The 44884-nt window shown below is 70.6% G+C and carries 34 protein-coding genes and 1 tRNA gene; 17 read left to right on the top strand and 18 right to left on the bottom strand.

What is annotated here, in order from left to right:
- Positions 1-35: 35 nt before the first annotated feature.
- The gene (locus tag ACFQ87_RS06255; protein ID WP_380609408.1) at positions 36-749 is read left to right on the top strand and encodes an SDR family oxidoreductase; all 714 of its coding nucleotides are present in this window, start codon (positions 36-38) and stop codon (positions 747-749) included.
- A gap of 15 nt (positions 750-764) precedes the next feature.
- Here the strand turns inward: ACFQ87_RS06255 and ACFQ87_RS06250 are convergent, their stop codons facing one another.
- The 6 genes from ACFQ87_RS06250 to polA all read right to left on the bottom strand — a co-directional run bounded on the left by ACFQ87_RS06250 (position 765) and on the right by polA (position 11832).
- Positions 765-1733: an MsnO8 family LLM class oxidoreductase gene (locus ACFQ87_RS06250; protein WP_380609396.1), complete on the bottom strand. Its 969-nt coding sequence runs from the start codon at positions 1731-1733 to the stop codon at positions 765-767.
- Positions 1730-3670 (bottom strand): ABC transporter ATP-binding protein, encoded by a 1941-nt coding sequence (locus ACFQ87_RS06245; protein ID WP_380609395.1) that lies wholly within the window; start codon positions 3668-3670, stop codon positions 1730-1732. The genes ACFQ87_RS06250 and ACFQ87_RS06245 overlap by 4 nt, the downstream gene beginning before the upstream one ends.
- Positions 3667-6876, bottom strand: coding sequence for a lantibiotic dehydratase (locus ACFQ87_RS06240; RefSeq protein WP_380609394.1), 3210 nt, complete (start codon positions 6874-6876; stop codon positions 3667-3669). The genes ACFQ87_RS06245 and ACFQ87_RS06240 overlap by 4 nt, the downstream gene beginning before the upstream one ends.
- A gap of 202 nt (positions 6877-7078) precedes the next feature.
- The gene (locus ACFQ87_RS06235; RefSeq protein WP_380609393.1) at positions 7079-8428 is read right to left on the bottom strand and encodes a lanthionine synthetase C family protein; all 1350 of its coding nucleotides are present in this window, start codon (positions 8426-8428) and stop codon (positions 7079-7081) included.
- 177 nt (positions 8429-8605) lie between these two features.
- A complete protein-coding gene (locus ACFQ87_RS06230) occupies positions 8606-8758 on the bottom strand; it encodes an FDLD family class I lanthipeptide (RefSeq protein ID WP_350516615.1) in 153 nt (50 codons plus the stop codon).
- 389 nt (positions 8759-9147) lie between these two features.
- Positions 9148-11832 (bottom strand): DNA polymerase I, encoded by a 2685-nt coding sequence (gene polA, locus ACFQ87_RS06225; protein WP_380609407.1) that lies wholly within the window; start codon positions 11830-11832, stop codon positions 9148-9150.
- Between the two features lie 245 nt (positions 11833-12077).
- Here polA and ACFQ87_RS06220 point away from each other — a divergent pair, with 245 nt between their 5' ends.
- From ACFQ87_RS06220 to ACFQ87_RS06195, 6 genes are all read left to right on the top strand, one after another.
- The gene (locus tag ACFQ87_RS06220) at positions 12078-12542 is read left to right on the top strand and encodes a PaaI family thioesterase (RefSeq protein ID WP_380609392.1); all 465 of its coding nucleotides are present in this window, start codon (positions 12078-12080) and stop codon (positions 12540-12542) included.
- Positions 12543-13151: 609 nt separating this feature from the next.
- A complete protein-coding gene (locus ACFQ87_RS06215; protein ID WP_380609391.1) occupies positions 13152-14393 on the top strand; it encodes a branched-chain amino acid ABC transporter substrate-binding protein in 1242 nt (413 codons plus the stop codon).
- Positions 14394-14523: 130 nt separating this feature from the next.
- Positions 14524-15453 carry a branched-chain amino acid ABC transporter permease gene (locus tag ACFQ87_RS06210; RefSeq protein WP_380609390.1) on the top strand — a complete coding sequence of 310 codons (930 nt, stop codon included), beginning with the start codon at positions 14524-14526 and terminating at the stop codon, positions 15451-15453.
- 5 nt (positions 15454-15458) lie between these two features.
- On the top strand, positions 15459-17393 hold the full coding sequence (locus ACFQ87_RS06205; RefSeq protein ID WP_380609406.1) for a branched-chain amino acid ABC transporter permease: 1935 nt from the start codon (positions 15459-15461) through the stop codon (positions 17391-17393).
- A gap of 8 nt (positions 17394-17401) precedes the next feature.
- Positions 17402-18247: an ABC transporter ATP-binding protein gene (locus ACFQ87_RS06200; protein WP_380609405.1), complete on the top strand. Its 846-nt coding sequence runs from the start codon at positions 17402-17404 to the stop codon at positions 18245-18247.
- A complete protein-coding gene (locus ACFQ87_RS06195; protein WP_380609389.1) occupies positions 18244-18960 on the top strand; it encodes an ABC transporter ATP-binding protein in 717 nt (238 codons plus the stop codon). Before ACFQ87_RS06200 ends, ACFQ87_RS06195 begins: the two co-directional genes overlap by 4 nt.
- A gap of 74 nt (positions 18961-19034) precedes the next feature.
- Here ACFQ87_RS06195 and ACFQ87_RS06190 read toward each other — a convergent pair whose 3' ends face one another.
- Positions 19035-19721, bottom strand: a complete 687-nt coding sequence (locus ACFQ87_RS06190) for an ANTAR domain-containing response regulator (protein WP_380609388.1) — start codon at positions 19719-19721, stop codon at positions 19035-19037.
- 66 nt (positions 19722-19787) lie between these two features.
- Here ACFQ87_RS06190 and ACFQ87_RS06185 point away from each other — a divergent pair.
- The 3 genes from ACFQ87_RS06185 to ACFQ87_RS06175 all read left to right on the top strand — a co-directional run bounded on the left by ACFQ87_RS06185 (position 19788) and on the right by ACFQ87_RS06175 (position 21548).
- Positions 19788-19862, top strand: a tRNA-Leu gene (locus tag ACFQ87_RS06185).
- 119 nt (positions 19863-19981) lie between these two features.
- On the top strand, positions 19982-20767 hold the full coding sequence (locus ACFQ87_RS06180) for a helix-turn-helix domain-containing protein (RefSeq protein ID WP_380609387.1): 786 nt from the start codon (positions 19982-19984) through the stop codon (positions 20765-20767).
- A gap of 7 nt (positions 20768-20774) precedes the next feature.
- Entirely contained in the window at positions 20775-21548 is a 774-nt protein-coding gene (locus tag ACFQ87_RS06175; RefSeq protein WP_380609386.1) for a transcriptional regulator, read from the top strand.
- Positions 21549-21563: 15 nt separating this feature from the next.
- On the opposite strand, the gene ACFQ87_RS06170 is transcribed toward ACFQ87_RS06175, so the two are convergent.
- Together ACFQ87_RS06170 and pyk are read right to left on the bottom strand one after the other, a co-directional pair.
- Positions 21564-21713 carry a hypothetical protein gene (locus tag ACFQ87_RS06170; RefSeq protein WP_380609385.1) on the bottom strand — a complete coding sequence of 50 codons (150 nt, stop codon included), beginning with the start codon at positions 21711-21713 and terminating at the stop codon, positions 21564-21566.
- A gap of 67 nt (positions 21714-21780) precedes the next feature.
- Positions 21781-23211: a pyruvate kinase gene (pyk, locus tag ACFQ87_RS06165; RefSeq protein ID WP_380609384.1), complete on the bottom strand. Its 1431-nt coding sequence runs from the start codon at positions 23209-23211 to the stop codon at positions 21781-21783.
- Between the two features lie 292 nt (positions 23212-23503).
- Between pyk and ACFQ87_RS06160 the strand changes: the two genes are divergently transcribed.
- The 7 genes from ACFQ87_RS06160 to ACFQ87_RS06130 all read left to right on the top strand — a co-directional run bounded on the left by ACFQ87_RS06160 (position 23504) and on the right by ACFQ87_RS06130 (position 31620).
- A complete protein-coding gene (locus ACFQ87_RS06160; protein WP_380609383.1) occupies positions 23504-24592 on the top strand; it encodes a substrate-binding domain-containing protein in 1089 nt (362 codons plus the stop codon).
- Positions 24589-26235, top strand: coding sequence for an extracellular solute-binding protein (locus tag ACFQ87_RS06155; protein ID WP_380609382.1), 1647 nt, complete (start codon positions 24589-24591; stop codon positions 26233-26235). Before ACFQ87_RS06160 ends, ACFQ87_RS06155 begins: the two co-directional genes overlap by 4 nt.
- Positions 26222-26842 carry a hypothetical protein gene (locus ACFQ87_RS06150; protein ID WP_380609381.1) on the top strand — a complete coding sequence of 207 codons (621 nt, stop codon included), beginning with the start codon at positions 26222-26224 and terminating at the stop codon, positions 26840-26842. Before ACFQ87_RS06155 ends, ACFQ87_RS06150 begins: the two co-directional genes overlap by 14 nt.
- A gap of 258 nt (positions 26843-27100) precedes the next feature.
- On the top strand, positions 27101-28936 hold the full coding sequence (locus tag ACFQ87_RS06145; RefSeq protein WP_380609380.1) for a bifunctional metallophosphatase/5'-nucleotidase: 1836 nt from the start codon (positions 27101-27103) through the stop codon (positions 28934-28936).
- Between the two features lie 74 nt (positions 28937-29010).
- Positions 29011-29571: a Uma2 family endonuclease gene (locus tag ACFQ87_RS06140; protein WP_380609379.1), complete on the top strand. Its 561-nt coding sequence runs from the start codon at positions 29011-29013 to the stop codon at positions 29569-29571.
- A gap of 137 nt (positions 29572-29708) precedes the next feature.
- Positions 29709-30635, top strand: a complete 927-nt coding sequence (locus ACFQ87_RS06135; RefSeq protein WP_380609378.1) for an NADP-dependent oxidoreductase — start codon at positions 29709-29711, stop codon at positions 30633-30635.
- Positions 30636-30684: 49 nt separating this feature from the next.
- Positions 30685-31620 (top strand): AraC family transcriptional regulator, encoded by a 936-nt coding sequence (locus ACFQ87_RS06130; RefSeq protein WP_380609377.1) that lies wholly within the window; start codon positions 30685-30687, stop codon positions 31618-31620.
- A 25-nt stretch (positions 31621-31645) separates the two neighbouring features.
- On the opposite strand, the gene ACFQ87_RS06125 is transcribed toward ACFQ87_RS06130, so the two are convergent.
- The 9 genes from ACFQ87_RS06125 to ACFQ87_RS06085 form a co-directional block, all read right to left on the bottom strand.
- The gene (locus ACFQ87_RS06125) at positions 31646-33103 is read right to left on the bottom strand and encodes an aldehyde dehydrogenase family protein (protein ID WP_380609376.1); all 1458 of its coding nucleotides are present in this window, start codon (positions 33101-33103) and stop codon (positions 31646-31648) included.
- Positions 33104-33151: 48 nt separating this feature from the next.
- Positions 33152-34024, bottom strand: a complete 873-nt coding sequence (locus tag ACFQ87_RS06120; protein ID WP_380609375.1) for a helix-turn-helix domain-containing protein — start codon at positions 34022-34024, stop codon at positions 33152-33154.
- A 339-nt stretch (positions 34025-34363) separates the two neighbouring features.
- Complete coding sequence (locus ACFQ87_RS06115) at positions 34364-35824, bottom strand: glutamate synthase subunit beta (RefSeq protein WP_380609374.1); 1461 nt, start codon at positions 35822-35824, stop codon at positions 34364-34366.
- Positions 35817-40433 carry a glutamate synthase large subunit gene (gene gltB, locus ACFQ87_RS06110; protein ID WP_380609404.1) on the bottom strand — a complete coding sequence of 1539 codons (4617 nt, stop codon included), beginning with the start codon at positions 40431-40433 and terminating at the stop codon, positions 35817-35819. Before gltB ends, ACFQ87_RS06115 begins: the two co-directional genes overlap by 8 nt.
- Before the next feature lie 438 nt (positions 40434-40871).
- Entirely contained in the window at positions 40872-41594 is a 723-nt protein-coding gene (locus ACFQ87_RS06105; protein ID WP_380609403.1) for a VIT1/CCC1 transporter family protein, read from the bottom strand.
- Positions 41595-41755: 161 nt separating this feature from the next.
- The gene (gene lgt / locus ACFQ87_RS06100) at positions 41756-42745 is read right to left on the bottom strand and encodes a prolipoprotein diacylglyceryl transferase (protein ID WP_380609373.1); all 990 of its coding nucleotides are present in this window, start codon (positions 42743-42745) and stop codon (positions 41756-41758) included.
- A gap of 120 nt (positions 42746-42865) precedes the next feature.
- Positions 42866-43729 (bottom strand): DsbA family protein, encoded by an 864-nt coding sequence (locus tag ACFQ87_RS06095; protein ID WP_380609372.1) that lies wholly within the window; start codon positions 43727-43729, stop codon positions 42866-42868.
- Between the two features lie 52 nt (positions 43730-43781).
- The gene (locus tag ACFQ87_RS06090; protein WP_380609371.1) at positions 43782-44330 is read right to left on the bottom strand and encodes a MauE/DoxX family redox-associated membrane protein; all 549 of its coding nucleotides are present in this window, start codon (positions 44328-44330) and stop codon (positions 43782-43784) included.
- 108 nt (positions 44331-44438) lie between these two features.
- On the bottom strand, positions 44439-44684 hold the full coding sequence (locus tag ACFQ87_RS06085; RefSeq protein ID WP_380609370.1) for a hypothetical protein: 246 nt from the start codon (positions 44682-44684) through the stop codon (positions 44439-44441).
- Between the last annotated feature and the right edge of the window lie 200 nt (positions 44685-44884).

Raw genomic sequence — 44884 nt, 5'->3', positions numbered from 1 at the left:
TCACCGGATCGACGAACACTCCAAGGAGACCGAACATCCTGGCCACGAGGGCAAGGACTCAGCAGGGCTCAGGGGAACTCACGGGATGTCGCACAGCAGACCTCGGCGCTGAGGTCTTCCTCTCCGCGCGCACCTGCGCTGCCGCGGAGCGGGTCCGGGACGAGATTCGTGACCGAGGGCACCAGCGCGTCCACGCCTTCGCCTGCGACCTGACGGACGCCTCCTCGATCCGCGGCTTCGCGGCCGAAGTCGGCCGGCACACCGACCGCATCGACGTGCTGATCAACAACGGCTCCCGCTACCTCACGGGCCCGGACCTCCTCTCCGCCACCGACGCCGACGTCATCGACACCATCGCCTCCGGCGCCACCGGCACCGTCCTGGCCGTGCGGAGCTTCCTCCCCCTCCTGCTCAACTCGGACAAGCCGGACGTGGTGACCATGGTCTCCGCCTGCGGAACGGCCGGGCATCACCGGTCGGAGGCGCACGACGCCTTCTACGCGGCCAAGAGCGCCCAGGCCGGGTTCGTCGGCATCCTCTCCAAGCGCCTGCGGCCGAAGGGAGTCCGGGTGATCTCCCTCTACCCGCCCGACTTCGACAACCCCGACCCGCTGACCGAGGCGTGGCAGACCACCCCGCGCAGGGCCGAGAACGCCCTGACCGCGCAGTCACTGGTCGACTGCGTCCTGTTCGCGGTCGGCCAGCCTCGCGACTGCTTCATCAAGGCGTTCCACTTCGAACAGGTCTGAAGCGGGCTCCTCCGGTCACCGCCCGACGGGCGCCGACGGACTCGGAACCATCGCCCGGAGCAGCTCGAAGGTGCGGATCCGGAGGCCGAAGTCGGGGCAGAGGGTGGTGATCGCGAGTTCGTCGGGGGCGTAGGCGGCGGTCACGGCGGCGAGTCGCTCGGCCACCTCGGCGGGGACCCCGGCCAGGACGGACACGTCCTCCGGGTCCGCCGCCGCGGGCAGTGCCACGGTGGGCGCCAGGGCGTGGAGTTCGTCCCAGGAGGGGAGGGTCCGGCGGCCCGCCGAGGTGGCGCCCAGGGCGAGGCCGGCACGCAGCAGCCGGACGTCCCCCGGGTCGTCCGCGCAGGCCACCCGGACCGCGACGGCGACGCGCGGGACCGCTCCGAGCGGGCCCGGGCGGAACTTCTCCCGGTACAGCTCGACGAGCTCCGGCCGCAGCACGCCGTGGGCGAACTGCGCGAGGCAGAACGGCAGTCCGAAATGGGCGGCGAGGTGCGCCCCACCCGCTCCGGCGCCGGTCAGCCACAGCTGCGGCGGGGTGGAGTCGGGCAGCAGGTCCGTCCTCGCGGCGAGTTGGGCCAGCAGCTGTTCGATCTTCTCGTGGTACGGCGCCTCGCCCTCCCGGGCGAGCAGCCGGGTGACGCTCTCGACCGCACCGGGCCCACGGCCGATGCCGAGGTCGATCCGCCCGGGGTGGAGCCGTTCCAGCAGGTTGAAGGTGGTCGCCACCTTCAACGGCGCGTAGTGGGGCAGCAGGACCGAGGCGGTGCCGACCCGGATGGTGCCGGTCGCCGCCGCGGCGGCGGTGACCAGGATCTCGGGCGAGCCGCAGCCGCTGGTCGCGCCGTGGTGCTCGGCGACCCAGAACCGGTGGTAGCCCAGGCGCTCGGCTGCCACGGCGAGTTGGACCGACTCCCGGGCGGCACCGGCCGGACCGGTGCCGCCGTAGACCAGCACCTGGTCGAACGCGGTGAGCTTCATCATCGGACTCCCGTCCCGGCTTCCGTCCCGGCCTTCGAAACAGCTCCCGGAGCAACTCCCGCCCCGGCGCTCGACCCGGGTTCGTGCGGCCCCGCGCTCTGCCCCGCGCTCTGCCCCGCGCTCTGCCCCGCGTTCTGCCCCGCGTTCTGCGCCTCGTACATCTCCGCGTACAGACCCCCGAGGCGCATCAACTCCTGGTGGTCACCGTCCTCGACGAGCCGGCCCCGGTCGAAGACCAGCACCCGGTCCGCGCGCAGCACGGAGGAGAAGCGGTGGGCGATCAGCAGCGAGACCCGACCGGCCGAGGCCGCCGTCAGCGTGTCGAGCAGTTCGGCCTCGGTGATGGTGTCGAGCGCGGCGGTCGGCTCGTCCATGACCCGTACGCTGGCGGACCGCACCGCGCTGCGGGCGATGGCCAGTCGCTGCCACTGGCCGCCGGAGAACTCCACGCCCCCGGTGAACAGCTTCCCCGCCTGCGTCTCGTAGCCCTGCGGCAGACCGGTGATGTGCTCGTGCATCCCCACCTCACGGGCCGCGGCCTCGACCCGCTCGGCCGAGCGGTCGGCCTCGTGCACCATGCCGAGCGAGATGTTCTCGCCCACCGAGAGCTGGTACTCGACGTAGTTCTGGAAGACGTAGGAGACCCGGTCGCGCAGGCTGTCCAGCCGGAAGTCGGCGAGCGGGACGCCGTCGACCAGGATCGAGCCCTCGGTCGGTTCGTAGAGGCGGCCGATGAGCTTGCCGAGGGTGGACTTCCCCGCGCCGTTCAGGCCGACGATCGCCGTCACCTGGCCCGGTTTCAGCGTGAACGAGACCCGGTCCAGGGCGCGCCGCCCACTGCCGGGGTAGCTGAACGACACGTCGCGGAACTCGACACCGCCGACGATGTCCTGGGGGAACGTCACCTCGCCCTGGCTTTCCGGCGCCTGTTCGATCGCGAGGAACTCGTTCACGTTGCGCAGGTAGAGCTGGTTGACGTACATCCCGGACACCGAGCCGAAGAGCTGCTGCATGCTGGCCTGCAGCATGCCGATCGCCTGGATCACCGCCAGCAGACCGGCCACGTGCCGGGCGTCGCTGCTGCCGACCAGGATCGCCGTGGCCTGCGCGGAGACCGTCAGCAGCGCGGTCAGCACGACCATCGGGACGGCGAGGCCGAAGTTCCGGTTCGCCATCCGCAGGTCCGCGCCGACGATCCTGGCCAGCAGCTGCCGGTGGTTGGTGAGCACCACCGGGGCGAGCCGGAAGGCCAGCACCTCCTTCATCGAGTTCGGCTGCGAGGCCAGGTGCTGCCAGTAGTTGATCCGACGCCGTTCCTCGGAGCGGCCGTGCTCCAGCGCGTGGGTGCGGCGGCCCTGCAGGATCTGCGCGACCACCGTGGGGAACGGGGCGATCATGGCCAGCAGCGCGATCCGGAAGTCCAGGGTCCAGAGGATCGCGCCGACCGAGCCGAAGGTGACCACCGGGGTGGCCGCCTGCACCAGCTGGGAGAGCAGCATCCCCGGCCGGTACGCCACCTCCCGGACGGCCCGCTGCAGCGAGTCCTGCACGCCCGGGTCCTCCACCTGGGAGAGCGTGAAGCGGCTCGCCCGGCTGATGATCTCATCGGCCAGATGGGCCGAGAGCCGGCTCTGGCAGCGCTGCATGGCCCGGTTCTGCAGCAGCGACAGCAGCTGCGAGCCGAGGCCCAGCACCGCCAGCACGACCAGGTAGAACAGGATGCCGCGGACCTGCTCGTGCGAGCCCTCCGCCGTGCGCAGCAGGGCCGTGGCGAAGGCCGCCGTGGTCTTGACCTGCCAGGCCGGCAGGATGCCGACGACCAGCGAGATCAGGAGCACCTGCGCGGTCCCCGAGCGGTCGCAGCGCCAGGACTGGCCCAGCACGGTCAGGACCGGGCGCGGCGCGGCCGCCAGCCGCCGGAGCCGGGAGCGCGCGCTCACCTGGCCTTCCCCGCCGTCGGGCCCCCGGCCGTGGCGACCCGGTCGAGCAGCCGCCGCCACATGCCGTAGGCGGCGTCCTCCTGCTCGCGCCGCAGGCCCATCCGGTTGCAGTGCATGTGGAACAGGCTGCGCAGGATGGACGTGCGGTCCGACCAGAGTTCGCCGGTCTCGGCGAACTTCGCGACCCGGGCGGCGTATCCGGTTCCCGCCGGGCGCCAGGCCGCGCTCACCCGCTCCAGCACCGCGGCCTCGCCACCGGGCGCGGTCCGGCCCTCCCAGAGCCGGCGGGCGACGGTCCGGTACTCCGCGCCGCCGACCTGCGAACCGGTCATCGACCGCACCAGGGCGTGCCGTTCGGCGAAGTCGGGGACCAGCACCTGCCCGATGGCCTCCAGGCTGAGCACGGTGAGCGCGTTGCGCTCCAGCGGGACCTCGCCCGCTGGCACGGGCCCGGCGAGGTGCCGCAGCAGGGCCAGGGTCGCGGCGCTGTCCAGGCAGAACAGCTCCTCGGCCGTGTCGATCAGGTCGGGGCCGCCGTACCGCTCGATCTCGCGGCGGTACGTCGCGAACTCGACGTCCGCGATCCGGCCCTCGACGGCCAGGCCGTGCGCCCACCGGGCGACCTCGGCCAGCAGTTCGGCGGACCGGGCCGGGTCCGCGGCCCGGTAGCGCAGCCGCAGGTGCGGGGCGGGATCGCCGTACCGGAGGTAGAACATGTGCCCGGTCAGGCCGCGTTCGGCCAGCGAGCGCGTCAGCTCCGCCACCTGCTCCACCAGGAGGGCGTCCAGCGCCTCGTTCTCCACGTACAGCTTGGCGAAGACCCACGGCCCGCCGGTCGGCCGGAGCCGCTCGGCCTCGGTGATCCGCCGGCGCGCGACGGCCGCCGCCCTGGGCGCCCGGGCCTGCTGCGCGGACAGCACGGGGACCACGACCTCCGCGGCGAAGGGGGCACCGTCCGTGTCCCGCAGGAAGCCCTCCTCGGGGCCGGGCAGGGCCTCCTCGATCCGCAGCGAGAAGGACGCCGCGTCCCGGGCGGCGGCCAGCCGCAGCTCCTCCCGCGAGGGTTCGCTCTCCAGGTCCAGCAGGATCGTGTTGTCGCCCTGCGCCAGGAAGACGAGGCGCGGCACCTTCCACTGCGCGCGCCAGGCCGCGACGGCCGCGGCGAAGTCCGTCGCCGAACCGGTGCAGCCGGCCGGCAGGTCGGTGGCGCGCAGCAGCCAGCCCGCGCGCTTCAGCACCAGGTCGCCCCGGACGACCCTGGGCAGGAACGGCATGACGGTGCCCAGAGTGCCCCAGTCGAAGGACGGGACGTTGTGGAAGGCCGCTGAGGAGACGTCCAGCAGGAAGCGGGCGACGTTCGGCGCCATCAGCGGGTTGAGCATGGTGTGCTGGGTGACGTGCAGGTCGCACCCGAGGGCGGGACTGTGCAGGTACAGCCGGCCCTCGCGCACACCGACGACCACGTCGTCGAGCGCGATCACCTCCTGCGGGCCCCGCCCCGGTGCCACGTTGACCGGCAGTTCCAGCGCCCGTACCGCCGGACGGACCGAGACGTTCGCGGCCCGGGCCTTCTCCGGCAGGTAGGTCAGCTCGACCACCGCGACCCCGGGCAGCAGCGCCGCCTCCGCCTCGGCCAACTCCCGCAGCCGCTCGCGCTCCTCGGCGCCCAGCAGGTCGTGGAACCGGGCGAAGGTACGCCCGCCGTTCGCCACCGCGGTGACCACCCCGCGCCAGCGCGAACCCGGGGCCGTCGGCGGCGCCAGCTGCAGGTGCACGTCGACCGCGGGCCTCGACGGCCGGTCGTCGACACCGGTCGAGAGCTCGGCCATCCACCGCTCGTCGAGGACCGCCTCCACGCTGCCGCGGCTGAGCGCGTCGGCAACGAGCCGGTGCAGCACCGCCTCCCGCTCGTCCCTGCTCCGGTCGCGCGCGGTCACCGGCTGCAACTCGAAGGAGCGCGGCGGATTCTGATAACTGTTCGGTGCACCGAGGCCGGTCTCCTCGGAGAGCACCTCCAGCACCGGCACCTCGGCCTGCGCACCGTAGCGCTCGGTGAACGCCTTCGCGAAGTCGCCCAGCTGCGACGGGTACCGGTGGCCGGCGCCCATGGTGGCCAGGACCTCGGCGGCTTCCTCCGCCAGCGCCTGGACCTCGGCCGGCAGCTCGGGCGGGGAAGCAGGGTTCAGCCGGGCGTCGACCCGCAGCAGGGGCCCGTCGTAGTCCTCGCTCACCCGCCGCGCCGGCGGGGCGATCCGCTCCTGGAGCGCCTCCAGGCCGCTGACGTCGCCGACGGCGTTGAACTCCGCCACCGCCGCCTCGACGGACGCCAGCGCGGCGACCGCGTCGCCGTCGTGGCTGCTCGCCAACTGGGCCGACAGCGACGGCTGCCCCGAACCCTCCAACAGGGCGGGCCGGTGCGAGGTGATCAGGAACGCCAACTCGACCAGCTGGTCGAGGAGCGCGGTGACCTTCTCCACCGGGACCGTCGGATAGCGCTGCGCCAGCTGCTCCCGCAGCTCGCCGAAGGTCTTCGGGGTGCGCGCCGCCTCCAGCACGAACTGGACGGCCGGGGACCAGCGGACGGAGACCGAGCGTCGCGATCCCCCGCCGTAGGCGTCGGCCGTGGACAGCCAGGCCCGGCCCCGGCCGCGGTGGATCAGGTCGTTGGCGCGCAGCTCCAGTTCGGGCCGGAGCCGCGGCGCGTCGGCGACCGCCTGGAACAGGTGCAGCACCCACCCCATGTCCGGCCTGGCCACCGCCGTGCCGATCGCGGGGACGCCGAGCCGGGCGGGTGCGGCGGTCGAGTCCGGGCCCTGGAACGTGCCCATCGCGACGCCCGCCACCGTGCCCAGCGGGGTCGCCCGCATGCTCATCCGGTTCAGGTACCGGCCCAGGCTCATCATCGCCCGCCGCCGGTCCCGGGCCGAGAGCGTCTCGATCCCCGTCACCGCCCGGGCCAGGTCCGGCGCCGCCAGCGAGATCGCCGAGCGGACCCCGGGCCTCGCCCACAGCTCCAGCAGGCCCTGCAGGTAGCGGTCCTCCCAGCCAGCCGCGTCCGCAGCCGCCTTCCCCGTCCCGGCGGCCAGCAGGTCGGTCAGCCCCCGGGTCGGCAGGGCCGGCGCGCGGAGCAGGAAGAAGTCCCGTGCGACGTAGCTGCGGCTTCCGCCGGACTTCCGGTCGCTGGTCTCGGCGTTCCGACGAGTCACACTCATTCCTTAGCTTTGCTGGGCGACGCGGGTACGGGGCAAGTCGGTTACGGGGGCAACGCGGTCACGGGACCGCGGCGGTTACAAGACCGCGGCGGTCACGGGACAACGCGGGTACGGGCAACGCGGGTACGGGCAACGCGGCTACCGGACAAGGCGGTTCGGCGCGACTCGCCCGGACCGGCGCGGCCCGCGGCCCCGGTCAGGCCGGGGCGAGGAAGAGGAGCTCGTCCCACCCGGTCGCCTGCGGCGCGAGCGCCCCGCAGAGCGCGAGCAGGACGCCGGCCGCACCGTTGACGAAGCCCGGGTCGTCGACCAGCTCGCCGGGCCTGGGCTCGTCCGCCACCACGTACGGGCGGGCCTCGTCCGCCTTCGACAGCACGGCCCGGAGCGAGTCCTCGGCCATGGCCCGGAAGGAGTCCGTACCCGTGACCGCGTGCGCCCGCTGGTAGACCGCCAGCAGCCCGGAGTGGCCGTGGCAGAGGTTGGGCGCGAAGATGTACCGCTCGGCCGGCGACCAGTCCACCACCCGTTGCAGGGCCCCGACCGCGGTCGCCTGGAGGGCGGTGTCACCGAGCACCCCGGCGGCGTTCAGCAGGGCGATGCCGATGCCCGGGGCGCCGAAGCACCAGGCGGCGCGGGCGGAGCGTCGTCCGGTCGGGGCGAGGGGCAGCCCGGTCCCCTCCTCGGCCTGGAGCAGGTTCGGCCAGGCGGCGCCGGGCACGTCGTCCGTGAGCCGGTTCTCGACCAGCCAGGTCGTGGTCCGCGCGATCGCCTCGGTCGGGCCCGACCCGCCGATCCCGGCGCCGGCCGCGACGCACAGCGCCGACACGATGCCCGGAAGGCCGTGCGCGAAGCCCATGTTGTACATCCCGTACGGGGCCTGCTCGTCGTACCCGGGATAGGCGCCGTAGTAGTCCGGCGGCGTGAACCAGCCGGGCCGGTGCCGGCCGTCCGGCTCGGTCACCCGCAGGAGGTACTCCGTCAGCCGCTCGGCCGCGGTGCGGATCGGGTCGCCCGGGGCGGCCTCCAGAGCCGAGCAGAGCCGCACGGCCGCGGCCAGTTGCCCGGCCGCACCCGAGATGACGTCGAAGGCGGAGAGCGGCAGCCCCTCCCCGGGCTCCGGAAGCGAGCGGGCCGCGATCTGCTCGCCGAAGCTGTCGGCGACCCGGCGCAGGGACGGCAGGTAGCGGCGGTCGTGGACCGAGAACTCGAGCAGGACGCTCGCGAAGCCCGCGGTGCCGTTGTAGAGACCCGCCTCGGACAACGGCCGGACGGCGGTGGCCTGCGCGGAACGGCGGAGCAGGGCCTGCGCCGCGTCGATCAGTCCGGGTTCGTCCAGCGCCTTTCCGGCGTGCAGCAGCGACAGTGCCATCCCCGGGTAGCCGTCGGCCAGGCTCGCCGCGTCCTTGAGCGGATCGGGCCACGTCGGCTCCTCGGACGACCCCGCCGCACCGGTGAAGGCCGTCAGCCGATCGGCCACCGCCCGGGCCACCTCCGCGGTCCGCACCTCGAGTTCCAGCACCGCCACTGCGAATTCCCCCAGATTCACATCACCAATGCTCGGCAATGTTCCGGAACGGCGCACCCGAAGTGCGCCCGGTCCGATTGCCGACGAATTCCCGGAAGACTCCCGGCTTTCCCCGGAGACTCCCGGCTTTCCCCGAAGGCTCCCGGCGCAGAACAGCGCCGGGAGCCTCCCGATTCGGCGTCAGCGCCGACCCGGCGATCAGCAGATGGTGGGGAAGCCCACCGTGATCGGGCAGTTGCAGGAGTCGGCACAGGACCAGCAGGTGGTGCCGATGCTGGCGAAACCGTCGGGCGTGGCGGCCACCTTCGGAGCAACAGCCACGCGGACATCGAGGTCGAAGTCTTGCTCCATTTTTACCTCCATCACGAATTCATCCTTCCCGCTCCCCCGGCCGGGTTTCAACAAATTCCGCACGCAGGAGCGGCTGTAGAAGATTTTTTAGCACGCCCTTCGAACGCCGGAGGATCGATTCAAGCCACGCCGGACCGTGACCCAGACCACAGGCCCAAGGAACGGCGCTGGTCAACTGATCACCGGAGGCGACGGTTCGAGCCACCAAGATGGCTGATCTCGAACGTCGACCGTGGTCGAACAACAGGTACGAGATGTCTCTCTTGGACATGTTCGGGAAGCTTGAATATTTCGGCCATATTGCGGTGATCATCCGTAATCAGGCAGAACGGAACGGGCCCGGACACCCCAGGTGTCCGGGCCCGTTCCGTTCCGACGGGACGCCCGCGTCAGTGCGCGGCGGCCTCCCAGTTGGCGCCGATGCCGACGGAGACGTCCAGTGGGGCGCGCAGCGGGTAGGCGCCGGCCATCTGCTCGCGGACGACGGCCTCGACCTGCTCGCGCTCGCCCGGGGCCAGCTCCAGCACGATTTCGTCGTGCACCTGGAGCAGCATCCGGCTGGTGAGGCCGGCGGCGCGCAGGGCCTCGTCCACCCGGAGCATGGCGATCTTGACGATGTCGGCGGCCGAGCCCTGGATCGGGGCGTTGAGGGCCATCCGCTCGGCCATCTCGCGGCGCTGGCGGTTGTCGCTGTTGAGGTCCGGCAGGTAGCGGCGGCGGCCGAGCAGGGTCTCGGTGTAGCCGGTCGCGCGGGCCTCCTCGACGACCCGGTGCAGGTAGTCGCGCACGCCGCCGAAGCGCTCGAAGTAGGTGTCCATCAGGCCCTGGGCCTCGGCCGGCTTGATGCCGAGCTGCTGCGAGAGCCCGTACGCGGACAGGCCGTACGCCAGGCCGTAGGACATCGCCTTGATCTTGCGGCGCATCTCGGCGTCGACCGCGGCGCCGGGGACCTCGAAGACCTGGGAGGCGACGGTGGTGTGCAGGTCCTCGCCGGAGGCGAAGGCCTCGATCAGCGCCTCGTCCTCGGACAGGTGCGCCATGATCCGCAGTTCGATCTGCGAGTAGTCGGCGGTGAGCAGCGACTCGTAGCCCTCGCCGACGATGAAGGCACGGCGGATCGCGCGGCCCTCCTCGGTGCGGACCGGGATGTTCTGCAGGTTCGGGTCCTGCGAGGAGAGCCGGCCGGTGGCGGCGACCATCTGGTTGAAGGTGGTGTGGATCCGACCCTTGGGCGAGACCGTCTTGAGCAGGCCCTCGACGGTGGTGCGCAGCTTGGCCTGGTCGCGGTGGCGCAGCAGGATGACCGGCAGCTCGTTGTCGGTCTGGGTGGCGAGCCAGGTGAGCGCGTCGGCGTCGGTGGTGTAGCCGGTCTTGATCTTCTTGGTCTTCGGGAGGGCGAGGTCGCCGAAGAGGATCTCCTGGAGCTGCTTGGGCGAGCCGAGGTTGAACTCGCGCCCGGCGGCGGCGTGCGCCTCCTCGACGCAGCGCTGGATCTCGGCGGCGAACTGCGTCTCGAGCCGGGTGAGCCATTCGCGGTCGGCGGCGATGCCGTAGCGCTCCATGCGGGCGAGCAGGGCGGCGATGGGCAGTTCCATGTCGTGCATCAGCTCGACGGCGCCGACCTCGGCGAGGCGGGTGTCGAAGAGCGCGGCGAGGTCGAGTACGGCGCGGGCCTGGAGCATCAGCGCCTGGGCGCCTGCGGTCTCGTCCTCCTCCGGTGCGTCGAAGGCGAGTTGGCCGCTCTCGGCGGCGGGGGCCGGGGTGAGCGAGCGGGCCAGGTACTCCTCGGCGAGCACCTCCAAGGTGAAGGTGCGGCGGCCGGGCTTCTCCAGGTAGGCGGCGAGCGCGGTGTCGGCGACGACGCCCTCGATGGTCCAGCCGCGCTCGGCGAAGGCGCGCATGACCTGCTTGGCGATGTGCAGGGCCTTGGGGGCGGCCGGGTCGGCGAGCCAGGCGGCGAAGGCCCGCTCGTCCTCCTCGGCGAGCAGCGCCGGGTCGAACCAGGCGGCCGTCTCCCCTGCGGCGAGGGCGACTTCGGTGACCTCGCCGGTGCCGAGCGCCCACTGGTAGACGGCGGCGAGGGCGACGGTGGTCTTGCCGTCACAGGCGTGCTCGCGCAGCCAGCCGGCCAGCGTGCCCGGGTCGGTGAGCAGTTCGCCGTCGACCTCGACGCCGGGGGCGAGTTCGGCGGCCTCCTCCTCGCCGACGGCCGGGTCGATGCCGTAGACGCGGTCGCGGAAGTTGGCGTTGCGGAACTCCAGCGACTCCATCAGGGTGCCGACGGCGGCCTTGTCGAAGGGCTGGCGGGCCAGGTCCGTCACGCCCAGCGGGAGTTCGACGTCGCGGACCAGCTCGGTGAGCACCCGGTTGCGCTTGACCGAGTCGAGGTTGTCGCGCAGCTTCTCGCCGATCTTGCCCTTCACCTCGTCGGCGCGGGAGACGAGTTCGTCGAAGGAGCCGAACTGGTTGACCCACTTGGCGGCGGTCTTCTCGCCCACGCCGGGGATGCCGGGCAGGTTGTCGGACGGGTCGCCGCGCAGGGCCGCGAGGTCGGGGTACTGGCGCGGGGTGACGCCGTACTTCTCGGCCACCTTCTCCGGGGTGAAGCGGGTGAGCTCGGAGACGCCCTTGGTGGGGTAGAGCACGGTGACGTGGTCGGTGACCAGCTGGAGCGAGTCGCGGTCGCCGGTGACGATGTCGACGTCGTAACCGGCCGCCTCGGCGGCGGTGGCCAGGGTGGCGATGATGTCGTCGGCCTCGAAGCCCTCGACGGTGAGCCGGGGGATGTTCATGGCGTCGAGCAGTTCGCCGATCAGGCCGACCTGGCTGCGGAACTCGTCCGGAGTCTTGGCGCGGTTGGCCTTGTAGTCGGGGAACTCGACGGAGCGGAAGGTCTGCCGGGAGAGGTCGAAGGCGACGGCGAGGTGGGTGGGCGCCTCGTCCCGGACGGTGTTGGCGAGCATCGAGGCGAAGCCGTAGACCGCGTTGGTGGGCTGCCCGGTGGCGGTGTTGAAGTTCTCCACGGGCAGGGCGTAGAAGGCCCGGTAGGCCATCGAGTGCCCGTCGAGCAGCATCAGCCGGGGCCGGGGGCCGGCCCCAGCGCCACCCGTCGCGCCCTTGTCCGTACTCTGCGTAGCCACGTCAACGTCCGTTCCTGCCGATTCCACTACCGGCCACCGATCCTATGGCCCGGCACCGACAAAAGGGGCACCGGCGAAAGCCGCGCCAGGCGGGTGGCGCGGGCACTACCCACGAGTAGGACGGTCGTACGATCACAGCCAGCACGACGACGTGACCCCCGAGCGGCAGGAGTTCCCCCATGACCGACGCGGCCCCCGACACCGCCCCCGTCCTGAAGGTCCCGCAGGACGTGCTGGACCACTTCGCCAAGCTCGGGGTGAGCCCGGAGACCTTCTCCGGCGGCCACCTCGGCGAGAAGCTCGGCATCCGGATCGTCGAGGCCTCCGGCGACCGCGTGGTCGGAACCATGCCGGTGGAGGGCAACCAGCAGCCGTACGGACTGCTGCACGGCGGCGCCTCGGCGGCGCTGGCCGAGACGCTGGGCTCGATCGGCGCGATGCTGCACGCGGGCCCGGGCCGCTACGCGGTGGGCGTGGACCTCAACGCCACCCACCACCGCTCGGCCACCTCCGGTCTGGTCACCGGGGTGGCGACGGCGGTGTTCAAGGGCCGCACCGCCGCCACCTACGAGATCGCGATCACCGACGACACCGGCAAGCGGATCACCAGCTGCCGACTGACCTGCATGCTGCGCGACCTGTAGTCCCGCGGCAGGTCCCGGGACCGCGACAGCGGTACGACTACCAACAGTTGCAGCAAATTCAACATCAAGTCCCTTTCCCGCCCCCTTGTTTGACCTTCCATCGCCCTGGGCAGGCGTTGGTCTGGACAAGGGGGCGGCGGCATGTCCGGAGGCGATCGACACGACCCTCACACTTGTGACGCTGCGTAACAAGTAGGAAATCCAAGAAAACGGCGACTCCGAGACCCCCGGGCGCCCCGGACCTTCTTCGCCACACGCCCCTTGTCCGAAATCCGGACGCGCACGGCCGAAAGCAGAGCACCGGACGCGAGTGTCCGATTATCGACGATGCCAGCTGCAACCCCCATATCTGGCCCTTACATCGCTCTACCAGCAAGTAAGTGCCCGACAGTTCGGGGTCGGTCGAGCCAGAACGACCACATGCTGAGACAATTGCTCCGTGTGCTCATAACAAGAGAATCACAGCCTGCTCACACCACTGCCCGAGCCGCCCAACGACGCCTAGAGTCACGGCCAGTCACCGCGCCATCCGGAATGGGCCCGACCCTCCCGCGCAACCCGGCTCCCGCCACTCAGGCGCGGGCGCCTCCTGAACCGAAGGGGACCCTCGTGCGTCATCGTTCAGCAGTTGTCGTGAGCATTGCCGTGATCGGCGCCCTCAGCCTCAGCGCCTGCGGCTCCCGCGGCGGGAAGTCCGGCGACAACGCCGGCGGCAAGGACAACAGCGCCTCCACCACCGTCGTCATCGGCGTCGACGCCCCGCTCACCGGCGACCTCTCCGCCCTCGGCCTCGGCATCCGCAACTCCGTCGACCTCGCCGTCAAGAACGCCAATGCCACCAACGAGGTCCCCGGCGTCAAGTTCGAGGTCAAGGCCCTGGACGACACCGGCAAGCCCGCCCCCGGCCAGCAGAACGCCACCCAGCTGGTCGCCGACGACAAGGTCCTCGGCGTCGTCGGCCCGCTCAACTCCAGCGTCGCGCAGTCGATGCAGCAGATCTTCGACGACAAGAACCTGGTCGAGATCTCCCCCGCCAACACCGGCGTCGCCCTCAGCCAGGGCGAGAAGTGGGCCAGCGGCGACAAGAAGCGCCCCTTCAAGTCCTACTTCCGCACCGCCACCACCGACGCCGTCCAGGGCCCCTTCGCCGCCCAGTTCCTCTACAACGACGCCAAGAAGACCAAGGTCTTCCTGATCGACGACCAGAAGACCTACGGCGCCGGCCTCGCCGCCACCTTCAAGGGCGAGTTCACCAAGCTCGGCGGCACCCTGGCCGGCGAGGAGCACGTCAACCCCGACGACCGCGACTTCGCCGCCATCGTCACCAAGGTCAAGAGTTCCGGCGCCGACGCCGTCTACTACGGCGGCGAGTACCCCGCGGCCGGCCCGCTCTCCCTCCAGCTCAAGGAAGCCGGCGTCAACATCCCGCTGATGGGCGGCGACGGCATCCAGAGCGCCGACTTCATCAAGCTCAACCCCAAGAGCCAGGGCGACTTCGCCACCGCCGTCGGCCTGCCCGTCGAATCCCTCGACACCGCCAAGAAGTTCATCGCCGACTACAAGGCGGCCGCCTACAAGGACGCCTACGAGACCTACGGCGGCTACTCCTACGACAGCGCCTGGGCCATCATCCAGGCCGTCAAGAACGTCGTGAAGGACAAGGGCAAGCTCCCCACCGGCGCCGACGCCCGCACCGCCGTCCGCGACGCCGTCCAGCAGGTCTCCTTCGACGGCGTCACCGGCAAGGTCTCCTTCGACGAGTTCGGCGACACCACCAACAAGCAGCTCACCGTCTACACCGTCAAGGACGGCAAGTGGGCCGTGGAGAAGTCCGGCACCTTCAGCGGCTGACGGCCCCCGAGAGGTCGACGACCACTCGGGAACGGCTCCACCAGCGCGCGGGGGCGCCACGAGTGCCCCCGCGCGCCCCCACATCCACCACCCACGCGGACACCCCCGAACGCACTACGGAGGCCCAGCGGTGCACGACCTACCGCAGCAGCTGGCCAACGGCCTGATCCTCGGCGCCCTCTACGGGCTCGTCGCGATCGGCTACACGATGGTCTACGGCATCGTCCAGCTCATCAACTTCGCCCACGGCGAGATCGTCATGGTCGGCGGCTTCGGCGCCCTGACCGCCTACCTCGCCCTCCCCGGCGGCACCACCATGTGGCTGGCCCTACCACTCATGCTGATCGCCGGCATCCTGGTCTCCACCCTCACCGCCGTCGCCGCCGAGCGCTTCGCCTACCGGCCACTGCGCAACGCCCCCCGGCTCGCCCCACTGATCACCGCGATCGGGCTGTCCATCTTCCTCCAGCAACTCGTCTTCTCCTTCTACCCCGACGCCAAGAAGGCCCGGGTCTTCCCCAAGATCCCCGGCGACCCCTTCAGCCTCGGCTCCGTCACCATCCAGCGCAGCGACCTCTTCCTGATCATCGCCGCCCCGCTGTGCATGCTCGCCCTCGGCTGGTTCGTCACCCGCACCCGCTCCGGCCGAGCCATGCAGGCCACCAGCCAGGACCCGGACACCGCCAAGCTGATGGGCATCGACACCGACCGCATCATCGTGCTGGCCTTCGCCATCGGCGCCGCCTTCGCCGCCGTAGCCGCCGTCGCCTACGGACTGCGCAGCGGCCAGGTCGACTTCCGGATGGGCTTCATCCTCGGCCTCAAGGCCTTCACCGCCGCCGTCCTCGGCGGCATCGGCAACATCTACGGCGCCATGCTCGGCGGCATCGCCCTCGGCCTCGCCGAAGCCCTCGCCACCGGCTACATCCAGCACCTGCCCGGCATGGACCTCTTCGGAGGCGGCGCCTGGAAGGACGTCTGGGCCTTCGTACTCCTCATCCTCGTGCTCCTCGTCCGGCCACAAGGCCTGCTCGGCGAGCGCGTCGCGGACAGGGCGTGACCACCATGACCACCACCAGCACCGAAACCACCCCGGTCATCCCCCTGCCGGCCCGCGCCGCCGCGGCCCTCACCGGCCTCGGCGCCCTCGCCGTCGCCGCCTCCGCCGCCATGTCCTGGACCTGGACCAGCGACTTCCCCGGCGACCTCACCTACTTCGGCTCCCCGGCCGGCCTCCAGTGGCTCGCCATCGTCGCCGGCGTCCTCACCCTGCTGCTCCTCCTCGCCGGCCAGGGCGTCCCCGGCCTGCGCTGGGCAGCCCCCGCCCGCAGCAACAACGCCGTCCTGTACGCCGCCACCGGCGCCCTCACCGTCGCCGCCTACTCCGTCGCCGCCATCTCCGTCGAACTCGGCGGCCTCGCCAACCTCGAACCCGGCGGCTGGGTCCTCGCCGCCGGCGGCCTGATCACCGTCCTCGGCGCCCTCGGGCTGCCGCTGGAGCGCCGCACCCACGTCCCGCTGCGAATCGTCGACAAGCGGCTCTTCCTGCTCGTCCCGGCCGCCCCCATCGGCTGGTTCGCCGCCCACGCCATCCCCGACGACCAGCCCGTCGCCCCGGTGATGACCGCCCTGTCCGGCGCCCTCGCCATCGCCACCGGCGCCGTCCTGCTCCTCCAGCTCGGCCACCTCGCCAACAGCGGACTGCGCCTGGGCAAGATCGAGCGCCCGCTCGAAGCCCCCCGCCAACTCCCCTCCTGGGTCGAGGTTCTGATCATCGTCCTGGCCTTCGGACTCGGCCTCTACGCGATCACCTTCGGCATCGACACCGAGTACGGCGAACTCTTCACCGGCTACCTGCTGCTCGCCGGCTTCGTGGTCGCCGCGCTCGGCAAGTCCGGCCTGCTCGCCCGGCTGCGCGCCCTGACCGTCAAGCACCGCCCGGTCACCACCGGCGCCGCCTTCGCCGCCGCGGCCAGCTTCCCGTTCACCCAGAGCAGCGACCAGTACACCTCCGTCGCCACCAACATCCTGATCTTCGCCACCGTCGCCCTCGGCCTCAACATCGTCGTCGGCCTGGCCGGCCTGCTCGACCTCGGGTACGTCGCCTTCCTCGGCGTCGGCGCCTACGCCGCCGCCCTGGTCTCCGGCTCCCCCGCCTCGCCCATCCACGTCCAGTTCCCGTTCTGGGCCGCGATGCTCACCGGCGCCGTCGTCTCCATGATCTTCGGCGTCCTGATCGGCGCCCCCACCCTGCGGCTGCGCGGCGACTACCTCGCCATCGTCACCCTCGGCTTCGGCGAGATCTTCCGCATCACCATGCTCAACCTCAACGGCACCACCGGCCCCAAGATCACCAACGGCTCCAACGGCATCCCCCGCATCCCCGACCTGGAGATCCTCGGCTTCGACCTCGGCAAGACCCACACCGTCGCCGGCATCGAACTCGGCCGCTTCTCCAACTACTACCTGCTGATGCTGCTCGTCACCGCCCTGGTCGTACTGGTCTTCGCCCGGGTCGGCAACTCCCGCATCGGCCGCGCCTGGGTCGCCATCCGCGAGGACGAGACCGCCGCCGAAGCCATGGGCATCAACGGCTTCCGCCTCAAACTGCTCGCCTTCGCCATGGGCGCCTGCCTCGCCGGCCTCGCCGGCACCGTCCAGGCCCACGTCAGCTACACCGTCACCCCCGACCAGTACACCTTCGCCGAAGCCCTGCCGCCCAACTCCGCCTTCCTCCTCGCCGCCGTCATCCTCGGCGGCATGGGCACCATCAGCGGCCCACTGGCCGGCGCCACCCTCCTCTTCCTCATCCCGAAGAAGCTCGAATTCCTCTCCGACTACCAGCTCCTCGCCTTCGGCGCCGCCCTCATCGTCCTGATGCGCGTCCGCCCCGAAGGCCTCATCCCCAACCGGCGCCGGCAGCTGGAGTTCCACGAGGCCGCCATCCCGGCCCAACCCACCGGCGACGACACCACCGCACTCACCAAGGCAGGGGCGTGACCCACCCCATGACCACCGCTGCTGCTCCCCTGGACGAAGCGCCCCAAGGCGTCAAGCCCCTGCTCGAAGTCACCGGCGTCACCATGCGCTTCGGCGGCCTCACCGCCGTCAACGACGTCTCCCTCACCGTCGGCGAGGGCGAGATCATCGGCCTGATCGGCCCCAACGGCGCCGGCAAGACCACCTTCTTCAACTGCCTCACCGGCCTGTACGTCCCCACCGAAGGCCGCGTCTCCTACCGCGGCGCCGTACTGCCCCCCAAACCCCACCTGGTCACCCAGGCCGGCATCGCCCGCACCTTCCAGAACATCCGGCTCTTCGCCAACATGACCGTCCTGGAGAACGTCCTCGTCGGCCGCCACACCCGCACCAAGGAAGGCATCTTCTCCGCCATCCTGCGCGGCCCCGGCTACCACCGCGCCGAAGCCGAGAGCCGCGAACGGGCCATGGACCTGCTCGACTTCACCGGCCTCGCCGACAAGGCCGAGCATCTCGCCCGCAACCTGCCCTACGGCGAGCAGCGCAAGCTGGAGATCGCCCGCGCCCTCGCCTCCGACCCCGGACTGCTCCTGCTCGACGAACCCACCGCGGGCATGAACCCCCAGGAGACCCGGGCCGCCGAGGAGCTCGTCTTCGCCATCCGCGACAAGGGCATCTCGATCCTCGTCATCGAGCACGACATGCGCTTCATCTTCAACCTCTGCGACCGGACCGCCGTCCTGGTCCAGGGACAGAAGATCGTCGAAGGCGACCGCGAGACCGTCCAGAACGACGAACGCGTCATCACCGCCTACCTCGGCGCCCCGCTCGAAGACACGAGTGTCTCGGAGACCGCTACGGAGAACGACCAGTGACCGCACTCCTCGAGGTCGAGGACCTCCGCGTCGCCTACGGCAAGATCGAGGCCGTCAAGGGCATCAGCTTCACCGTCAACCAGGGCGAGGTCACCACCCTCATCGGCACCAACGGCGCCGGCAAGACCACCACCCTGCGCACCCTCTCCGGCCTGCTCAAGCCCACCGCCGGCCGGATCACCTTCGACGGCCAGGACCTCTCGACCGTCCCCGCCCACAAGATCGTCGCCCTGGGCCTGGCCCACTCCCCCGAAGGCCGGCACATCTTCCCCCGGATGACCATCGAGGAGAACCTCCTCCTCGGCGCCTTCCTGCGCAGCGACGCCCCCGGCATCGCCGCCGACGTGGAACGGGCCTACGGCCTCTTCCCGATCCTCGGCGAGCGCCGCAAGCAGGCCGCCGGGACGCTGTCGGGCGGTGAGCAGCAGATGCTCGCCATGGGCCGGGCGCTGATGAGCCAGCCCAAGCTGCTCATGCTGGACGAGCCCTCGATGGGGCTCTCGCCGCTGATGATGCAGAAGATCATGGCCACCATCGTCGAGCTCAAGGCGAGCGGTACGACCATCCTCCTGGTCGAGCAGAACGCCCAGGCGGCATTGTCGCTCTCCGACCGCGGCTACGTCATGGAAACCGGCCGCATCGTCCTCTCCGGGACGGGAGCCGACCTCCTCCACGACGAGTCCGTCCGCAAGGCCTACCTCGGCGAGGACTGAGCCGCTGAACCGCTATACGCGAAGGGGCCCGGCAGATCCGATCTGCCGGGCCCCTTCCACAGGTCCTGCTCGTCCTACTCGGACTTGCCCTCTTCCGCCTTCTTGCGGTCCTGGGCCTCGCCCTCCTCGATGACCGCCTCGGCCACCGCCGCCATCGTCATCCGCCGGTCCATCGAGGTCTTCTGGATCCACCGGAACGCGGCCGGCTCGTTCAGCCCGAACTTCGTCTGCAGCACACCCTTCGCCCGGTCCACCAGCTTCCGGGTCTCCAGCCGCTGGGTGAGATCCCCGATCTCCTTCTCCAGCGCCCGCATCTCGGTGTACCGCGACACCGCCATCTCGATCGCGGGGACGAGGTCCGACTTGGAGAACGGCTTCACGATGTACGCCATCGCCCCGGCGTCCCGCGCCCGGTCCACCAGCTCCCGCTGCGAGAAAGCGGTCAGCATCAGAACCGGCGCCAGGTGCTTCTCGTGGATCTGCTCAGCCGCGGAGAGCCCGTCCAGAACCGGCATCTTCACGTCGAAGATCGCCAGGTCCGGCTTCAGCTCCTCCACGAGCCGCACCGCCGTCTCCCCGTCCCCCGCTTCGCCGACGACGGTGTACCCCTCCTCCTCGAGCATCTCCTTGAGGTCAAGGCGGATCAGCGCCTCGTCCTCGGCGATCACAATCCGGGTGATCTGGGGCGAATCGGTCTCAAGCGGCTGCGCCTGCTCGTCGGCGGTGCTCACGGGGCTCCTAGTTCCGGCGGGGTACTGCATGCACGAGGGTACCTAGACACGGTATGTTTGAGACACGACTTCAAGGCGGCCGCCTTCAAATCGTAGGCCCCGATAGCCCAATTGGCAGTAGGCAATGGTCTCAAACACCATACAGTGTGGGTTCGAATCCCACTCGGGGCACTTTTCCTTCGAATCGAAGGAATCCGCCAGTCGGACAGTGGTTAGCGATCTTCACTGATTCGAGTGAAGACTCGACCGTTTGCCAGACTTCCTCACTGGGTTCGCACACGCTCGGTCACATGTACGAGCTCTCTGTGCGCGAGCGGGCTGTCGACCTCCTGCGCGGCGGCATCGGCACCGCCGAGACTGCCCACCGACTGGGTGTTCCCGTTGGCACGGTCTCCTGGTGGAAGCATCGCGATCTTGCCAAGCGGGGCGAACTCCCCGGCCGCAAGCGCTCCACCTGCCTGCGCTGCTACAGCGACAACCTGAACCGCCCCGCGTACTCATACCTGCTCGGGCTCTACCTGGGCGACGGTCATATCAGCCACCCGAAGCAGCATCGAGTTCCCAGCCTTTTCATAACCTGCGACGACAAGTGGCCCGGCATCATGGACGCCGTCGAGGCGGCAATGCGACAGGTTCTGCCCACCCTGACCCCTTGCCGGGTTCGGCGGCCCGGCTGTCACAACGTCAAGGTGTACTCGAAGCACCTTCCCTGCTACTTCCCCCAGCACGGCCCGGGCAAGAAGCACGAACGCGCCATCGTCCTGGAGCCCTGGCAGCAGGAGATCGTCGACACCCACCCCTGGGAGTTCCTTCGCGGCCTCATCCACTCGGACGGCACGCGGATCACCAACTGGACGACCAAGACCGTCCGGGGTGAGGTCCACCGCTACGAGTACCCGCGTTACTTCTTCACGAATACCTCGACCGACATCATCGGCCTCTTCACCGCCACTCTCGACGCCGTCGGCGTCCAGTGGAAGGCCTCGATCCCCCGCCCTACCGGCCAAATCAACATCTCGATCGCCCGCAAGGACTCCGTCGCCCTCATGGACGCCCACATCGGCCCGAAGTTCTGACAGCGCCATGTACGACATGGCCACGCGGCAGCGAGCACTCGACCTCCACGCCTCCGGGCTGACCATCAGCCAAGTCAGCCGCGCGACCGGAATATCCCGATTCGCGATCCGCGAGTGGGCATCCGGTGCCGTCCCCAGTCCACGCATGACGGCCGAGTGCCCGGTCAGCAGCGGCCGTCTCGACCCCCCACACCCGCGCGCCGACTACGCCTACCTGCTCGGCCTCTACCTCGGCGACGGCTGCATCAGCGAGGGCCGCCGCCAGGTGTACGCCCTCCGCATCGCCTGCTGCGACGCCTGGCCCGGTCTCATCGACGAGTGCGAGCGGGCCGTCTCCGCCGTCATGCCGCAGAACAAAGTCCTGCGCGTCCACGCGCCCGGTTGCACCAGCGTCGTCAGCACCAGCAAGCACTGGCCCTGCCTCTTCCCCCAGCACGGCCACGGCCCGAAGCACCTGCGGTCGATCGCCCTCGCGCCATGGCAGCAGGAGATCGTGGACGCCCACCCCTGGGAGTTCCTGCGCGGTCTGATCCACTCCGACGGCTGCCGCATCACCAACTGGGCCACCCGCACGGTCGCCGGAGTCACAAAGCGCTACGAGTACCCGCGTTACTTCTTCACCAACACCTCGGCCGACATCATCGGCCTCTTCACCGCTACCCTCGACGCCGTCGGCGTCCAGTGGAAGCCCGCGTCCCGGTCCAACGGCGCCACGAACGTCTCCATCGCCCGCAAGGACTCCGTGGCCCTCATGGACACCCACATCGGCCCGAAGTACTGACGGCAGCGCAGCGGTTCAGGTGTCCTCGGGCTCGTCCATGTCCAGCCGCTGCTGTTCCTCGCTTTCGAAGCGGGCCTTGGCGGCCTCGTAGGCCGCGCCTGCGCCTGGGCGGTTCATGATCTGTTCGCGGATGTCACGCCAGAGTGCGTGCCTGTGGTCGCTCATCTCAGTAATTGTCTCCCAGGCAAGCAGTTGGGCGGCACCCTCACACGAGGGATGCCGCCCAAGGCCGTCAGACGTCCAGGGTCCCCACGTGGTGGACGCGGACGAGGTTGGTGGAGCCGGCCAGGCCCGGAGGCGAACCGGCCGTGATGACGACGATGTCGCCCTTCTGGCAGCGGCCGAGCGACAGCAGCGCCGCGTCGACCTGTTCGACCATCTGGTCCGTCGTCGGGGCGAACGGGCCGAGGAAGGTCTCCACGCCCCAGGTGAGGGCGAGTTGGCTGCGCACGGCCGGTTCGTAGGTGAAGGCGAGCACCGGGATCGGTGACCGGTAGCGGGTCAGGCGGCGGGCGGTGTCGCCGGACTGGGTGAAGGCGATCAGGTACTTGGCGTGCAGGAAGTCGCCGATCTCGGCGGCCGCGCGGGCGACGGCGCCGCCCTGGGTGCGCGGCTTGCTGCCGGCGGTCAGCGGGGGCAGGCCGGCCGCGAGGATGTCGTTCTCGGCGGCCTCGATGATGCGGCCCATGGTCTTGACGGTCTCGACCGGGTACTTGCCCACCGAGGTCTCCCCGGAGAGCATCACCGCGTCCGTCCCGTCCAACACCGCGTTGGCGACGTCGGAGGCCTCCGCACGCGTCGGCCGGGAGGCGTTGATCATCGAGTCGAGCATCTGGGTCGCCACGATGACCGGCTTGGCGTTGCGCCGGGCCAGTTTGATGGCGCGCTTCTGGACGAGCGGGACCTGTTCGAGGGGCATCTCCACGCCCAGGTCGCCGCGGGCCACCATGATGCCGTCGAAGGCGTCCACGATGGAATCCAGGTTCTCGACCGCCTGGGGCTTCTCGATCTTGGCGATGACCGGGACGTACCGCCCTTCCTCGGCCATCACCCGGTGCACGTCCTCGATGTCGCGCCCGTTCCGCACGAAGGAGAGTGCGATCAGGTCGGCTCCGGCGCGCAGCCCCCACCGCAGGTCGGCGATGTCCTTGTCGCTGAGTGCGGGGACGGAGACGGCGACGCCGGGGAGGTTGAGGCCCTTGTGGTCGGAGACGAGCCCTCCTTCGATGACGAGGCAGCGCACCCGCGGTCCGTCGACGGCGACGACTTCGAGGGTGACGCGGCCGTCGTCGACGAGGATGCGTTCGCCGCGGCTGACGTCGCCGGCGAGTCCGGTGTAGGTGGTGCCGCAGATGTCCTTGTCCCCCACGACGCCCTTGTCGGTGGAGATGGTGAACTCGTCGCCGCGTTCGAGAAGTACCGGTCCGTGGGCGAAGGTGTCGAGCCGGATCTTCGGGCCTTGAAGGTCGACGAGGACGCCGACGCTGCGGCCGGTCTCGTCGGCGGCCTTGCGGACGCGGCGGTAGCGTTCCTCGTGTTCGGCGTGGGAGCCGTGGCTGAGGTTGAATCGGGCGATGTCCATCCCGGCGTCGACCAGGGACTTGATCCGGTCGTACGAGTCGGTGGCGGGCCCGAGGGTGCAGACGATTTTTGCTCGGCGCATACAGCTGAGGGTAGGCATTACCGGCGCGTAACCGCGACGCGGGTCCGGGCTGCGGGATGACCTTTGGCGTAAGGCGAGTTGAACAATCTGACACACCCTCGGACCGGTGTGCGACGGCCGTACGGACACCGCCCCCGGATCGCCCTCCGGATCCTCCGCCGATGCGATTCCGTGAAGCGGTGTTCACCCCCGGTTCACCGTCCCGTCCGTCCGTGCTCCCCGCCCGGCGGGACGCTCGTCACCCCCGGGTGACCACCCGGACGACGGAGCGGACGAGGGGGAGGCGCTCGGCATGAGACGCGCTCTGGGGGTGCTCGCGGCCTTAGTGCTGCTGGGCGGTGTGACGTACGCACTGATCCCGGACGACAAGGACCCGAAGAAGCTGGTCACGGTCACCGGGCTGATCGGTTCGGAGAAGCGGGCCTTCTTCGAAAGCCCGGAGGTGAAAGCCGAGTTGGCGAAGCAGGGCCTGGAGGTCCACACCGACTCGACCGGCTCGTGGACGATGAGCGAGCAGGCGAAGAGCAGTTCCACGCTCGACTTCGCGTTCCCGGCGAGCACCGCGCCGGCCCGCGAGATCCAGCGCAACTGGGGGCTGCAGGACTCCCCGCTGGTGCCGTTCTACTCACCGCTGGTGGTGGTGGCGCACGCGCCGGTCGCGCAGATCCTCTTGGACAACAAACTCGCCTCGAACGAGTCGGGCGTCTGGACGTTCAAGATGGACGAGTACGTCAACGACCTGAAGACGACCCACAAGTGGCAGGACCTGACGAAGACCGAGGGCCACGGCGAACTGTCCGGCCCGATCTTCGTCACCACCACCGATCCGGAGAGCTCCTCCTCGGGTGCGCTGTACATCGCGCTGCTGTCGTTCGTCCTGAACAACCACCTGGTGGTCTCGGACGACGCGGGCGTCGACTCCGCCCGGTCCGTCCTGCACCAGGCGACCGCGCTGCAGGGCGGTCAGAAGAGCAGCAGCGACGAGCCGTTCCGGGACTTCCTCGCGGGCGTCGGCAATCCGCTGATCTTCGGCTACGAGTCCCAGGTCGCCGCGATGGCGGTGCAGGGGCAGCCGACCGGGGACATGGTGGTGATGTACCCGGACACCACGGCGTACTCCGACCACACCATCATCGCCCGCACCGAGAACGGGCGGAAGCTCGCGGACCTGCTCCAGAACGACGAGACGCTGCGCGCCCAGGAGGTCAGGTTCGGGTTCCGCCCGCAGGCCAGTAGCGGCGCCTTCGCCGACCAGGTGAAGAACATCAAGCAGCCGGTCTTCGCCCAGGACCTGAACGCGGCGAAGGTCAGGCAGGCGCCCGTGCCGTCGCTGGACAACCTGCTCAAGCTGACCAAGGCGGCGAAGGAGAGCCCGAAGTGAACGTCCGGTTGAAGCACCGCGGTTGGGCCGCGGCCGCGCTGGCGGCCGTGCTCGCGGCGGCCTCCGCCTGCACCTCCTCCAGCCCCGAGCCCGGCCCCGACCCCACGGTCGCCGAGACCGCCCGTCCCGGGGTGCTGCGCATCCTGGCGGGCAGTGAACTGCAGGACCTGCAGCCGGTCCTGGACGAGGCCAGAAAGGCCACCGGGGTGACGGTGCAGTTCGCCTGGACCGGCACCCTGGACGGCGCGGACGCGGTCTCCTCGGGCCGGGCGGACGGCAAGTACGACGCGGTCTGGTTCCCGTCCAACCAGTACCTGCGCCTGGATCCGACCGGGAAGTCCAAGGTGCTGTCGGAGACCCCGGTGATGGTCTCCCCGGTGGCCGTCGGGGTGCGCTCCTCGGTACTGGGCGACCTGGGCTGGGGTGACGGTTCGAAGGTCACCTGGGCGCAGATCGGCGACGCGGCCGCGGCCGGGAAGCTGTCGTACGGGATGTCCGACCCCTCGCGCTCCAACTCCGGCTTCTCCACCCTGGTCGCGGTGGCGGCGGCCTTCTCCGGCGCGGGGGCGGCGCTCACCGAGGCGGACGTGCAGAAGGCGACCCCGCAGCTGAAGCAGTTCTTCACCGGCCAGAAGCTGACCTCCGGCTCCTCCGGCTGGCTGGCGCAGGCGTACACCAAGGCCGAGCCCGGCAAGGTCGGCGCCCTCGTGAACTACGAGTCGGTGCTGCTGTCGCTGAACAAGACGCTGTCGCCCGACCAGAGGCTCACCGTGGTGCGTCCGCAGGACGGCGTGGTCTCGGCGGACTACCCGCTGTCGCTGCTGTCCTCGAGCGCGCAGAGCGAGCGCGAGTCCTTCCAGAAGCTGACCTCCTACCTGCTGAAGCCGGAGGTGCAGCAGCGCATCTCGGAGCTGACGCTGCGCCGCCCGGTGACGGCGGGCACCGCGCCGGCCGCCGGGCTGCCCACCGACCGCCGCCGCGAGCTGCCGTTCCCGGGCACCCGGGCGGTGGCGGACGGCCTGCTGGCCTCGTACCAGAACGAGCTGCGCCGCCCGTCGCGGACGGTGTACGTGCTGGACACCTCGGGTTCGATGGAGGGCTCGCGGCTGAACGCGCTGAAGGCGGCGCTGAGCCGGCTGACCGGTACGGACGACACCCGCGGGGTGCGCCGCTTCCGGGACCGCGAGGAGGTGACGCTGATCTCCTTCGCCTCCCAGGTGAAGTGGACGAAGACGCACGCCGTCCCGGCCTCCGGCGGCCAGCCGGGTCCGGAGGCGGAGCTGGCGTCGATCAACGCGGACGTGCAGTCGCTGTCGGCCTCGGGCGGGACCGCGCTGTACGACTCGCTGGAGCAGGCGTACCGGGTGATCGAGCGCCAGCAGCAGGCGGCGAACGACGACCGGTTCACCTCGATCGTGCTGATGACCGACGGGGAGAGCAACGAGGGCGCCACGGACGGCGACTTCAAGCGCTTCCACGACGGGCTGCCGGCCGGCGAGAAGTCGATCCCGGTGTTCCCGATCAAGTTCGGCGAGGCGGCGGTCAGTCAGCTGCAGGGGGTCGCGGACATCAGCGGCGGCAAGCTGTTCGACGGAGGCGGCTCGCTGGACGGGGTGTTCGAGGAGATCCGTGGCTACCAGTGACGGGTTCGGCCGGCAGGCCCTGCGATACCTGGAGTCGGCCAAGAACCTGGTCGGCTGCGCGGGCGGCGCTGTCGGCCTGGGGCTGCACTTCGCCGGGTTGGGCGGGGCCTGGTGGCCCGGGGTGGTGGCCGGGCTGTACGGGGTCGGCGCGCTGCTGACCCCGGGCCCGCCGCCGCCGGGGCCGACCCGCCAGCCGGATCCGCCCGAGAAGCCCGAGAAGTCCGAGAAGCCCATGGAGTCCGAGAAGCCCAAGGAGTCCGAGGAGTCCGAGAAGCCCGAGGAACTCCGGGTGGTGCCGCCGAAGCCCAGTGTGCCGCCGAGGCCGACGGGAAGGGTGCCGGTGCCCCAGCCGGAGCTGGAGGCGCTCGCCGCCTACCTGGGCACCGTCCCGCTGCCCGCCACCGCCGGGGTCGACGCCCTGCTGGCCGCGCTGTGCGAGACCGGCCCCGGTCCGGTGGCGGAGCGGATCGTCGCGCACCGCCTGCCGGTCGCGGTGGACGGCTACCTGCGGGCACAAACCTGGCTGCCCTGGGCGGGCCCGGACGCACCGGATCCGGCGGCGGAGCTCGCCCGCGAGGTCAAGCAGCTTTCCTCCGAACTCGACTGAGCCGGGCTCCGCCGGCCGGAAATCGACCATCCCGTCCCCGTACTTCCCCTTCCTCCACCCGCCTCGGTCACGAACGAGTCGCCAAGATCTCACCTGTTGGAAACGTCTGGGGGCTATCCAGCGGCCGGGCCCGCACGGCAGACTTCTACGCGCGTTCCTCTACGCGCGTCCACGGCATCCGCGCACGCGCGCCACGCACGCCGCACGTAACCAAAGTTGACGGTCCATCGCCGTCGTCCCCACTCGGGAGAGTCGTCCATGTCCCTGAACCGCCGTGACTTCGTCACCCGGTCCGCAGCCACCGCCGCCGGCGCCGCCTTGGCCGGCGGAGCCGTCGTCGCCGCCGCCCCCGCCGCCGCGGCCGCCGAGCCGGACACGGCGGCCGCCAAGGGCGACAAGCGCCAGCCCCGCCGTCAGGCCTTCACCGTGATGGGCACCACCGACCTGCACGGCCGGGTGCTCAACTGGGACTACTTCACCGACGCCGAGTACGTCGACAAGGCCCACAACGCGGTCGGCCTCGCCAAGATCTCCACCCTGGCCAACCAGGTCCGCGAGGAGAAGGGCTGGGACCGCTGCCTGCTGATCGACTCGGGTGACATCATCCAGGGCACCCAGCTGACCTACTACTACGCCCGGATCGAGCCGATCGCCACCGACGGCGACAACGTGCCGGACCACCCGATGGCCGTGGCCATGAACCTCATGGGCTACGACGCCGCCGCGCTCGGCAACCACGAGTTCAACTACGGCATCCCGACCGTGAAGGCCTTCGAGGACCAGCTGGAGTTCCCGCTGCTGGGCGCCAACGCGCTGCACGCGAAGAACGAGAAGCCCGCCTTCAAGCCGTACGTGATCAAGGAGGTGTGGCTGGACGAGGACACCCCGATCAAGGTCGGCATCCTCGGCCTCACCAACCCGGGCATCGCGATCTGGGACAAGGCCAACGTGGCCGGCAAGATGGTCTTCCCGGGCATCGTGGAGACCGCCGCCAAGTACGTGCCCCGGATGAAGGCCGCCGGCGCGGACGTCATCGTGGTCTCCGCCCACTCCGGCATCGACGAGGCCACCACCTACGGCGACCAGCTCCCCTGGCCCGAGGACGCCTCCGGCGAGATGGCCGAGACGGTCGCGGACATCGACGCGGTGCTGGTGGGCCACACCCACAAGGAGGTCGCGCAGCGCCTCATCGTCAACAAGAAGACCGGCAAGACGGTCGTGCTCTCCGAGCCGCTGTGCTGGGGCCAGCGCCTGAGCTGCTTCGACTTCGAGGTCGAGTTCGTCGACGGCCACTGGAAGGTCGCCTCGGTCTCCTCCCGGGTGCTGAACTCCAACACCGTGCCGGAGAACCCGGAGATCAGCGACGCCATCGTCGGCCAGCACAAGAAGGTCGTCGCGTACGTCAACCAGAACATCGGCACCAGCAAGATCGAGCTGTCGATCGCCGACGCCCGGTTCAAGGCCACCCCGATCGTCGACCTGATCGGCAGGGTCCAGGCGGACGCCGTCAAGGCCGCGTTGGCGGGCGGGCAGTACGCCAACCTCCCGGTCCTGGCCCAGGCCGCCCCGTTCAACCGCACCGCGCTGATCCCGTCCGGCCAGGTCAAGCTGCGCGACGCCGCCGGCCTGTACATCTACGAGAACACCCTGGAGGCCCGCATCCTGACGGGCGCCCAGCTCAAGGACTACCTGGAGTTCTCGGCCAAGTTCTTCCACCAGCTCGCCGCGGGCGCCCCGGTCGACAAGGACGCCCTGACCAACGCCGAGGACACCCCGGACTACAACTACGACTCGATCTACGGCCTGAGCTACGACATCGACATCGCCCAGCCCAAGGGCCAGCGGATCGTCAACCTCAGCTACCAGGGCAAGCCGATCGACCCGGCCGCCCAGTTCGTGCTCGCCGTCAACAACTACCGCGCCAACGGCGGCGGCAACTTCCCGCACGTCGCCAACGCCAAGGCGGTCTGGTCGAACTCCGACGAGATCCGCAACACGATGATCGCCTGGGTCAAGGCCAAGGGCGTCATCGACCCCGCCGACTTCTTCACCAACTCCTGGCGCCTGGTCCGCGCCGGCCAGCCGGTGTTCTAGTCACACCTTTCCACGAAGGCCGTCTGCCCCCGTGCAGGCGGCCTTCGTGCCGTTCTCGGTGGAAGAATGGAGCCATGAGCGAGTTCCAGATTCCCGACCGCCACGCCCGACTGCTTGAGTACGCGCAGAGCCTGACACCCCCGGCCGGATGGAAGATCGAGATCTCCGGCGACGAGATCATCATGATGGCCGGACCGTCCGCGATCCATCAGCGCAACCTCCTACAGATCCGCGAGCAGTTCGACGCACACCGCCCGTCCGACATGATGCCGAGCGAGAACTCCGACCTCGCCTCCCCCAACGTGGGAAAGCTGCGCAACCCCGACCTCACCTACATCCCTCTGGAGTCGAGCGGTAACCAGATCCCGGCCGAAGAAGCGCCCATCGCGGTCGAGATCGTCTCGCCGTCGAATCCTGAGAACGACTTGGTCAGCAAGGTCCGTGACTACCCGCTGATGGGCATCCCGCTCTACCTCCTGATCGACCCGCGCGAGGGCGACATCACCCTCTACTCGGATCTCTCCGACGGCGGCTACCACCAGCAATGGAACGGCAAGTTCGGCGACCGGGTGCCGATCCCGGCCCCCTTCGACTTCGAGCTCGCCACCGACGGCCTCGTCCGCTACCCAGCCTGATCCACTCACCCGGAGAGACGATCGGACATCTGGCGAAGACTTGAGGATATTCATCCGCTCAATCGATCTCCCTACCGTTGAACACATCAGGAACGGCCCCACGGGGGGCCGGTGTTGACCGGGCAAGGGAGAGTTCGATGCGTGCGGTGGTCCAGGAGGAGTTCGGCGGTCCCGAGGTGCTGCGGCTGGTCGAGGTGGAGCGACCGAAGCCGTTGAGCGGCGAGGTGCTGGTGCGGGTGCGGGCCGCCGGGGTGAACCCGGTGGACGTGGCGGTGCGGGCGGGGGCGTTCCCGCTGCTGGGCGAGCCGCCGTTCACGGTGGGCTGGGACATCTCCGGGGTGGTCGAGGAGGCCGGGCCGGGCGCCCGCTACCGGGTCGGCGAAGAGGTGTACGGGATGCCGTTCTTCCCGCGCTCCGCCGGCGGGTACGCCGAGTACGTGGCCGCGCCCTCCCGCCAACTGGCCCGCAAGCCCGCCTCCCTGGACCACACCCAGGCCGCCGCGCTGCCGCTGGCCGCGCTGACCGCCTGGCAGGGCCTGGTGGACCTGGCGAAGGTCGGCGCGGGCGACCGGGTGCTGATCCACCGGGCGGCCGGCGGCGTCGGCCACCTCGCCGTGCAGATCGCCAAGGCCCGTGGCGCGTACGTGATCGGGCTGGCGAGCGAGCCCAAGCACGCCTTCCTCAGGGAGCTCGGCGCCGACGAGGTGATCGACTACCGGACCACCGACTACACCGAGGCGGTCAAGGACGTCGACATCGTCTTCGACTCCTCCTCCGAGGGCACCCGCGCCCTGGAAGTGCTCAAGCCGGGCGGGACCCTCGTCACCATCATGGAGCACTGGAACCGGGAGCTCGCCGCCGCGGTCGAGGCCGCCGGACGGCGCTTCGCGGGCGTCTCCGTCGAGCCCGACTACGCCTCGCTGGAGGCGATCGCCGCCCTGGTGGACGAGGGCCTGGTCCGCCCGCACGTCGCCGCCGCCCTCCCGCTCGCCGAGGCCGGCCGGGCGCACGAGCTGGTCGGCTCCGGTACCGTCCGGGGCAAGGTCGTGCTGACCGTCGACTGAGCGGCGCGGACCGAACAGCGGTGAACGAGCGGAGCACTGGGGGCGGGCGTTGGACATCCTGACCGAGGCACTGGGTTCGATGCGCACGGCGCACCCCGCGTCCGTGCGCACCGACGGTCGGGCGCCCTGGGCGCTGCGTCTGCCCCCGGTGGTCGGGGCCGGTTTCCACGTGGTGCTGTACGGCACCTGCTGGCTGGTCCCGGTGGATCCGGCCGTCGGCGGCGAGCCCGTCCCGCTCAGCCCGGGGGACGTGGTGTTCCTGCGGGACGGCCGGGGCCACGTGCTGGCCGACCACCCGGACACCCCGCCGGTGGACGCCGGGGCCTGCCGGGTCGAGGGCGGTTCGCCGATCGGCACCCTGTCGCTGGGCGGTGACGGCGCCCGCACCAGCCTGCTGTGCGGCAACTACCACCTGGACCAGGGCCGCCCGCACCCGGTGGTCCGCCAGCTGCCGGCCCTGATCCACCTGCCGACCCGGCACGGCCGACATCCCGAACTGGCCTCCGCCGTCCAGCTGTTGGGCGCCGAGCTGGAGAACCCTCGGATCGGCTCGACCGGGATCGTCCCGGCTCTGATCGACGCGCTGCTGCTGTACATCCTGCGGGCCTGGTTCGAGGACCAGCCCGCCGCGACGGCCGCCGGCTGGGCGGCCGCTCTGCGGGACGCCGCCGTCGCGCCCGCCCTGACGGCGATCCACGAGGCCCCGGCGACCCCGTGGACGGTGGAGTCCCTGGCGGACCGGGCGGGCCTGTCCCGGGCCGCCTTCGCCCGCCGGTTCACCTCGATGGTGGGCGAGCCGCCGATGGCGTACCTGACGCGCTGGCGGATGACCACCGCCGCCCGGCTGCTGCGCGAGTCGGAGGCGCCGCTGACGTCGGTGGCGGCGCAGACCGGGTACGGCTCGGAGTACGCCTTCGCGAAGGCCTTCAAGCGGGAGTTCGGCCAGGCCCCCGGCGGTTACCGCCGGGAGGCCCGCGCCGCGTAGCGCACCCGTCTCAGGGGCGGACGTCCTAGAACGGGAACGGCGCCCGCCCGTGCTGCACCGAGATCCACTTCACCGTGGTGAAGGCGTCCACCGTGGACTCCCCGTTGAGCCGCCCGACGCCGGAGTTCTTCTCGCCGCCGAAGGGCACTCCCGGCTCGTCCGCGATGGTCCCGCCGTTGACGTGGATCATGCCGGTCTCGATCCGCTGGGCGACCCGCACACCGCGCTCGGGGTCCGCGGTGTGCACCGCGCCGCTGAGCCCGAAGGGCGTGTGGTTGGCCAGCCGGACGGCCTCGTCCTCGCCGTCGAAGGGCACCAGCAGCACGACCGGGCCGAAGAGTTCGCGCTGCAGGATGGGCGCGTCCTCGGGCAGGTCGGTGAGCACGGTCGGCGCCATCAGGCTTCCGGCCGTGTTCCCGCGCAGCAGCGCGGTGGCGCCGCCGGCGATGGCCTGGTCGACCTGGCTGGTGATCGCGTCGGCGTGGACGGAGTTGATCAGCGGGCCGATGTGGGTGGCCGGGTCCTTGGGGTCGCCGACGGTCAGCGTGGCGATCTTGGCGACGAACTTCTCGGTGAACTCGGCCAGCACGGCGCGGTCGACGAGCACCCGGTTGGCGGCCATGCAGACCTGGCCCTGGTGGACGAAGCGGCTGAACACGGCCGCGTCCACGGCGTAGTCGACGTCGGCGTCGTCCAGCACGATCAGCGCGCTGTTGCCGCCGAGTTCCAGCACCGACCGCTTGAAGTGGGCGGCGGCCACGGTGGCGACGTGCCGGCCGATCTGGTCGGAGCCGGTGAAGGAGATCACCTTGGGCACCGGGTGCTCGATGAAGCTGTCGCCGATCTCGGCGATGTCGGTGATCACCACGTTGAGCAGGCCGGGCGGCAGGCCCGCGTCCTCGAAGATCTTCGCGATCAGGGAGCCGCCGACCACCGGGGTCTCCTGGTGCGGCTTGAGCACCACGCCGTTGCCGAGTGCGAGCGCCGGGGCGACGGTCTTGAGGGCCAGGAACAGGGGGAAGTTGAACGGGCTGATCACGCCGACTACGCCGACCGGCAGCCGGTAGAGCCGGTTCTCCTTGCCGGGGGCGGGCGAGGGCAGCAGCCGGCCCTCCGAGGCCACCGACAGGTGCAGGCACTCGCGCAGCATGTCCTTGACGAGGGACAGCTCGAAGCCCGCCTTCAACGCGGTACCGCCGAGCTCGGCCGTGATCGCCTGGACGATCTGCCCCTCTCGCTCCTCGAACAGCCGCAGCGCGCGCTCGAAGACCAGTCGGCGCTGGTACGGGCTGGTGGCGGCCCAGGCGCGCTGGGCGCGCTCGGCGGCGCGGTAGGCCCGGTCGACCTCGGCGACGGTGGCGACGGTGATGGTGGCCAGCTTGTCGCCGGTGTAGGGGTCGACGTCGACGATGTCCCAGGATCCGCTGCCGCTGCACCATTCGCCGTCGATGTACTGCAGCGCCAACTCGGAGAAGTACGACATCTGATCCCTCTCATGCCCGACCTGATGGGACCTCATCGTACTGACGTGTCATAGCTCCTGGCGTACGGAGTGCAGAAGATCGCGGGTCTGTTCGGGGCTGAGGCCCTCGGCCTGGAGCCCTTCCATCGCCTGGCGGTACGAGGCGACCTCGGCGGGCTTGTCCACGTAGAGCGCGGTGGTGAACTGCTCCAGGTAGACCACGTCGGCGAGCTCGGCCTCGGCGAAGCCCAGCACGCTGAAGGCGCCGCTCTCGGCGGCCAGCCCGGCAGTGCCGAGCGCCAGCACCTGCAGGTGCACGTGGGGCAGTTCGGCGAGTTCGAGCAGCCGGTCGAGTTGGCCCCGCATCAGCCCGGGGCCGCCCCAGGGGCGCCGCAGCGCGGCCTCGTCCAGGACGGCGAGCATCCGGGGCGGGTGCTCGGCGGTGAGCAGGTCCTGGCGCTTGAGGCGGACCTCGACCCGGCGTTCGATGTCCTCGGCGGAGACGCCGTGGCCCTGGCAGCCGGCGGTGATCACGGCGCGGGCGTAGTCGGCGGTCTGGAGCAGCCCGTGGACGAACTGGACCTCGTAGCTGCGGATCTCGGTGGCGGCCTCCTCCAGCCCCAGGTAGTTCTGGAACCAGGCGGGCAGCACGTCGCCGTACTCGTGCCACCAGGAGCTGGCGTTGGCGTCCCGGACGAGTCCGAGGACGGTGGCGCGTTCCTGTTCGGCCTCGACGCCGTACAGGGTGAGCAGGTCGGCGACGTCGCGTTCCTTGAAGCCGACCCGGCCGAGTTCCATCCGGCTGATCTTCGACTCGGAGGCGCGGATCGAGTAGCCGGCCTCCTCGCGGCTGACGCCTCTGGACTCGCGGAGCTTGCGAAGCTGGCTGCCGAGCAGCAGACGCCGTACGGTGGCGCCCCCGCCTGCCTGAGTCGTGCCCAATGAAGTCACCCTCCGCACTCGTGCAGCCCCCCGGCCGTCGGCGGCAGTCTGCCACCTGGCACCGACGAACAACAGCCCGTCCCGGGACGCATTCCGGCCGCTGTGCGAAGGCTGGGAGAAAGCTGTGAGCCGGCCCTCGGTGCACGGACGAACGCGCAGGTGAGAGCCGGGTGAGAACTGGACCACGGGCGCCCGGGGAACGCGACGGCGCCCGCCCTCCAACTGGTCGGGGAAGAGGGCAGGCGCCAGGAGACCGCGTTGGCCCGGCGACGCTGGCGGGGGCAGCGGGTTGAGCTCCCGGCGATGCGGCGCCGGGGGTTCAGGGGGCCGGTCGGACCGTCAGACCACCAGGGGGCGGTCCGTGGGTCGGATCGGGGCGGGAAGCGGGGTCTTGCCGCCCAGGTACTTGTCCACCGCGGCAGCGGCCGAGCGGCCCTCCGCGATGGCCCAGACGATCAGCGACTGGCCTCGGCCGGCGTCTCCGCAGACGTACACGCCATCGACATTGGTGGCGAACCGGCCGTCGCGGGCAATGTTACCGCGCGCGTCGAGGTCCACGCCGAGCTGCTCGACCAGGCCGTTCTTCACGTCCGTCCCGGTGAATCCCATCGCCAGGGTGACCAGCTGGGCGGGGATGACCCGCTCGGTGCCCGGGACGGGCTCGAACCGGCCGTCCTTGAACTCGACCTCGACCAGGTGCAGATCCTGGACGTTGCCGTCCTCGTCGCCGGTGAAGTGGGTGGTGTTCACGGAGTAGATCCGCTCGCCGCCCTCCTCGTGCGCGGAGGTGACCTTGTAGGTCATCGGCATGGTGGGCCACGGCTGGTGCCCGGGGCGCTCGTCGCCGGGCCGCGGCATGATCTCCAGCTGGGTCACCGACAGGGCGCCCTGCCGGTGGGCGGTGCCGACGCAGTCCGCGCCGGTGTCGCCGCCGCCGATCACGACCACGTGCTTGCCCTTGGCGCTGATCGGCGACTCGACGAGGTCGCCCTCCTGCACCTTGTTGGCCAGCGGCAGGTACTCCATGGCCTGGTGGACGCCCTTGAGCTCGCGTCCGGGCACCGGCAGGTCGCGCGCCGTGGTGGCACCGGCGGCGACCACGACGGCGTCGAAGCGCTCGCGCAGCTGTTGCCCGGTGATGTCGTCGCCGACGTGCACGCCGGTGCGGAACCGGGTGCCCTCCGCCCGCATCTGCTCGATGCGGCGGTTGATGTGGCGCTTCTCCATCTTGAACTCGGGGATGCCGTAGCGCAGCAGCCCGCCGATGCGGTCGGCGCGCTCGTACACCACCACGGTGTGGCCGGCCCGGGTGAGCTGCTGGGCGGCGGCCAGGCCGGCCGGGCCGGAGCCGACGACGGCGACGGTCTTGCCGGAGAGCCGCTCCGGGATCTGCGGCGTGACCCCGCCGCGGTCCCAGGCCTTGTCGATGATGGTGACCTCGACGTTCTTGATGGTCACCGCGTCCTGGTTGATGCCGAGCACGCAGGCCGACTCGCAGGGCGCCGGGCACAGCCGCCCGGTGAACTCCGGGAAGTTGTTGGTGGCGTGCAGGCGCTCGATGGCACCGGTCCAGTCGTCCCGGTAGGCCAGGTCGTTCCACTCGGGGATGAGGTTCCCGAGCGGGCAGCCGTTGTGGCAGAACGGGATGCCGCAGTCCATGCAGCGGCCGGCCTGCTTGCCGATGATGGGAAGGAGGCTGCGTTCGACGTAGACCTCGTTCCAGTCCCGGATACGAACGTCCACAGGCCGTCGCTCGGCCAGCTTCTTACCCGTGGTCAGGAAGCCCTTGGGGTCAGCCATGTGCCGCCTCCATCATCTTGCGAGTGGTCTCGGCCTCGGAGAGGCCATCGCGCTCAGCGGCGTCCTTGGCGGCGAGCACTGCCTTGTAGTCGGTCGGCATGATCTTGGAGAAGCGGGAGACCCCGCTGCCCCAGTCGGCCAGGAGTTCGGCGGCGACGGTGGAGCCGGTCTCCTCGTAGTGCTGCTGCACGGTCTCGCGCAGCCACTCGCGGTCGGCGGCGGTGGGGGCCTCGATGCCCACCATGCCGTCGTTGACGTTGGCGGGGCGCAGGTCGAGGACGTACGCGATGCCGCCGGACATGCCTGCCGCGAGGTTGCGTCCGGTCCCGCCGAGGATGACGACCCGGCCGCCGGTCATGTACTCCAGGCCGTGGTCGCCCACGCCCTCGACGACCAGCGTGGCGCCGGAGTTGCGGACGGCGAAGCGCTCGCCGGCCTTGCCGCGCAGGTGGATCCGGCCCGAGGTGGCGCCGTAGCCGATGGTGTTGCCGGCGATCACGTGGTTCTGGGCGTCGTTGCCGATGGCCGCGGCCTCGCGGGCCGGGCGCACGACGACCACACCACCCGAAAGCCCCTTGCCGACGTAGTCGTTGGCGTCGCCCTCCAGCCGCAGGGTGATCCCCTTCGGCACGAAGGCGCCGAAGGACTGCCCGGCGGAGCCGGTGAAGGTGACGTCGATGGTCCCCTCCGGCAGGCCCTCGCCGCGGTACCGCTTGGTCACCTCGTGGCCGAGCATGGTGCCGACGGTGCGGTTGACGTTGCGGATCGGCAGCTGGATGCGGACGGTCTCGCCGCGCTCCAGGGCGTCCTCGGCGAGCTCGATCAGCTGGTTGTCCAGCGCCTTGTCGAGCGCGTGGTCCTGGGTGGTCGTGCGGTGCCGGGCGGCGCCTTCGGGCAGCGTCGGCACGTGGAACAGCGGGGCCAGGTCGAGCCCGGCGGCCTTCCAGTGGTCGATCGCGGCCTGGGCGTTGATGTGCTCGGCGTGGCCGACGGCCTCCTCGATCGAGCGGAAGCCCAGCGAGGCCAGGATCTCCCGGACCTCCTCGGCGATGAACTCGAAGAAGTTGACCACGAATTCGGGCTTGCCGGAGAACCGCTCGCGCAGCACCGGGTTCTGGGTGGCAACGCCGACCGGGCAGGTGTCCAGGTGGCAGACGCGCATCATGATGCAGCCGGAGACGACCAGCGGGGCGGTCGCGAAGCCGAACTCCTCGGCGCCGAGCAGCGCGGCGATCACGACGTCGCGGCCGGTCTTCAGCTGGCCGTCGGTCTGGACGACGATGCGGTCGCGCAGCCCGTTCAGCAGCAGGGTCTGCTGGGTCTCGGCGAGGCCCAGCTCCCAGGGGCCGCCGGCGTGCTTCAGCGAGGTGAGCGGCGAAGCACCCGTGCCGCCGTCGTGCCCCGACACCAGGACGACATCGGCGTGGGCCTTCGACACCCCCGCCGCGACCGTCCCGACGCCGACCTCGGAGACCAGCTTCACGTGGATGCGGGCCGCCGGGTTGGCGTTCTTGAGGTCGTGGATCAGCTGCGCCAGGTCCTCGATCGAGTAGATGTCGTGGTGCGGCGGCGGCGAGATCAGGCCGACACCCGGGGTGGAGTGCCGGGTCTTGGCGACCCACGGGTAGACCTTGTGGCCGGGCAGCTGGCCGCCCTCGCCGGGCTTGGCGCCCTGGGCCATCTTGATCTGGATGTCGTCCGCGTTGACCAGGTACTCGGAGGTGACGCCGAACCGGCCGGAGGCGACCTGCTTGATCGCCGAGCGGCGCTCGGGGTCGTACAGGCGGTCCGGGTCCTCGCCGCCCTCACCGGTGTTGGACTTGCCGCCGAGGCGGTTCATCGCGACGGCGAGGGTCTCGTGCGCCTCGCGGGAGATCGAGCCGTACGACATGGCGCCGGTGGAGAAGCGCTTGACGATCTCGGAGACCGGCTCGACCTCCTCGACCGGGACGGGTTCCCGGCCGAGGCCGTCCAGCTGGAACAGGCCGCGCAGCGTCATCAGGCGGGCGGACTGCTCGTTCACCCGGTCCGTGTACTGCTTGAAGATGTCGTACCGGCGGTTGCGGGTGGAGTGCTGCAGCCGGAAGACGGTGTCCGGGTCGAACAGGTGCGGCTCGCCCTCGCGGCGCCACTGGTACTCGCCGCCGATCTCCAGCGCGCGGTGCGCGGCCGGGATGCCGGAGGCCGGGTACGCCTTGGCGTGCCGGGCGGCGGTCTCCTTGGCGATCTCGTCCAGGCCGATGCCGCCGAGCTTGGTGGTGGTGCCGGCGAAGTAGCCGTCGACCAGCTCCTGGGAGAGGCCGATGGCCTCGAAGACCTGGGCGCCGCGGTAGGAGGCGACGGTGGAGATGCCCATCTTGGACATCACCTTGAGCACGCCCTTGCCGAGCGCCTTGATCAGGTTCTTGATCGCCTTCTCGGCCTCGACGCCCTGGATGCTGTGTGGACTGTCCAGGGCGTTCCGGGCGACGAGGTCCTCGACCGACTCCATGGCCAGGTACGGGTTGACCGCGCCGGCGCCGTAGCCGATCAGCAGCGCGACGTGGTGCACCTCGCGGACGTCGCCGGCCTCGACCAGCAGCGACACCTGGGTGCGCTGCTTGGTGCGGATCAGGTGGTGGTGGATGGCCGAGGTGAGCAGCAGCGAGGGGATCGGGGCGTGCTCGGCGTCGGAGTGCCGGTCGGAGAGCACGATGATCCGGGCGCCGTCGGCGATCGCGGCGTCGGCCTCGGCGGCGATCTCGGCCAGGCGCGCGGCCAGGCCCTCGCCGCCGGTGGCGACCTTGTAGAGGCCGGACAGCGTGACGGCCTTGAGGCCGGGCTGGTCGCCGTCGGCGTTGATGTGGACCAGCTTGGCCAGCTCGTCGTTGTCGATCACCGGGAAGGTGATGCCGACCGAGCGGCAGGAGGCGGCCTCGGCGGTCAGCAGGTTGCCCTCGGGGCCGAGGTTGGACAGCAGCGAGGTGACGAGCTCCTCGCGGATGGCGTCCAGCGGCGGGTTGGTGACCTGCGCGAAGAGCTGCACGAAGTAGTCGAACAGCAGGCGCGGCTTCTCGCTGAGCGCGGCGATCGGCGAGTCGGTGCCCATCGAGCCGAGCGCCTCGGCGCCGGTCTTGGCCATCGGCGCGAGGATGACGCGCAGCTCCTCCTCGGTGTAGCCGAAGGTCTGCTGGCGGCGGGTGACGGAGGCGTGGGTGTGGGCGATGTGCTCGCGCTCGGGGAGCTTGGCGAGCTGGATCTGCCCGCCGGTGACCCACTCCTCGTAGGGGTGCTCGGCGGCCAGTCCGGCCTTGATCTCCTCGTCCGGGACGATCCGGTTCTCGTTGAGGCAGACCAGGAACATCTTGCCGGGCTGCAGGCGGCCCTTCTGGACCACCTTCTGCTGGTCGAGGTCGAGGACGCCGACCTCGGAGGAGAGCACGACCAGGCCGTCCTCGGTGACCCAGTAGCGGGCCGGGCGCAGGCCGTTGCGGTCGAGCACGGCGCCGATCCGGGTGCCGTCGGTGAAGGTGACGCAGGCCGGGCCGTCCCAGGGCTCCATCAGGTTGGAGTGGTACTGGTAGAACGCGCGGCGGGCCGGGTCCATGGTGGCGTGGTTCTCCCACGCCTCCGGGATCATCATCAGCACCGAGTGCGGCAGCGAGCGGCCGCCGAGGTGGAGCAGCTCCAGGACCTCGTCGAAGGAAGCCGAGTCGGAGTGGTCCGGGGTGCAGATCGGGAAGATCCGCTCCAGACCCTGCCCGTTCTTGTTGGCCGGAATGAGATCGGTCGCGAGCTGGGACTCGCGGGCGCGCATCCAGTTGCGGTTGCCCTTGACCGTGTTGATCTCGCCGTTGTGCGCGACGAAGCGGTACGGGTGGGCGAGCGGCCAGCTCGGGAAGGTGTTGGTGGAGAACCGCGAGTGCACCAGGCCGATGGCGGACGCGTAGGCGCGGTCCGACAGGTCGGGGAAGAAGGGCTCCAGCTGGCCGGTGGTGAGCATGCCCTTGTAGACGATGGTGCGGGCGGACAGCGACGGGAAGTAGACCCCGGCCTCGCGCTCGGCGCGCTTGCGGACCACGAAGGCGATCCGGTCCAGCTCGACGCCGGCCAGGCCGTCCTTTGCCAAGAAGACCTGCCGGAAGCGCGGCATCACGCTGCGCGCGGTGGCGCCGAGCAGGTCCGGGGTGACCGGCACGTCGCGCCAGCCCAGCACCGCCAGGCCTTCCTCCGCCGCGATCGCCTCGATCTGCCCGACAGCGGCGGCGTCGGCGGCATCCTCGTCCGGCAGGAAGGCGATGCCGACGGCGTAGGAGCCGGCCGCCGGGAGCTCGAAGGAGACCTTGCCGCGCAGGAAGGCGTCCGGGATCTGGGTCAGGATGCCCGCGCCGTCACCGGAGTCCGGCTCGGCGCCGGTGGCGCCGCGGTGCTCCAGGTTGCGCAGGACGTTCAGCGCCTGCTCGACGATGGTGTGGTCGGCGATGCCGGTCAGCGTGGCGACGAAACCGACGCCGCAGGCGTCGTGCTCGTTTCGCGGGTCGTACAGGCCCTGAGCAGCAGGTCGCGCATCCGGCACGAGCGCGTAGGGCTGGCGGGCGGCGCCGGCCTGAGGCTCGTTGGCGGAGTGCATGGATGCAGACAGCATCGGCTCTCCCGTCGTCGTCTTTCGGCAAGTTGGTGCAAGTAGGGACGACGTTGGCCCTGATGCGATGGTGCGGTCGTGCGAGTTACATGATGCCCAGAATCCCGAGAAGCGGAATATCCCGTCCACATCGCGGACGGATGCGCAGGTCAAGGGGGGCGTAAGAGAGGACGTGCCACAGCGCGCGTCCCGACGATTGTGCCCAACCACCCCCCGCCTGAAACAGGGGCGAAATCCGATCGCCACACAAGCCGATCACGAGTGCCTGGGAATCCATCCCGAGAGCCCTGCCGACGGATGCGAATCCGCGGCTCCGGGACCCGGATGATGAGACGATGCCGGGCAGCGCGCGACGTCCATGTGTGAAACGTCACGCACTGCCCGGCATAGTCATGCACTGATCCCCGCCTCCAGGCCGGGGTGGGATCACCCCACATGCCCACCGATCAGCCACCCCAGCAGGTACGTCACCCCGGCCGCGGCCCCGCCCAGCACCAGCTGCCGCACTCCGCTGAACCACCAACTGCGTGCCGTCACCCGGGCCACCACCGCGCCGCAGGCGAACAGGCCCAGCGCCGCCAGGATCATCGCCGGCAGCAGCGAAGTCGCCCCCAGCAGGTACGGCAGCAGCGGCAGCAGCGCACCGAGCGCGAAGCACAGGAACGACGAGCCCGCCGCGACCAGCGGCGAGGGAAGGTCATTGGGGTCGATGCCCAGCTCCTCGCGGGCGTGGATCTCCAGCGCCAGCTCCGGGTCGCGGGACAGCTGCCGGGCCACCTCGTGGGCGAGCTCCGGGTCCACCCCGCGCGAGACGTACAGCTGCGCCAGCTCGGCCAGCTCGCCGTGCGGGTTGCGGCTCAGCTCCAGCCGCTCGACCTCGATCTCGGCCTGCACCAGCTCCCGCTGGGAGGCCACCGAGGTGTACTCCCCCGCCGCCATCGAGCAGGCGCCGGCCGCCAGGCCGGCCAGCCCGGTCAGGATCACCGTGCCGTTGGACGCCGCCCCGCCGACCACGCCGGTCATCAGCGCGAAGTTGGACACCAGACCGTCCACGGCCCCGAACACCGCGGGCCGCAGCCAGCCGCCGTTGACGTCCCGGTGGTGGTCCGCGGCGGGTATCCGCGGGTGCTGGGCGGGTTCGGCTTCCAGGGTGGTCGTACTCACGGTTCTTCCCCTCCGTCTTTGTCCGTCGGCTCGACCGTAGCCCGTTTGACCTGGGCATTTCCAGCAAGATAAGGCTGCCCGAACAATGCTGAGGCTGCCCTTCGCAAGCCTCGCGAAGGGCAGCCTCAGTCAGGGAAAGTGCCTGTTCAGATCGGGTTCTTGGCGTCCTTGCCGGGCTTCTCGGCAACCTTTGCAGCCGGTTCCGCGTCCGCCTCCCCGTCCACGAGCCGAGACGGCTTCTCGCCGTCCACCTGCTCGCTCGGCTTCTCGCCCTCCGCCTTCTCCTCGGCCCCGTCCGCCGGCTCGTGCGCCGCCGGGTCGATGCTCGCCGGGTCCTCGCGGCCGGGCCGCAGCTTCCCGACGATCACGAAGTACGCCACCGCGCCGACGAACACCACGATCGACGTCCAGTCGTTCAGCCGCAGGCCCAGGTAGTGGTGCGCCTCGTCGATCCGCAGGTACTCGATCCAGAACCGGCCCACCGTGTACGCGGCCACGTACACCGCGAAGGCCCGACCGTGCCCCAGCTTCCAGCGCCGGTCGACCCAGAGCACCAGCAGCGCCACACCCACGCACCACAGCGACTCGTACAGGAAGGTCGGGTGGTAGACACCGCTCACGACCTCGCCGTCGGGCAGCGTCTTGTGGATCTTCAGACCCCACGGCAGCGTGGTCGCCCGGCCGTACAGCTCCTGGTTGAAGTAGTTGCCCCAGCGCCCCAGCGCCTGCGCGAGTGCGATGCCCGGCGCGATGGCGTCGGCGTACGCGGGCAGCGGCACGCCCCGGCGGCGGCAGCCGATCCAGGCGCCGACCGCGCCCAGCGCGACCGCACCCCAGATCCCGAGGCCGCCCTCCCAGATCTTGAAGGCGTTCCAGGGGTTCTTCCCCTCGCCGAAGTACAGCTGGTGGTCGGTGATCACGTGGTACAGCCGACCGCCGACCAGGCCGAACGGCACGGCCCAGACGGCGATGTCGCCGACGGTGTGCTTGGCACCGCCCCGGGCGACCCAGCGCTTGCTGCCGAGCCAGACGGCGGCGATGACACCGAGGATGATGCAGAAGGCGTAGGCGCGCAGCGGGATCGGTCCGAGGTAGAGGACGCCCCGCGACGGGCTGGGAATGTAGGCGATATCCATGGCAGTTCCGACGCTACAGGGTCCGACGCCCCGGTCGGACACCCCCGGGGTCACAGAAACCGAACAACGCGCCGCCGCCCCCTCCGGACGGGGAGGGGGCGGCGGCGCCGCCGGGGCGGCTCAGCCGGCCGTGGGCGACGGGTTGTTTGACTCCGAAGCAGTGCTGGTCGGCGCCGGGGTCTGCCCGTGCGAGCCCGCCGTGCCGAGCTGCTTGCCCTGGTTCGCGGCGTCCACCCACTTCACCAGATTGGCCGGGGTGATCTCCTCGTTGCCGTTCTTCGGGTAGATCGGCTGGCCGTTGAGCAGCACGGTCGGCGTCGACTTGTAGCTGGACTTGTCGAAGTCCTGCTGCACCGCGGACACCCAGCCGCCGAACTTGTTGTTGTTGACGCAGGCCTGGAACTCGGGCGTGCCCAGGCCGTCGACCTGCTTGGCCAGGTTCAGCAGGACCGCCTTGTTGCCGAAGGCGTCGTTGGTCTCGTCCGGCTGGTTGCGGTACATCACGTCGTGGAAGTCCCGGAAGTGCCCGGCGTCCTGGGCGCAGGCCAGGGCGTTGGCGCCGTTCTTCGAGCCCTTCCCGGGCAGCGACCGGTCGATGAACGACACGATGTGGGCGTTGGTGTAGATCTTCCCGGCGTCTTCCAGCTGGTCGATGGTCGAGGAGAACTCGCGCTCGAAGAGCCCACACGCGGGGCAACGCGGGTCCTCGTACACCGTGAGGACCGACGGCGCGTTGCTCGCTCCGACCGGGACGACCAGGTTCTTGTCCCCGATGGCACCGGCCGGGGCGGCGGTCGGGGTCTCGGGCTTGGAGCGCTCGTTCTGCACCACGACGCCGGTGATCACGGCGGCGGCGATCACCACCAGCACGGCCCCGCCCACCACCAGCTTCTTCCTGCGCCTTGAGGAGGCCTGATCGGCCGCCCGCTGCGCCAGCATCCGCTCGCGGGCGGTGCGCTTGCCTTCTCGGTTCTTCTCGCTCATTGCCTTGACATCCACGGTCGGGGAGCCTTCGTCGGGTGCGGGGGACGGGGGGTCAGCTGGCCAGCCAGCCGTCGGCCGAGAGCCGGGTACGGGGCCGCCGCAACAGCCACCCGGCCAGCAGCAGGAACCCGGTGTCGCGCAGGATCTCCTGCAGGTACTCGGTCTGCGAGGCGTCGACGTGCCCGCCGCCGCCGAAGCAGCCGCAGTCGATCGAGATGCCGCGCGCCCAGGCCGAGGCGATCCCTGCGATGAAGATGAGCAGCAGCAGCGCGGAGACCCCGGCGACCAGCCGGACGCCCAGGCCGATCACCAGTAGCAGCGTGAGCGCCAGCTCCAGGAAGGGCAGCCCGTAGCCGATCGGCTTGACCAGGCTCTCGGGCAGGATCTCGTACGCGCGGACGGCCTGGGCCGCCTCCGCCGGATCGGCGATCTTCGCCAGCCCGGCCCACCCCCACACCACCGCCAAGCCGAGCCGCACGGCGGTGCCCAGCCACTCACTCCAGGCCGGCACCGGCCGACACGCCGCCGACACGGGCACCGGGTCACCGGACTGCACCGCCGGGCCGGCCATCAGGGAACCCCTCTCGGGAAGCTCGTTCACTTCCTGATGAACCGTAAGGGATGAAGGACGGTTCCTCCGTTTTCACGAATTACGCCGTTTGAGTGACACAACATGACGGTCTGTCCGAATCCGGCGAACGCCCGTACGTCAGCGGCAGCCCGGCATCCGCCCCGGGTCGAACAGCTCCAGCCGCCCCTCGCGCGGCACCCGGGCCGCCCGCTCGGCCGCGTCCCACCGCGCCGCCTCCGCACAGGCGACCGCCTCCCGCTCCGCCCGCTCCGCCCCCCGCTTGGCCAGCGCATGCCCCACCGCGGTGTGCGCCCCGACGGCCGCACCCAGAGCCAGCGCGGCGGCCGCCGCCCGCAGCAACACGGCCCGATGAAGACCAGCCACCGACTCACCCCTTCGCTCGCCCGGCAACCCCCGCGCACCTCGTTCGTGCACTCGTCCCTCCACTCAACGCCGGTCAACCCCCACTGATGCGTGTCGCCCCCGCTCTTCACCCGTTCGGGGCCGCCCCCACGCTGACGCCTCCCCCGAACCGCCGACACACCGCTTCCCCCAGATGAGAAAGGCGGGGGGGGGAGGGAGGG

This window comes from Kitasatospora sp. NPDC056531 (assembly GCF_042794375.1).
In the GTDB taxonomy this organism is placed as follows: Bacteria; Actinomycetota; Actinomycetes; order Streptomycetales; family Streptomycetaceae; genus Kitasatospora.
Note: the sequence above shows the minus strand (reverse complement) of the source record. Positions and strands in the feature narration are given on the sequence as shown.

What these genes read in the sequence shown, in the direction of transcription:
- ACFQ87_RS06200 (WP_380609405.1), top strand. Translation starts at nt 17,402, where the DNA reads ATGACCACCGCTGCTGCTCCCCTGGACGAAGCGCCCCAAGGCGTCAAG.
- ACFQ87_RS06190 (WP_380609388.1), bottom strand. Translation starts at nt 19,721, where the DNA reads ATGCAGTACCCCGCCGGAACTAGGAGCCCCGTGAGCACCGCCGACGAG.
- lgt (WP_380609373.1), bottom strand. Translation starts at nt 42,745, where the DNA reads ATGGATATCGCCTACATTCCCAGCCCGTCGCGGGGCGTCCTCTACCTC.
- ACFQ87_RS06135 (WP_380609378.1), top strand. Translation starts at nt 29,709, where the DNA reads ATGCGTGCGGTGGTCCAGGAGGAGTTCGGCGGTCCCGAGGTGCTGCGG.
- ACFQ87_RS06180 (WP_380609387.1), top strand. Translation starts at nt 19,982, where the DNA reads ATGTACGAGCTCTCTGTGCGCGAGCGGGCTGTCGACCTCCTGCGCGGC.
- ACFQ87_RS06230 (WP_350516615.1), bottom strand. Translation starts at nt 8,758, where the DNA reads ATGGAGCAAGACTTCGACCTCGATGTCCGCGTGGCTGTTGCTCCGAAG.
- ACFQ87_RS06115 (WP_380609374.1), bottom strand. Translation starts at nt 35,824, where the DNA reads ATGGCTGACCCCAAGGGCTTCCTGACCACGGGTAAGAAGCTGGCCGAG.
- gltB (WP_380609404.1), bottom strand. Translation starts at nt 40,433, where the DNA reads ATGCACTCCGCCAACGAGCCTCAGGCCGGCGCCGCCCGCCAGCCCTAC.
- ACFQ87_RS06140 (WP_380609379.1), top strand. Translation starts at nt 29,011, where the DNA reads ATGAGCGAGTTCCAGATTCCCGACCGCCACGCCCGACTGCTTGAGTAC.
- ACFQ87_RS06220 (WP_380609392.1), top strand. Translation starts at nt 12,078, where the DNA reads ATGACCGACGCGGCCCCCGACACCGCCCCCGTCCTGAAGGTCCCGCAG.
- ACFQ87_RS06250 (WP_380609396.1), bottom strand. Translation starts at nt 1,733, where the DNA reads ATGATGAAGCTCACCGCGTTCGACCAGGTGCTGGTCTACGGCGGCACC.
- ACFQ87_RS06205 (WP_380609406.1), top strand. Translation starts at nt 15,459, where the DNA reads ATGACCACCACCAGCACCGAAACCACCCCGGTCATCCCCCTGCCGGCC.
- ACFQ87_RS06145 (WP_380609380.1), top strand. Translation starts at nt 27,101, where the DNA reads ATGTCCCTGAACCGCCGTGACTTCGTCACCCGGTCCGCAGCCACCGCC.
- polA (WP_380609407.1), bottom strand. Translation starts at nt 11,832, where the DNA reads ATGCTGCTCGACGGGCACTCGATGGCCTACCGGGCCTTCTACGCCCTG.
- ACFQ87_RS06175 (WP_380609386.1), top strand. Translation starts at nt 20,775, where the DNA reads ATGTACGACATGGCCACGCGGCAGCGAGCACTCGACCTCCACGCCTCC.
- ACFQ87_RS06160 (WP_380609383.1), top strand. Translation starts at nt 23,504, where the DNA reads ATGAGACGCGCTCTGGGGGTGCTCGCGGCCTTAGTGCTGCTGGGCGGT.
- ACFQ87_RS06170 (WP_380609385.1), bottom strand. Translation starts at nt 21,713, where the DNA reads ATGAGCGACCACAGGCACGCACTCTGGCGTGACATCCGCGAACAGATC.
- ACFQ87_RS06095 (WP_380609372.1), bottom strand. Translation starts at nt 43,729, where the DNA reads ATGAGCGAGAAGAACCGAGAAGGCAAGCGCACCGCCCGCGAGCGGATG.
- ACFQ87_RS06125 (WP_380609376.1), bottom strand. Translation starts at nt 33,103, where the DNA reads ATGTCGTACTTCTCCGAGTTGGCGCTGCAGTACATCGACGGCGAATGG.
- pyk (WP_380609384.1), bottom strand. Translation starts at nt 23,211, where the DNA reads ATGCGCCGAGCAAAAATCGTCTGCACCCTCGGGCCCGCCACCGACTCG.